General features: G+C 75.2%; 45 protein-coding genes and 2 riboswitches (1 of these 47 cut by a window edge). Of the genes, 18 read left to right on the forward strand and 27 right to left on the reverse strand.

Translation table 11 applies throughout. From position 1 onward, the window contains the following. The 10 genes from A0J59_RS01805 to A0J59_RS01850 form a co-directional block, all read right to left on the reverse strand. Nucleotides 1-25 carry the 5' portion of an LLM class flavin-dependent oxidoreductase gene (locus tag A0J59_RS01805; RefSeq protein WP_082918655.1) on the reverse strand. The gene continues 1,247 nt to the left of window position 1, outside the view, so the window shows 25 of its 1,272 coding nt (coding positions 1-25); it begins with the start codon at nt 23-25; its stop codon lies beyond the left edge, outside the window. Between the two features lie 79 nt (nt 26-104). Beyond that, nucleotides 105-1,040, reverse strand: coding sequence for an NADPH-dependent oxidoreductase (locus A0J59_RS01810; RefSeq protein WP_255364878.1), 936 nt, complete (start codon nt 1,038-1,040; stop codon nt 105-107). Then, complete coding sequence (locus tag A0J59_RS01815) at nt 1,037-2,218, reverse strand: FAD-dependent oxidoreductase (RefSeq protein WP_064315032.1); 1,182 nt, start codon at nt 2,216-2,218, stop codon at nt 1,037-1,039. Before A0J59_RS01815 ends, A0J59_RS01810 begins: the two co-directional genes overlap by 4 nt. Before the next feature lie 7 nt (nt 2,219-2,225). Continuing rightward, nucleotides 2,226-3,248 carry an ABC transporter substrate-binding protein gene (locus A0J59_RS01820; protein ID WP_053369390.1) on the reverse strand — a complete coding sequence of 341 codons (1,023 nt, stop codon included), beginning with the start codon at nt 3,246-3,248 and terminating at the stop codon, nt 2,226-2,228. Between the two features lie 143 nt (nt 3,249-3,391). Beyond that, nucleotides 3,392-4,186, reverse strand: coding sequence for an amino acid ABC transporter ATP-binding protein (locus A0J59_RS01825; protein ID WP_064315033.1), 795 nt, complete (start codon nt 4,184-4,186; stop codon nt 3,392-3,394). Beyond that, nucleotides 4,183-5,274: an amino acid ABC transporter permease gene (locus A0J59_RS01830; protein WP_047231339.1), complete on the reverse strand. Its 1,092-nt coding sequence runs from the start codon at nt 5,272-5,274 to the stop codon at nt 4,183-4,185. The genes A0J59_RS01825 and A0J59_RS01830 overlap by 4 nt, the downstream gene beginning before the upstream one ends. Then, nucleotides 5,271-5,864, reverse strand: coding sequence for a GNAT family N-acetyltransferase (locus tag A0J59_RS01835; RefSeq protein ID WP_064315034.1), 594 nt, complete (start codon nt 5,862-5,864; stop codon nt 5,271-5,273). The genes A0J59_RS01830 and A0J59_RS01835 overlap by 4 nt, the downstream gene beginning before the upstream one ends. Next, entirely contained in the window at nt 5,861-6,763 is a 903-nt protein-coding gene (locus A0J59_RS01840) for a DUF1684 domain-containing protein (RefSeq protein ID WP_082918656.1), read from the reverse strand. The genes A0J59_RS01835 and A0J59_RS01840 overlap by 4 nt, the downstream gene beginning before the upstream one ends. 52 nt (nt 6,764-6,815) lie before the next feature. Further along, on the reverse strand, nt 6,816-8,222 hold the full coding sequence (locus tag A0J59_RS01845) for an NtaA/DmoA family FMN-dependent monooxygenase (protein ID WP_064315035.1): 1,407 nt from the start codon (nt 8,220-8,222) through the stop codon (nt 6,816-6,818). A gap of 19 nt (nt 8,223-8,241) precedes the next feature. Continuing rightward, nucleotides 8,242-9,396, reverse strand: coding sequence for an LLM class flavin-dependent oxidoreductase (locus tag A0J59_RS01850; RefSeq protein WP_064315036.1), 1,155 nt, complete (start codon nt 9,394-9,396; stop codon nt 8,242-8,244). 329 nt (nt 9,397-9,725) lie between these two features. Continuing rightward, a riboswitch (SAM riboswitch) is annotated at nt 9,726-9,851 on the reverse strand. A 172-nt stretch (nt 9,852-10,023) separates the two neighbouring features. On the opposite strand from A0J59_RS01850, the gene A0J59_RS01855 reads away from it, so the two are divergent. Next, complete coding sequence (locus tag A0J59_RS01855) at nt 10,024-10,758, forward strand: TetR/AcrR family transcriptional regulator (protein WP_255364881.1); 735 nt, start codon at nt 10,024-10,026, stop codon at nt 10,756-10,758. A gap of 99 nt (nt 10,759-10,857) precedes the next feature. After that, nucleotides 10,858-13,524: an MMPL family transporter gene (locus A0J59_RS01860; protein WP_064315037.1), complete on the forward strand. Its 2,667-nt coding sequence runs from the start codon at nt 10,858-10,860 to the stop codon at nt 13,522-13,524. Nucleotides 13,525-13,603: 79 nt separating this feature from the next. Here the strand turns inward: A0J59_RS01860 and A0J59_RS01865 are convergent, their stop codons facing one another. Both A0J59_RS01865 and purL read right to left on the reverse strand, forming a co-directional pair. Next, nucleotides 13,604-14,611, reverse strand: coding sequence for an endonuclease/exonuclease/phosphatase family protein (locus tag A0J59_RS01865; protein ID WP_082918657.1), 1,008 nt, complete (start codon nt 14,609-14,611; stop codon nt 13,604-13,606). Nucleotides 14,612-14,849: 238 nt separating this feature from the next. Beyond that, the gene (purL, locus tag A0J59_RS01870) at nt 14,850-17,225 is read right to left on the reverse strand and encodes a phosphoribosylformylglycinamidine synthase subunit PurL (protein WP_064315038.1); all 2,376 of its coding nucleotides are present in this window, start codon (nt 17,223-17,225) and stop codon (nt 14,850-14,852) included. A 187-nt stretch (nt 17,226-17,412) separates the two neighbouring features. Between purL and A0J59_RS01875 the strand changes: the two genes are divergently transcribed. Further along, nucleotides 17,413-17,688 (forward strand): hypothetical protein, encoded by a 276-nt coding sequence (locus A0J59_RS01875; protein WP_047231332.1) that lies wholly within the window; start codon nt 17,413-17,415, stop codon nt 17,686-17,688. A gap of 18 nt (nt 17,689-17,706) precedes the next feature. Here the strand turns inward: A0J59_RS01875 and A0J59_RS01880 are convergent, their stop codons facing one another. The 3 genes from A0J59_RS01880 to A0J59_RS01890 form a co-directional block, all read right to left on the reverse strand. Continuing rightward, complete coding sequence (locus A0J59_RS01880; RefSeq protein ID WP_047231331.1) at nt 17,707-18,093, reverse strand: DUF1304 domain-containing protein; 387 nt, start codon at nt 18,091-18,093, stop codon at nt 17,707-17,709. Between the two features lie 73 nt (nt 18,094-18,166). Beyond that, the gene (locus tag A0J59_RS01885) at nt 18,167-18,739 is read right to left on the reverse strand and encodes a hypothetical protein (protein ID WP_064315039.1); all 573 of its coding nucleotides are present in this window, start codon (nt 18,737-18,739) and stop codon (nt 18,167-18,169) included. Continuing rightward, a complete protein-coding gene (locus A0J59_RS01890; RefSeq protein WP_064315040.1) occupies nt 18,736-19,701 on the reverse strand; it encodes a LysR family transcriptional regulator in 966 nt (321 codons plus the stop codon). The genes A0J59_RS01885 and A0J59_RS01890 overlap by 4 nt, the downstream gene beginning before the upstream one ends. A gap of 90 nt (nt 19,702-19,791) precedes the next feature. On the opposite strand from A0J59_RS01890, the gene A0J59_RS01895 reads away from it, so the two are divergent. Both A0J59_RS01895 and A0J59_RS01900 read left to right on the forward strand, forming a co-directional pair. Continuing rightward, complete coding sequence (locus A0J59_RS01895; protein ID WP_082918658.1) at nt 19,792-20,850, forward strand: EamA family transporter; 1,059 nt, start codon at nt 19,792-19,794, stop codon at nt 20,848-20,850. A 62-nt stretch (nt 20,851-20,912) separates the two neighbouring features. After that, nucleotides 20,913-22,400: an APC family permease gene (locus A0J59_RS01900; RefSeq protein WP_064315041.1), complete on the forward strand. Its 1,488-nt coding sequence runs from the start codon at nt 20,913-20,915 to the stop codon at nt 22,398-22,400. A 52-nt stretch (nt 22,401-22,452) separates the two neighbouring features. Here A0J59_RS01900 and A0J59_RS01905 read toward each other — a convergent pair whose 3' ends face one another. The 3 genes from A0J59_RS01905 to A0J59_RS01915 all read right to left on the reverse strand — a co-directional run bounded on the left by A0J59_RS01905 (nt 22,453) and on the right by A0J59_RS01915 (nt 25,206). After that, the gene (locus A0J59_RS01905) at nt 22,453-23,241 is read right to left on the reverse strand and encodes an ABC transporter permease (RefSeq protein ID WP_064315042.1); all 789 of its coding nucleotides are present in this window, start codon (nt 23,239-23,241) and stop codon (nt 22,453-22,455) included. After that, nucleotides 23,238-24,335: an ATP-binding cassette domain-containing protein gene (locus A0J59_RS01910; protein ID WP_064315043.1), complete on the reverse strand. Its 1,098-nt coding sequence runs from the start codon at nt 24,333-24,335 to the stop codon at nt 23,238-23,240. Before A0J59_RS01910 ends, A0J59_RS01905 begins: the two co-directional genes overlap by 4 nt. Nucleotides 24,336-24,540: 205 nt before the next feature. Then, a complete protein-coding gene (locus A0J59_RS01915; protein ID WP_064315044.1) occupies nt 24,541-25,206 on the reverse strand; it encodes a PadR family transcriptional regulator in 666 nt (221 codons plus the stop codon). Between the two features lie 106 nt (nt 25,207-25,312). Here A0J59_RS01915 and A0J59_RS01920 point away from each other — a divergent pair, with 106 nt between their 5' ends. Together A0J59_RS01920 and A0J59_RS22205 are read left to right on the forward strand one after the other, a co-directional pair. Then, nucleotides 25,313-25,753 (forward strand): NUDIX hydrolase, encoded by a 441-nt coding sequence (locus A0J59_RS01920; RefSeq protein ID WP_064315045.1) that lies wholly within the window; start codon nt 25,313-25,315, stop codon nt 25,751-25,753. Next, complete coding sequence (locus A0J59_RS22205; RefSeq protein WP_064315046.1) at nt 25,750-26,763, forward strand: DUF2599 domain-containing protein; 1,014 nt, start codon at nt 25,750-25,752, stop codon at nt 26,761-26,763. Before A0J59_RS01920 ends, A0J59_RS22205 begins: the two co-directional genes overlap by 4 nt. 225 nt (nt 26,764-26,988) lie before the next feature. Here A0J59_RS22205 and A0J59_RS01930 read toward each other — a convergent pair whose 3' ends face one another. Further along, the gene (locus tag A0J59_RS01930) at nt 26,989-29,121 is read right to left on the reverse strand and encodes an acyl-CoA dehydrogenase (RefSeq protein WP_064315047.1); all 2,133 of its coding nucleotides are present in this window, start codon (nt 29,119-29,121) and stop codon (nt 26,989-26,991) included. Continuing rightward, nucleotides 29,118-29,972, reverse strand: coding sequence for a TetR/AcrR family transcriptional regulator (locus tag A0J59_RS01935; protein WP_255364883.1), 855 nt, complete (start codon nt 29,970-29,972; stop codon nt 29,118-29,120). Before A0J59_RS01935 ends, A0J59_RS01930 begins: the two co-directional genes overlap by 4 nt. 255 nt (nt 29,973-30,227) lie before the next feature. Between A0J59_RS01935 and A0J59_RS01940 the strand changes: the two genes are divergently transcribed. From A0J59_RS01940 to A0J59_RS01950, 3 genes are read left to right on the forward strand one after another with little or no spacing between them, the layout of a single operon-like run. After that, entirely contained in the window at nt 30,228-31,646 is a 1,419-nt protein-coding gene (locus A0J59_RS01940) for an acetyl-CoA C-acetyltransferase (protein ID WP_082918659.1), read from the forward strand. Nucleotides 31,647-31,673: 27 nt separating this feature from the next. Next, nucleotides 31,674-33,110, forward strand: coding sequence for a 3-oxoacyl-ACP reductase (locus tag A0J59_RS01945; protein WP_064315050.1), 1,437 nt, complete (start codon nt 31,674-31,676; stop codon nt 33,108-33,110). After that, nucleotides 33,107-34,207 (forward strand): MaoC/PaaZ C-terminal domain-containing protein, encoded by a 1,101-nt coding sequence (locus A0J59_RS01950; protein WP_064315051.1) that lies wholly within the window; start codon nt 33,107-33,109, stop codon nt 34,205-34,207. Before A0J59_RS01945 ends, A0J59_RS01950 begins: the two co-directional genes overlap by 4 nt. On the opposite strand, the gene A0J59_RS01955 is transcribed toward A0J59_RS01950, so the two are convergent. Together A0J59_RS01955 and A0J59_RS01960 are read right to left on the reverse strand one after the other, a co-directional pair. Then, nucleotides 34,191-34,421: a hypothetical protein gene (locus A0J59_RS01955; RefSeq protein ID WP_064315052.1), complete on the reverse strand. Its 231-nt coding sequence runs from the start codon at nt 34,419-34,421 to the stop codon at nt 34,191-34,193. The two genes, A0J59_RS01950 and A0J59_RS01955, sit on opposite strands and share 17 nt — an antisense overlap. 50 nt (nt 34,422-34,471) lie before the next feature. Further along, on the reverse strand, nt 34,472-35,125 hold the full coding sequence (locus tag A0J59_RS01960) for a GNAT family N-acetyltransferase (protein ID WP_064315069.1): 654 nt from the start codon (nt 35,123-35,125) through the stop codon (nt 34,472-34,474). A gap of 92 nt (nt 35,126-35,217) precedes the next feature. Between A0J59_RS01960 and A0J59_RS01965 the strand changes: the two genes are divergently transcribed. After that, on the forward strand, nt 35,218-35,391 hold the full coding sequence (locus A0J59_RS01965; RefSeq protein WP_047233613.1) for a CsbD family protein: 174 nt from the start codon (nt 35,218-35,220) through the stop codon (nt 35,389-35,391). A gap of 83 nt (nt 35,392-35,474) precedes the next feature. On the opposite strand, the gene A0J59_RS01970 is transcribed toward A0J59_RS01965, so the two are convergent. The 3 genes from A0J59_RS01970 to A0J59_RS01980 all read right to left on the reverse strand — a co-directional run bounded on the left by A0J59_RS01970 (nt 35,475) and on the right by A0J59_RS01980 (nt 38,325). After that, nucleotides 35,475-36,122 carry a GNAT family N-acetyltransferase gene (locus tag A0J59_RS01970; protein WP_064315053.1) on the reverse strand — a complete coding sequence of 216 codons (648 nt, stop codon included), beginning with the start codon at nt 36,120-36,122 and terminating at the stop codon, nt 35,475-35,477. A 114-nt stretch (nt 36,123-36,236) separates the two neighbouring features. Beyond that, nucleotides 36,237-37,673, reverse strand: a complete 1,437-nt coding sequence (locus A0J59_RS01975; RefSeq protein WP_064315054.1) for an aminotransferase class V-fold PLP-dependent enzyme — start codon at nt 37,671-37,673, stop codon at nt 36,237-36,239. Between the two features lie 35 nt (nt 37,674-37,708). Beyond that, nucleotides 37,709-37,824: riboswitch (SAM riboswitch) on the reverse strand. 45 nt (nt 37,825-37,869) lie between these two features. Beyond that, nucleotides 37,870-38,325 carry a hypothetical protein gene (locus A0J59_RS01980; protein WP_156532744.1) on the reverse strand — a complete coding sequence of 152 codons (456 nt, stop codon included), beginning with the start codon at nt 38,323-38,325 and terminating at the stop codon, nt 37,870-37,872. 391 nt (nt 38,326-38,716) lie between these two features. Here A0J59_RS01980 and A0J59_RS01985 point away from each other — a divergent pair, with 391 nt between their 5' ends. From A0J59_RS01985 to A0J59_RS01995, 3 genes are all read left to right on the forward strand, one after another. Beyond that, the gene (locus tag A0J59_RS01985; protein ID WP_082918660.1) at nt 38,717-39,208 is read left to right on the forward strand and encodes a rhodanese-like domain-containing protein; all 492 of its coding nucleotides are present in this window, start codon (nt 38,717-38,719) and stop codon (nt 39,206-39,208) included. Continuing rightward, complete coding sequence (locus A0J59_RS01990; protein WP_172819992.1) at nt 39,205-40,455, forward strand: O-succinylhomoserine sulfhydrylase; 1,251 nt, start codon at nt 39,205-39,207, stop codon at nt 40,453-40,455. The genes A0J59_RS01985 and A0J59_RS01990 overlap by 4 nt, the downstream gene beginning before the upstream one ends. Nucleotides 40,456-40,602: 147 nt before the next feature. Then, the gene (locus A0J59_RS01995) at nt 40,603-41,325 is read left to right on the forward strand and encodes a class I SAM-dependent methyltransferase (protein ID WP_064315056.1); all 723 of its coding nucleotides are present in this window, start codon (nt 40,603-40,605) and stop codon (nt 41,323-41,325) included. Nucleotides 41,326-41,349: 24 nt separating this feature from the next. Here A0J59_RS01995 and A0J59_RS02000 read toward each other — a convergent pair whose 3' ends face one another. Continuing rightward, a complete protein-coding gene (locus A0J59_RS02000) occupies nt 41,350-41,835 on the reverse strand; it encodes a hypothetical protein (RefSeq protein WP_156532746.1) in 486 nt (161 codons plus the stop codon). A gap of 191 nt (nt 41,836-42,026) precedes the next feature. On the opposite strand from A0J59_RS02000, the gene recC reads away from it, so the two are divergent. The 3 genes from recC to recD are packed head-to-tail and all read left to right on the forward strand — an operon-like array spanning nt 42,027 to nt 51,072. Beyond that, a complete protein-coding gene (recC, locus tag A0J59_RS02005) occupies nt 42,027-45,494 on the forward strand; it encodes an exodeoxyribonuclease V subunit gamma (RefSeq protein WP_255364887.1) in 3,468 nt (1,155 codons plus the stop codon). After that, nucleotides 45,491-49,060 carry a UvrD-helicase domain-containing protein gene (locus tag A0J59_RS02010; RefSeq protein WP_255364884.1) on the forward strand — a complete coding sequence of 1,190 codons (3,570 nt, stop codon included), beginning with the start codon at nt 45,491-45,493 and terminating at the stop codon, nt 49,058-49,060. Before recC ends, A0J59_RS02010 begins: the two co-directional genes overlap by 4 nt. Further along, complete coding sequence (gene recD, locus A0J59_RS02015) at nt 49,057-51,072, forward strand: exodeoxyribonuclease V subunit alpha (protein WP_082918662.1); 2,016 nt, start codon at nt 49,057-49,059, stop codon at nt 51,070-51,072. The genes A0J59_RS02010 and recD overlap by 4 nt, the downstream gene beginning before the upstream one ends. Here recD and A0J59_RS22210 read toward each other — a convergent pair. Further along, nucleotides 51,048-51,170 carry a hypothetical protein gene (locus tag A0J59_RS22210; protein ID WP_255364885.1) on the reverse strand — a complete coding sequence of 41 codons (123 nt, stop codon included), beginning with the start codon at nt 51,168-51,170 and terminating at the stop codon, nt 51,048-51,050. The genes recD and A0J59_RS22210 overlap by 25 nt on opposite strands. A gap of 72 nt (nt 51,171-51,242) precedes the next feature. On the opposite strand from A0J59_RS22210, the gene A0J59_RS02020 reads away from it, so the two are divergent. After that, the gene (locus tag A0J59_RS02020) at nt 51,243-52,307 is read left to right on the forward strand and encodes an LLM class flavin-dependent oxidoreductase (RefSeq protein ID WP_064315059.1); all 1,065 of its coding nucleotides are present in this window, start codon (nt 51,243-51,245) and stop codon (nt 52,305-52,307) included. The last annotated feature ends 29 nt before the right edge of the window (nt 52,308-52,336 follow it).

The following is a 52,336-nucleotide window of genomic DNA, read 5'->3' on the forward strand; positions in this document are numbered from 1 at the left end:
GGTGCGGGTGCTGGTGGGACGACATGGCTTCCTTCAGTGGTGTGCGGCGGCCGGTGGTGGTGCGGTGGGTCCCGACTGCTCCCGGGCGCGGGACGGGACCGGGGCTACTTGGACGGGAACCCGAGCGCGGCGAGCGTGGGTCGCAGGTGGGCGCGCCCGCGGAGGGCACCGGGGACGCGCAGGCGGTCGACGACGCGGTCGTGCCAGCCGCCGTCGAGCCCTTCCGCGCGGTAGAAGGGCGCGATGCGCTCCTCGTACGCCGCGACGTGCTCCGCCTGGTCGCCGTGGTAGCGCTCGGCGTGCAGCACCGCCGCCTGCGGCAGCCGCGGCTTGACGCGCTCGCCGCCCGCGGGGTCGGGGTGGCCGACCACGAGCCCGACGACCGCGACGACGCCCTCGGGCAGGCCGAGCTCCGCCGCGACCTGCGCGGGGTGGTTGCGCAGCGCCCCGATGTAGACGGTGCCGAGGCCGAGGGACTCGGCAGCCACGACGGCGTTCTGCGCGGCGAGCGCGGCGTCGAGGAACGCCACGACAGTCGTCTCGAGGTAGTCGGTCGCCTCGAGCCGGACGCCCTCGCGCTCGCCGAGGGCGCGCGCCCGCGCGACGTCCGCGAGCCACACGAGCAGCAGCGGCGCGGTGCGTACGTGGTCCTGGCCGCCCGCGAGCGCCGCGAGCCGGTCCTTGCGCGCGGGGTCGGTGACGGCGACGACGCTCCAGAGCTGGAGGTTCGACGACGTCGGCGCGGACTGCGCGGCGGCGACGAGCGTCGGGACGACCTGGTCGGCCAGCGGGTCGGCCAGGTAGCGGCGCACCGTCCGGTGACCGAGCTGCGTCGCGAGGACGGTGCCGGGCCGGTCCACGGGTGCCAGTCCCTCGGTCGCGCCCGGCGCGACGTCCTCGACGGAGCCGGGGTCCACGCCGTACCGCGCCGCGAGCGCGACGCGGGGGCCGTCGGTGTCGTGGGCCGGCGTGGGGAGCGTCGCGGGGTCCGCGGACGGAGCCGGGGCGTCCGCGGCGGCAGGTGCGGGAGCGATCGTCACGAGGCGGTCCTCTCGGGGAGTGCGGCGAGGCGGGCGAGCGCGAACCGGTCGGCCGCGGGGAGGTCGTCGGGGGTGGTCGCGAGGTCGGCGAGCACGCGGCCGACCGCCGGGGCGAACTTGAAGCCGTGGCCGGAGAACCCGGCGCCGACGACGACCGGGCCGCGGCGGTCGAGCACGAAGTCGTGGTCCGGCGTGGTCGTGTACGTGCAGCTCACCGGGACGTAGGCGTCGGGGTCGAGGCCGGGCAGCCAGGTGCGCACGTAGTCGCGCAGCGCGGCGAGCTGGCCCGGCTCCGGCCGGTAGGAGCGCCGGTCGGGGTCGACGACGGGGCCGACCCCGTGGAAGCCGACCTTGACGCCCTCGCCCGGGGTCGCGAGGCCGTAGACGCCGCTCGGCCACGCGGTCCCGGGGCCGACGTCGTGCGTGAACGCGGGCCACCCCTGCGGGGTCGCGCCCGGGGCGAGCGCGAAGTGCGCGGGCTGCTCCTGGGTGACGACGAGCGGGAGCTCCTGCCCCAGCAGCCCGCCGGCCGGGCCGCCGAGCAGGCCCGCGCTCCACGCCCCGACGGTCACGACGACGACCCGCGCGACGACGTCGCCGCCGTCGGTCACGACGCGGACGCCCTCCGGGACCCGCTCGACGTGCCGGACGGCGACCTCGTGCCGGACGTCGGCGCCCCGGGCGGCCGCGGCGCCCTGGAGGGCCGCGACGGCGCGGTCGGCGTGCAGCCGCCCGGCCGTCGCGACCTCGTGCAGCACCCGGCCCTCGAACCGCAGTCCCGGCCACCGCTCGGCCGCGGCCGCGGGGTCGAGCCACTCGTGCTCGATCCCGCGGGCCGCGAACGCCGCGCCGATCGCGTCCGCGCGGCGCTCGGCGGCGCCGTCGCGCCGCCCGTGGCTCACGCCACCGGTGACGGCCAGAAGCTCGGTGCCGGTCTCGTCCTCGACCTCGCGCCACAGCGCGAGCGCCTCCTGCGCGAGGTCGAGGTACTCGGGCTCGGCGTACGTCGTGCGGTAGATGCGCGACGTCCCGTGCGAGGCGCCGTGCGCGTGCCCGGGCGCGAAGCGCTCGAGCAGCACCACGTCGCGCCCGCGCCGGGCGAGCTGCCACGCGGCGGCCGAGCCCATCACGCCGCCCCCGACCACGAGGTGGTCGACGTGCTGGGTGCTGGTGGTCATGCGCGGGTCACTCCGTCTTCGGGAGGCCGGGCGGGTTGGTCTGCGACTCCTCGACGGCCTCGGACTCCAGGCCCCACCGCTGGAGCACCTCGAGGTACGTGCCGTCCTCGATGGCGTGGTTGATCGCAGCGGTGATGGCCGGGGCCACCTCGTTGCCCTTCTTGGTCGCGACGGCGATCTGCGCCGTGTCGGGCCAGCCGCCGTTGAGCGTGCCGACGACCGTGAAGTCCTGCGGGGAGATCGCCGCCTGGTAGGCGAGGGACGCGTTGGGGCCGACGTACGTCTCGATGCGCCCGGACTGGAGCGCGAGCAGGACGTCGGAGAACTGCTCGTAGTACTCGGGGCCCTGGATGGGCTCGAGGCCGTCCTCCTGGTTGAGGCGGTCCCACTCGAGCACGATCTTCTCCTGGTTGGTCCCGGAGCCGACGGCGACGACCTTGCCCGCGATGTCCTCGCGCTTCGTGATCGACGTGATGTCGGAGTCGGCGCCCACGAGCCAGCCGAGCTCGTCGTTGCGGTACGTGGAGAAGTCGATGGTCTCCTTGCGCTCCTCCGTCACGGTGACGTTGGAGATCACGGCGTCGACGTCGCCCGAGCCGAGAGCCAGCGGCCAGTCGGCCCAGGCCTTGACCTCGAGGCGCAGGTCCTTGCCGAGCGCGTCGGCGACGAGCTGCGCGATGTCGGTCTCGTTGCCGATGGGCGTCTCGTCGTCGTCGGCGAGGAAGCCGAGCGGCGGCGCGGAGCCGGCGGAGATCGCGACGACGATCTCGTCCTTGTCCTTCCAGGCGTCCGGCAGGAGCGCGATCGCCTCGGCGGACTCGGTGGTGCGGATGCGGTCCTGGTCCGGGCTCGTGCTCACGTCGAGGGCGTCCGAGACGGACGTCGTGCTCTCCTCGGTGGCCGCGCCCTCCTCCGCGGCGGCCGGGGCCTCGGTGCTCACCCCGGAGCAGGCCGCGAGCGCCAGCAGGGGCACGACGGCGAGGGCGGCGAGCGCGCGGGGGGCGCGGGCGCGGGTGGTCGTTGCGGTCACGGGTGTCCTACCTCTCGGGTGGTGCGTCGGGCGACGCAGGGAGTGCGGGTGTGCGGGACGGCCGGACGGCCGGTCGCGGGTGACGACGTCGGGAAGCGGTGGTGGGGCGGTACAGGTGGTCGTGGACCCCGGTTCGCCCCGGGTCAGAGGACCTTCTGGAGGAAGGCCCGGGTGCGTTCGTGACGCGGGCGGTCGAGCACCTCGGCGGGCGTGCCCTGCTCCACGACGACGCCGTCGTCCATGAACACGACGGTGTCGGCGACCTCGCGCGCGAAGCCGATCTCGTGCGTGACGACGACGAGCGTGGTGCCGGTGCTCGCGACGTCCTTGATGACCTCGAGCACCTCCCCGACGAGCTCGGGGTCGAGCGCCGAGGTCGGCTCGTCGAACAGGAGCACCTTGGGCCGCAGCGCGAGCGCGCGGGCGATGGCGACGCGCTGCTGCTGCCCTCCGGAGAGCTGGCGGGGTCGGGCGTCGGCCTTGTCCGCGAGCCCGACGCGCTCGAGCAGCGCGCGGGCCTCGGGCTCGACGTCCTCGCGACGGCGACGCTGTGCGGAGACCGGCGCCTCGACGACGTTCTCGAGCGCCGTGAGGTGCGGGAAGAGGTTGAAGCTCTGGAAGACGAACCCGATCTGGGTGCGCTGGCCGAGGATCTCGCGCTCCTTGAGCTCACGCAGGGTGTTGCCCTTGCGGCGGTACCCGATGAGCTCGCCGTCGAGCGAGATGAACCCCTTGTCGACCTTCTCCAGGTGGTTGATCGCGCGCAGCAGCGTCGACTTGCCCGACCCGGACGGGCCGAGCACGACCGTCACGGACCCGGGCGGGACGGTGAGCGACACGTCGCGCAGCACCTCGAGCGTGCCGAAGCTCTTGTGGACGCCGTGGATCTCGACGAGCCCGGCGGTCGTGACGCCTGCGGTCCTGGTGCCGGCGGTCATGCCGCACCTCCCGACGTGCGCGCGGTGCGGGTCAGCACGCCCACGCGGGCGCGGGCCGCGTACGCGGGCGGGACGGAGTCGGGCACCGGCCGGCCGGAGAGCCGCGACGCCCAGACCAGGACGGTCCAGCGGGCCTTCTGGAGCGGCGTCGGCGGCAGCGTGCGGACCGCGCCCTTCGCGTAGTGCCGCTCGACGTAGTACTGGACGACCGTGATGAGCGTCGTCAGCACGAGGTACCAGATCGACGCGACGATGAGCAGGGGCACGACGCGGCCGTTGCGGCCGTAGATGACGCTGACGATGTAGAACAGCTCGCCGTACGCGAGGACGTAGACGATCGACGTGCCCTTGAGGAGCCCGATCACCTCGTTGACGGCCGTGGGGATGATGGAGCGCATCGCCTGCGGCAGGATGATGCGGCTCACCTGGCGCCGCTTGGGGATGCCGAGCGACGCGGCGGCCTCCTGCTGCCCCTGGTCGACCGAGAGAATCCCGGCGCGCACGATCTCCGCCGAGTACGCGGCCTGCGACAGCCCGAGGCCGAGGATCGCGGCCCAGAACTTGTCGATCACGGACAGCGTGTCGAAGTACAGGAACTCGGGCCCGAAGGGGATGCCCACGCTGAGGTACGGGTACAGGTACGCGAGGTTGTACCAGAGCAGGAGCTGGAGCAGCAGCGGCACGGACCGGAACACCCACGTGTACGTCCACGACACCGACTGGAGGAGCGGCGAGCGCGAGAGGCGCATGAGCGCGAGGACCGTGCCGAGCGCGAACCCGACGACCGACGCCACGAGCGTCAGGCGGATCGTCGCCCACGCGCCCTCGAGGATCGAGGGCCACGTGAGGTACTGCGCGACGACGTCCCACTCCCAGCGGTCGTTCGTCACGAGCGAGCTGACGACCATGGCGAGCAGCACCGCGACGCCGGCCGTCGCAGCCCAGCGGCCCGGGTGCCGCGCGGGGACGATGCGCAGGCTCTCGAGCGGCAGCGCGTCCTCGACACCGCCGCGCCGGTCGGCGGGGTGCCGGCCCGACGGCGGCGCGAGCTGCCGGGACTCGTCCTGCGGGAGCGACACGGTGCTCATGGCGCGACCTCCAACCACTTCTCGAAGGCGAGCGGGCCGATCTCCTCGGGATCGGTCCCGGTGTCGAACAGGGGCGTGTAGCCCGTCGCGAGGTAGAGGCCTGCCGCCTCGGGCTGCCGCGGACCGGTCGTCAGGTAGAGACGCCGGTACCCGCGCTCGACCGCGCGGCGCTCCAGCTCCGCCAGCACGACGCGCGCCAGGCCTCGGCGCCGGTGCGCCGAGTGCGTCCAGATCCGCTTGAGCTCGGCGGTCCGCACGGCGGGCGACCCGTCGCTGCGCCGCGCGGACTGCCGGGCGAGGCGTGCCGGGTCGCCGAGCTCGGGCTCGGTCCGACGGCGGAACGCGCCGCCCGCGACCGGCTCGCCGTCCTCCAGCACCAGCACGAGCTCGCCGTGCGGCGCCGCGAAGTCCTGCGCGGGGTAGTGCTCCATCTCGGCGCGGAGCTCGTCCGCGGTCAGCACGCGCTGGTAGCGCGTCCAGTACTCCTGGGACAGCTCGTCGAGGAGCGGCCGCACGAGCGGGTCGTGCATCGCGACGGACCGGACCTCGCGCGTTCCCCGCCCGACGGGACGCGCGGCGACCGCGGTCACCGGGGCGCCCTCTCGCCCGCGGTGACGGCGAACGGCACGTGGTTGCCCTCGACCGGTGCCGGGCACGTCCCGAAGTCGCTGAACGCGTACGGGAGGTTGATCGTGCGGTTGAGGTCGAGGCGCACTCGCCCCTCGGTGCCGGGCGCCACGTCGGCGTCCACCCACAGCACGCGCCACGGCGCGACGCCGTCGGCCTCGTCGCTGAAGAGCAGTGTCACCGCGCCACCGGCCTTGCCCGTGAGGACGAGCGTCGCGCGGTGGGAGACCCCGTCGCGCTCGACCACGAGGTCGACCTCGCCGACCGTGCTCACGTGGTGCACCAGCCCGGGTCGCGCGGCGCCGACGACGACGGGCCGCGGCGCGTCGTACCAGCGCACCGCCGCGTCCACGACCCAGGCGGGGTCGTGCGCGAACGTCGGCACGCCGTCGAACCCCGTCCGGGCCGGAGCGAGCGGGTCGCGCAGCCGGACGGCGTACCGGCCCGTGCGGCGCACGACCTCCACCGCGACCTCGCGCGTCTCGCCCCCGTCCGCCGGGTCGCCCGCGTCCCGGCCGTCCGGCAGGAACGTGCCCGCGACCGACGACCCGCCCTCCGCGACGACGACGGTCCCGACGGAGTCGCCCGTCGTCGCCCGGACGGCGCCGCCCTCGCCCGCGCGGTGGTGCGCGCCGTCGGCGTCGGCCCACCAGAGCCCGGGCACGCCGGGCAGCGCGGCGGGCGCGGCCGGGAGCCAGTGGTACGCGACGAGGCTCAGCCAGCCGTGCGGCGGCCGGAGCCCCTCCTCGCGCTCGGCGTGCCAGGCCGCCCACGCGGCGGCGTCCTGCGCGTCGTCGGCCGGCCGGGGGGCGGCGGGGTCGTCGGCCACGGCGCCCGTGGCGGTCAGCGTGCTCTGGCTCATGGGTCCTCCGAGGTCGGTACGTGCAGGTCTGCGGTGCGGGTGTGCGGGGCGGCTACGGTCGGCCGACGAGCTCGGCGGAGGCCGCCGAGGGCTCGGGGTCGGCGGCGCGCGGCGCGGTGCCGGGCCGCGCGAGGCCGAGGTGCTCGCGCAGGGTCGTGCCCTCGTACTCGGTGCGGAACGACCCGCGCTCCTGGAGCAGCGGGACGACGCGGTCGAAGACGTCGTCGAGCCCGCCCGGCGTGAGGTGCGGGACGAGGATGAAGCCGTCGGAGGCGTCCTCCTGGACGTGGCGGTCGATGTCGTCCGCGACCTGCTGCGGCGTGCCGACGAACCCGCCGCGCGACGTCACCTGGATGACGAGCTCGCGGATCGACCAGCCGTTCGCCTCGGCCTGCTCGCGCCACGCCGCGGCGACCGCCGCCGGGTCCTTCGCGTGCCGCACGCGCCCCCGCGTGATCGACAGGTTCTCGGTGTCGGGGTCGACGTCGGGCAGCGGCCCCTCCGGGTCGTACGCCTCGAGGTCGCGGCCCCAGACCTGCTCGAGGAACGCGATCGCCGTCGGGCCCGAGACCTGCTGGAGCCGGATCTCCCGCGCGCGCTCCTCCGCCTCGGCGGGCGTGTCGCCCAGCACGACGACGGTCGCGGGCAGGATCTTCAGGGAGTCTCGCTCGCGCCCGTGGGCGGCGAGGCGCCCCTTGACGTCCTCGTAGAACGCGCGCCCGGCGTCGAACGTCGAGTGCGCGGAGAACACGACGTCGGCGGTCCGGGCGGCGAAGTCGCGGCCGTCGGCCGAGTCGCCCGCCTGGAACAGGACGGGATGGCCCTGCGGGCCGCGCGGCGTCTCGAACAGCCCGACGACGTCCGCGTACGTCCCGTGGTGCGCGACCGGCCGCACCGACCCGGGGCGCAGGAACTCGCCCGCGATCCGGTCGGCCAGCACCGCGTCGTCGTCCCACGAGTCCCACAGGGCGCGCGCGACCTCGACGACCTCGGCCGCCCGCGCGTAGCGCTCCGGGTACGGGAGGTAGCCGCCGCGGCGGAAGTTGGCGCCCGTGAAGGCGTCGGGGCTCGTCACGAGGTTCCACGCCGCGCGGCCCTCGGAGAGCAGGTCGAGCGTCGCGAACTGCTTCGCGAGCTCCCACGGCTCGTTGAACGTCGTGTTGATCGTGCCAGCGAGGCCGAGGCGGTCCGTGACGGCCGCGAGCGCGGCGAGGACGGGCAGCGTGTCGGGTCGCCCCACGACGTCGAGGTCGTGGATGCGGTCCTTGTGCTCGCGCAGGCGCAGGCCCTCGGCGAGGAAGAAGAAGTCGAGCTTCGCGTCCTCGGCGCGGCGGGCGAGATGCTCGAACGAGGCGAAGTCGATCTGGCTGCGCGAGCGGGGGTCGCTCCAGACCGTGGTGTTGTTGACGCCCGGGAAGTGGGCGCCGAGGTGGATCTGCTTGCGGGGGCGCGTGCTCATGTCGTCGTTCCGTCCGGGTTCAGGCGATCGCCGCGTAGCGGTTGGCGGGGAGCGGGAGGCCGAGCGTGTCGCGCAGCGTCGTCCCGGGGTAGGCCGTGCGGAACAGACCGGCCCCCTGGAGGAGCGGCACGACGCCGTCGACGATCGCGTCGAGGTCGGTGCTCAGGGACGACGGACGCAGGAGGAACCCGTCGGCCGCGCCGGCGTGGGCCCACTCCTCGACCGTGACGGCGAGGTCGCGCGCCGTGCCGACGTGCGTGAGCGAGTCGGTGTCCCACGAGACTCCCTCGAGGTCCTCGAGCAGGTCGAGGCGGGCCTGCGCGCTCGCGCGCGTGTCGCCGATGACGACGTAGGCGTCGACGAGGACCCGGAGCGTGTCGGGGTCGCGCCCGGCGTCCGCGGCCGCGTCGCGCACCTGCGTCCGTAGGGCGACGGCCTCGTCGCGGGTCGCGGCGCGGACCCGGACGACGTCGGCCCGGCGGGCCGCGAGGTCGAGCGAGGCGGGCGTGTCCGCGCGGACGACGACGGGCGGCTGGCCCTGCGGTGGCCGCGGCGTGATGGACGGCCCCTTGACGGCGAACCGGATGCCCTCGTGGTCGACGTAGTGGAGCTTCTCGCGGTCCACGAACCGGCCCGTCGCGACGTCGCGGATCTCGGCGTCGTCCTCCCACGAGTCCCACAGGCGCGTGACGACCTCCACGGCCTCGTCCGCCTCGGCGACGGCGTCGGGCTCGTCCTGCGCGCCCTTGCGACCGAACGCGGCGGCCTCGGCCGGCGTCGTCGACCACCCGACCTGCCACCCCGCGCGCCCGGAGCTCACGTGGTCGATCGTCGCGATCGCCTTGGACACGTGGAACGGCTCGGTGTGCGTGGTGGTGACCGTCGGTACGAGACCGATGCCTGCGCTGCGCGGCGCGAGGCGGGACGCGACGAGCGCGGCGTCGAGACGGCCTCGCACGGACCCGTTGCGGCCCGGCTGGAGCGTGAACGCGTCGTCGAGCGCGACGAGATCGAGCAGGCCGCGCTGGGCGGTGGCGACGAGCTCGACGAGGCGCTTGGCGTCGAAGAGCCGCTGGGCCTGGGAGCCCACGGTCCGCCAGGCGGCGGGGTGCGCGCCGGCGTCGGTGAGGTCGACGCCGAGGTGGAGGGAGCGGGCGGGGCGGGGGTCGGACATCGCGAGGATCCGTTCTCAATTGAGCCGACGGCGCGCTCAGGGCGCGGCGGGGTGCCGGAGAGTGGGCAGGGCGGTCCGGCCGCGCGCGGCGGCAGGACGGGGCTGGGGAAGCCGGGAGGGACCCGGACCGCGCGCAGGTGGCGCGGGGTGTCAGGGGCGGGTCGTCGTCAGCGACAACAGGTGACGCGCGCGGGACCCGTGGCCCCGAGGGCGAGGGCGCCAGGGGCGCCCGCGAACGGACAGGGGCACGTCGACACGTGCGCGGTGCTCACCGCGGTGCTCGACATTCGCCGGTCCATCGTCCGTCTCCTTCGTGCCCGTCGCCGGGCTCCGCGTCGTTGCCCCGCGCCACGCGCGGTCCGCGCGACGCGGGACCTGGTCCTCACCCGGGGCACCCCACCGCGCGGGAGGGTTGCCGTCCGACGAGCCGGGGCTTGGCGTCGGAGCTCATGACCATGTCCTGTGACCGGGGTACGTCGACCTCGGTTGCGCGGGAACTTACGAGCGGCCACCGCGGGGTGTCAACGCACCGAGGAGACCTTCCCACATACTGGACTTGATCGGTCAACTTTGAGCCGTTCGGAGCGCTGTTTGCACTCAGTGCATCGATGCACTTAGTGTCAAGAGGTGCCCCTCCCCTCCGCGACCGAGCCGTCGGGCGTGCCCGTGCCCGACCTGGCGACCGGCCCCGCGACCGGCCCCGCGACCGACTCCGTGAGCGACCCCGCGACGGGCCCCGCGACCGATCGCCGCGCCGCGCTGCGCGCGCGGCACCGCCGCGCGATCGTCGACGCCGCGGCGTCGCTCATGGAGGAGAACGGCGGCGCCCGGTTCACCGTCGACGAGCTCGCGGCGCGCGCCGACGTCGCGCGGCGCACGATCTTCAACCACTTCGCCTCCTTGGACGACGTCGTCGTCGAGGTGTGCGAGGACGTGCTGGGCACGGTGGTCGACGCGCTCGGGGCGAGCGCGGCCGACCCCGGGACCGACCGCACGACCCCGCTCGACGACGTCACCGCGGCGCTCCGCGGCACGGACCTCGTCGGCCCGATGGCCTACCTCACGCGCGCCCTCGGCGGCACCGCGACCGAGCCCACCCCGCGCGTCACGACCATGGTCGTGCGCACGTTCACCCACCTCGCCGAGCGCCTGGTCGCCGAGACCACGCGCCGGCACCCCGACGTCGACCCGCTCGAGATCGAGATGCTCGTCGGCGCGCTCATGGCCGGCGTCCTGGTGATCCAGCGCCGCTGGTGGGCCGCGACCGGTGCCGCCGACGACGACGCCTCGCGCCGCGTGTGGGCCGACCTCCTCGACCGCCTCGTCGACCGCGTCCGCGCGGGCTGGGCGAGCCCCGCCTGACGCCTGCCACCTCCCCGCCCGGCCACCCGGCCGCCGGCACCGACCACCCCACCCGGACCGCCTCCCGGACCACCCCGGACTCCCACCCGAAGGATCCTCATGGCTGAACTCCTCTACCGCCTCGGGCGCGCGTGCGCGCGCCGCGCGCGGACCGTCCTCGCCGCGTGGCTCGCGGTGCTCGTGCTGGCCGGGGCGGCGTTCGTCGCGTTCGGCGGCACGCTCGCGAGCAGCTTCTCCATCCCCGGCACGCCGACCGCCGAGGTGACCGAGCGCCTCCAGACGGCGCTCCCGGAGGCCTCGGGCGGGAGCGGCACCGTCGTCTTCGCCACGGAGGACGGCTCGGCGTTCACGCCCGAGCAGGAGGCGGAGATCTCCGACCGGCTCGCCGCGGCCGAGGAGGTCGACGGCGTCGAGACGGCCGTCGACCCGTTCGCCACGCAGGCCGAGCTCGCGGACCAGCGCCAGCAGGTCGAGGACGGCCGGACCCAGATCGAGGCCGGGCGCGCGCAGATCGAGGACGGCCGCACCCAGCTCGCCGCGGGCCAGGAGCAGCTCGACGCCGCGCGGGCCCAGCTCGACGAGGGCCAGACCCAGCTCGACGCGGCGCGCGCGCAGGCCGAGGCCGCGGGCGCGCTCGACCAGGCCGCGCCGCAGCTCGACGCCCAGCAGGCGGAGCTCGACGCCGGGCGGGCCGAGCTCGACGCCCAGGCCGCCACGCTGGACAAGCAGGTGACCGCGCTGGAGGACCAGAGCACGACGCTCGAGGAGCAGTCCGCACAGCTCGAGCTCTCCGCGCCCCTGCTCGAGATGGCGTCCGAGATCCGCATGGTCTCCGAGGACGGGAGCGCCGCCGTCGCGAGCGTCACGTTCACCGAGCCCAACATGAGCATCGAGCAGCAGACCAAGGACGACCTCGTCGCGGTCTTCACCGACGACCCGGTCGAGGGCGTCCAGACGGACTTCTCGGCCGACATCACGCAGGGCGTGCCCCAGGTCTTCGGCGTCGGCGAGGCGATCGGCCTCGTCGTCGCGGCGATCGTGCTGGTCGTCATGCTCGGGACGCTCGTCGGCGCCGGGCTGCCGATCCTCACCGCGCTCATCGGGGTCGGGATCGGCGCGCTCGCCGCGATGTCGCTCTCCGGCGTCGTCGAGATGTCGTCCGTGACCCCCGTGCTCGGCCTCATGCTCGGGCTCGCGGTCGGGATCGACTACTCGCTGTTCATCGTCAACCGGCACCGCCGCCAGCTCAAGCAGGGCGACGACGTGCCGGAGTCGATCGCGCTCGCGAACGGCACGTCGGGCAACGCCGTCGTGTTCGCCGGCGCCACGGTGCTCATCGCGCTCCTCGCGCTCAACGTCACCGGCATCCCCTTCCTCGGCCTCATGGGGACCGTCGGCGCGCTGTGCGTCGCGATCGCCGTCCTCATCGCCGTCACCCTCACGCCCGCCCTGCTGAGCATGATCGGCACGCGCATCCTCAGCCGTCGCGAGCGCGCCGCGCTCGCCGGGACCGAGGCCGCCGAGGCCCCGGGCGGGACGGGCGCCACGGCCGACACCGCGGCGTCGGGCACGACCGCCCCGGACGGGACGAAGCCCGTCCGCCCCATGTCGACGCTGCGCGCGGTGGGCACGGCGATCCTCGCCGTCGTCGCGCTCGGGGTGATCGCGCTCCCCGCGCTCGACCTGCGGACCAACCTGCCCGACGGGTCGTCGGAGGCGCACGACTCCACGCAGTACCGCGCGTACTCGACGATCGCCGAGCAGTTCGGCGAGGGAACCAACGGCCCGCTGCTCGTCGTCGCCGACCTCCCTGGCGAGCCCACCGAGGCCGAGGCGCTGGAGTACCAGGTGAACGTCGCCGAGGAGCTCTTCGCGCTCGACGACGTCGTCGCAGTCGCCCCGATCGGGACGTCCGAGGACCGTACGGTCGCCGCGTTCCAGGTGGTCCCCGCCGAGGGGCCCACGAGCGAGTCCACCGAGGAGCTCGTGCACGACCTGCGCGCGCTCGAGCCCCTCGACGGGGACGTGACGCTGGGCGTCGCCGGCTCGGCCAGCGGCAACATCGACATCTCCGACAAGCTCGCGCAGGCGCTGCCGATCTACCTCGCGGTCGTCGTCGGGCTGTCGCTCGTCATCCTGGTGCTGGTGTTCCGGTCGATCTTCGTGCCCGTCGTCGCGACCCTCGGGTTCATCCTGTCCTACTTCGCCGCGCTCGGCGGGGTCGTCGCGATCTACCAGTGGGGCTGGCTGTCGGGGGTGTTTGGCGTCGAGACGCCGGGCCCGATCCTCAACTTCCTGCCCACGATCCTCGTCGGCATCCTGTTCGGCCTCGCGATGGACTACCAGCTCTTCCTGGGGTCGGGGATGCGCGAGGCGTACGCGCACGGCGCCCCCGCGCGCGTCGCGATCGTCCAGGGCGTGCGCGCGGGTCGGGCCGTCGTGACCGCCGCGGCGATCATCATGATCTCCGTCTTCGGCGGGTTCGTCTTCTCGCACAGCGCGATGATCCGGCCCATCGGGTTCGCGCTCGCGTTCGGCGTGCTCGTCGACGCGTTCGTCGTGCGCATGCTGCTCGTCCCGGCGCTCATGCACCTCGTGGGCGACAAGGCGTGGTGGCTCCCCCGCTGGCTCGACCGCATCCTGCCCGACGTCGACGTCGAGGGCGCCGCCCTGGAGCGCCGCCACCCGCACCACCCCGCCGGGGACGCTGACCCCGCCGCCACGACCGACCCTGGAGCGACCGAGCCGGAGCCCGCGCGCGGCTGAACGCTCCACCCCCCCGGCGCCGAACCCGGGGTCGTTCCCCACCACGAGCCACACGTGGGGAACGGCCCCGGGTTCGGCGTCAGGGGCGGGGTACGTGGACCGTCGCGACGATCGCGCGGTGGTCGCTGCCGGGCACGTGCAGGGAGTCGACGGCGGTCACGACGTTCTCCCGGTCCGTCACCACGTGGTCGAGGTTCAGGACCGGCGGGACGGTGCCCGGCCGCGGCGACCACGACAGGTCCAGACCGCTGCCCGACGCGCGGGACGCGTCGTGGAACCGGTCGCCCAGCAGCTGCCGGAACGTCGCGTGGTCGTGGGTCGCGTTGAAGTCGCCGACGAGCACCTGCGGGAGCGGGTCCGCGGTCGCCCGCTCGGCCAGCGCGGCGGTCTCCTCGCCCCAGACCCGCACGTACTCCGGGATCGGCGGGATCGGGTGCACGGCCGTGACCCGCACCGGCACGCCGTCGACCTCGACGGTCGCGGACGGCATCGCGTCGTTCGAGAACGGCTCGACGTCGACGTCGTCGAGCGGCAGCGCGCTCCACAGCCCGCTGCCGAGCGCCCCGGACCCCACCTTCGCGTCGGCGCTGTACGGGAGCACGTCCTCGATGCCCGCCGCGACGAGGCGCTCGCGCAGGTCTGTGGTCAGCTCCAGCACCGCGAGCACCTGGACGTCCTGCTCGCGCACGAGCTCGACCAGCGCCTCGGCGTCCACCGACCCGAGCCACGCGTTGGCACCCATCACGCGCAGGGCCGCCGCGTCTCCGGACGGCGCCGGGTCGGGCACGAACGCCGGCACGAGCCACACCGCCTGCGCGGCGACGCACGCCGCGAGCAGCGCCGCGAGGACCCACCGCCGCGCGACGAGCGTGACCAGCAGGCCGACGACGGCCGTCGCCGCGACGAACGGCGTGAACCCGACGACCTGCGCGAACGGCGTCACGGCGTCGTACGGCACGGCCCGCACGAGCGTGAGCAGGACGACGACGGCGGCCCCCGCCGCCAGCAGCACCGTGAGCACCGGGCCGCCCGGCCGCCGTCGGGCGGTGACGCGCGCGGGCGGGAGGCTCGTGGTCGCCGAGGTCATGCCCGGACTCTCCCAGCGTCGCGGCGGACGCCGCGACCCGCCGCACCACCTCGCCCGCCGACCTCCACCGAACCCACCCGTCGCCCGCTCCCCGCTGAGCACGACATGAGGGTCGTTCTCCGCCCGAGAACGACCCTCATGTCGTTCTCGACAGCGGGCAGGGTCGTGGTCGGCCAGGGTCCGCTGACGACGACGCCCCGGTCACCTCGCGGTGACCGGGGCGTCGGTGGTGCGGGTGTCAGCCGAAGATGGCCGGGAGCGTGCCGCGGAAGGCCGCGTCCGCCTCGCTGAGCGGGACGGTGAACAGGCCCGCGACCTCGAGCGCCTCGCCCGACTCGGCGGCGGCGGCGGGCTCCGTGCCGGTCTCGCCGATCTTGAGGACGGGGACGCCGCGCGCGACGCACGCGTCGACGAGCTTGGACTCCTCGCCCCGCGGCACGGCGACGAGCGCGCGGGCCGTGGACTCGGAGAACAGCGCCTCGAACGGGGTGACGCCGTCGCGCTCGGTGAGCGCGTCGAGCGACACCGTGGCGCCGACGCCGAAGCGCAGCGACGCCTCGAGGAGCGCCTGCGCGAGCCCGCCCTCGGAGAGGTCGTGCGCGGCCGACACGAGGTCGTCGCGGCTCGCGTTGACGAGCACGCCGGCGAGCGCCTTCTCCGCCGCGAGGTCGACCTGCGGCGGGAGGCCGCCCAGGTGGCCGTGCTCGACCTCGGCCCACGCCGAGCCGTCGAGCTCGGGGCGCGTGGTGCCGAGCAGGTAGATGCTCTCGCCTGTCTCGCGCCAGCCCGACGGGGTCGCGTGCGCGACGTCGTCGAGCACGCCGAGCACGCCCACGACCGGGGTCGGGTGGATGGACGAGTCGATCTGCCCCGGCTCGCCGGTCCCGTTGTACAGCGAGACGTTGCCGCCCGTGACGGGGACGCCGAGCTCGCGGCACGCGTCCGCGAGGCCCTCGATCGCCTCGACGAGCTGCCACATCGAGTCGGGGTCCTCGGGCGAGCCGAAGTTGAGGCAGTCGGTCACGGCGAGCGGGCGGGCCCCCGTCGTCGCGACGTTGCGGTACGCCTCCGCGAGCGCGAGGCGCGCGCCCGTGCGCGGGTCGAGCTTGCCGTACCGGCCGTTCGCGTCGGTCGCGAGCGCGACGCCGAGGCCCGTGCTCTCGTCGACGCGGACCACGCCGGAGTCGTCGGGCTGCGCGAGCGCGGTGTTGCCCTGCACGAACCGGTCGTACTGGTTGGTCACCCACTCCTTCGACGCGAGGTTGGGCGACGCGAGGAGGCGCAGCGCCGTCGCACGCAGGTCGTCGCCGCTCTCGGGGCGCGCGAGCCCGTCGGCCTCGACGGTGCGGGCGTTGAGCCCGTCCTGCCACGACGGGCGCGCGTACGGGCGGTGGTACACCGGACCCTCGTGCGCGACGGTCCGCGGGTCGACGTCGACGATGCGCTCGCCGTGGTGGTCGATCGTGAGGCGGCCCGAGTCGTTGACCTCGCCGATCACGGCGGTCTCGACGTCCCACTTGCTCGTGATCGCGAGGAACTCGTCGAGCTTGTCGGGCGCGACGACCGCCATCATGCGCTCCTGCGACTCCGACATGAGGATCTCGCCCGCGTTGAGCGTGGGGTCGCGCAGCAGGACGTCGTCGAGCCACACGTGCATGCCGCCGTCGCCGTTGGAGGCGAGCTCCGACGTCGCGCAGGAGATGCCGGCAGCGCCGAGGTCCTGGATGCCCTCGACGACCTTCGCCGCGTAGAGCTCGAGGCAGCACTCGATGAGGACCTTCTCCATGAAGGGGTCGCCCACCTGGACGCTCGGGCGCTTGGCGGGCACGCCGTCCTCGAACGTCTCGGACGCGAGGATCGAGGCGCCGCCGATGCCGTCGCCGCCCGTGCGGGCGCCGAACAGCACGACCTTGTTGCCCACGCCCGACGCGTTGGCGAGGTGGATGTCCTCGTGGCGCAGCACGCCGAGGCACAGCGCGTTGACGAGCGGGTTGCCCTGGTACGAGGCGTCGAACACGAGCTCGCCGCCGATGTTCGGCAGGCCGAGGCTGTTGCCGTAGCCGCCGACGCCGCTCACGACGCCGTGCACGACGCGCGCCGTGTCCGGGTGGTCGACGGCGCCGAAGCGGAGCTGGTCCATGACGGCGACGGGGCGCGCGCCCATCGAGATGATGTCGCGCACGATGCCGCCGACGCCCGTCGCGGCGCCCTGGTAGGGCTCGACGAACGACGGGTGGTTGTGCGACTCGACCTTGAACGTCACGGCCCAGCCGTCGCCGATGTCGACGACGCCGGCGTTCTCGCCGATGCCGACGAGCAGGTGCTTCTTCATCTCGTCCGTCGTGGCCGTGCCGAACTTCGACAGGTGCACCTTGGACGACTTGTACGAGCAGTGCTCGGACCACATGACGGAGTACATCGCGAGCTCCGCGGCCGTGGGGCGGCGCCCCAGGATGTCGCGGATGCGCTGGTACTCGTCGGGCTTGAGGCCGAGCTCGGCGTACGGCTGGACCTCGTCGGGGGTGGCGGCGGCGTGCTCGACGGTGTCCAGCGTCGGTCCAGCGGCGGGACGAGCGTCGGAGCGTGCGGAAGCCTGGGGTGCGGGGGCGGTCATCGTTTCCCTCGGGTGGGCGCTGAGCGGGGAGCGCACGACGGCGCACGGCCAGTCTACCGGCGGAGCGGCGCCCGCCGTCCGCGCGTCTCAGGGCCGGGACGCCGGGCACGTCCCGCGCGCGGCGGCCGTGCCGGCACCCGGACCTCCCGAGATGCAGCCGGACGCGACTCGGGTTCGGATGGGGAGGGTGACCACGACCTTCTCGCTCCCCGACACCCCCGCCCGCCCCTCGACCGGGGACCTGCTCGACCCGCACCTCGAGCGGCTCGGCCACGAGCTCACCCTCGTGGAGCGCCAGCTCACCGGGTACTCGCGCCGGACCGGGTCGTACGTGGGCCACGAGGCCTTCGAGACGGTCGAGCCGGCCGGCGGCCGCTACCGGGACGAGCTCGAGGCGGAGCGCGAGCGCATCCTCAGCCGTCTGGAGCTGCTGAGCGCCATGCGCGTCGCGGCGTCCGCCTGACGCGCCGCGCGCGACGTCTCAGGAGGTCAGCCCGAGCACGACGCCGACCACGCCGAGCAGCGGCGGGACGAGCTGCACCAGCGCCGCGCGCGCCTTCGACGGCGACGACAGGATCAGCACGAGCCCGGCCGCGACCATCGACCCTGCCCCGGCGACGACGAGCGTGAGGCCCACGTCCTGCCGGTCCGCCGCGTACAGGACGATGCCCAGCACGACGAGGACCGCGAGGAACAGGTTGTAGAAGCCCTGGTTGAACGCGAGCTCCCTGGTCGCCTCGGCCTCCTCGCGCGACGTGCCGAACGTCGCGCGCGTGCGCGCGCTCGTCCACGTGAGCGACTCCATGACGAAGATGTACACGTGGATCGCCGCGGCGACCCCCGCGAGCGCCAGCCCGAACCCGATCACGGTCGGCTCCTCCCGGTCCGCGAGGCCGCACGGTGCACGACCTCACGCCGGCGGGCCGGCCCGGGTCGCTGCCTCAGCGGTCCTCAGCGTTCCACAGCAGCGGCTCCGCCGCCGCGAGCGCCACGGCGAGCGCACCGAGCACGAGCCCGACGCGCGTGTGCGGCAGGCGCACGCCCCGGGCGCGGAGCCGCTCGCCGCGGCGGTAGACCCACTTCTCCCCCGCGACGACGAGCGTCGTCGCGAGCGCGACGCCGGCCACGGCGCCCCCGACGACCACCGCGGGCGGGACGGGCGTCGCCTCGTCGTGGTCGGGGACGTACGTGTTGTCCTCGCGCACGGCGTCGGGCGCTCCGCCGGCCGGGCGGTCGGCCGGACGGTCGGTCGGGGCGTCGGGATCGGCGCCGGCCGCTCCCGCGTCGCGGGCCGCGTCCCGCAGCGCCCGCACGCCCTCGCGCGCCTCGATCCCCTCGGCCGTCGAGGTCAGGGTGAGCACGATGCCCGCGGTCCCGACCGCCGTCTTGGCGAGCGCGCGGGCCCAGCGCGGCCGCACGACGTCGGGCACGGCGTACCAGGCGACGGTCATCAGCCCCGCGATCGCCACGGTGCGCGGGTCGGCGGACCGCCGGGTCGGCTCGTGCTCGGTCATCGTGCCCCTTCGTCGGTCGGTGCGGTGGCGGGTGCGCTCGCGATGCCCAACGGCCGACGCCCGCCCGGGGTTCCTCCGGAGCGCAGCCGCTCCCGCAGGTAGCGCACCGCCGGGGAGTCGGTCATGGTCGCGCGCCACACGACCGTCACCGGGCGGGTCGGGACGGGCTCGCGCACAGGCACCGCGACGACGTCGGCCGGCAGGGGGCCGCGGCCCAGCCGCGGCACCAGCGCGACGGCGAGGCCCTGCGCCACGACCTCGACCTGCGACGCGAACTCAAGGCACCGGAAGTCGATGCGCGGGACGCGCGGCTCGCGCGCGAACATGTGGCAGAACCACTCGTAGCAGATCGTGCCGTCGGGCGTGCAGACCCAGGTCTCGTCGAGCAGGTCCGGCGGGGTGAGCGCCGGCCTGCTCGCGAGCGGGCTCGACGCGTGCACGAGCACGTCGGCCCCGTCGCGGAAGAGCTCCTCGGCGCGCAGGCTCGGCGGGAGCGCGAGGCCGACGCCCTCCCAGTGGTGCACGAGCGCGAGGTCCAGCGTGCCCGCCGCGACGGCCGCGACCGCGTCCCACGGCTCGGCCTCCTCGACGACGAGCCGCAGGTCCGGGACGTCCTCGCGCACCCGCGCGACGAGGGGGGCGACGACGCCGCGCACGGCCGTCGAGAACGACCCGAGCCGCACGGTCCCGGTGGGTCGGGCTCCGGCGTCGTGGAGTCGGGCGCGCAGCGACTCGACCTGCTCGCGCAGCGCGCGCCCCTCCTCGACCACGCGCCGGCCGGCGGCCGTGAGGACGACGCCGCGCCCCTCCCGGTCGAGCAGGCGCGCGCCGAGGTCGCGTTCCAGGCGCTTGACCTGCTGCGAGACGGCCGACGGCGTGTACCCGAGGTCGCGCGCGGCGGCGTGCACGGTCCCGGTGCGCTCGACGGCGAGCAGGGCGTCCACGGCGGCGAGGTCGATCATGCCCCCAGGCTATCGGGAAGCGGCGCTACCGGGAACCATGCACGACCGTGCGCTGGACGTGCACGATGCGCAGGGCGCACCCTCGTACCCATGCCCCTGCGCTCGTCCCTCCTCGCCGTCCTCGTCGCCGTCGTCTGGGGCGTCAACTTCGTCGTCATCGACCTCGGCCTCGGCGACGTGCCGCCGACGCTCTTCGTCGCCCTGCGCTTCCTCGTCGTGCTCGTCCCGGCGATCTTCCTCGTCCCGCGGCCCCGCGCGCGCTGGCGGGACGTGCTGCTCGTCGGCGCGTTCATGAGCCTCGGCCAGTTCGGCCTCCTCTACACCGCGCTCGCGCTCGGCATGCCCGCCGGGCTCGCGTCCCTCGTGCTCCAGGCCCAGGTCGGGCTCACCGTGCTGTTCGCCGCCGCCGCGCTGCGCGAGGTCCCGACGCGCTCGCAGCTCGTCGGCGTGCTCGTCGGCGCCGCCGGGCTCGTCGTCGTCGGCGTGGGGCGCAGCGCGTCGACGCCGGCCCTCGCGTTCGTCGTGACGCTCGCCGCCGCGGCGTCGTGGGCGGTGGGCAACGTGATCGCCCGACGCGCCGGGCTCCGCCGCGACCAGGGCTCTCCCTCGGCGCACCACGGCTCTCCCTCGCGGCCCGGGCTCGACGGGCTGTCGATGACGGTGTGGTCGGCGCTCGTCGTGCCCGTCCCCATGCTCGGGCTGTCCCTCGCGCTGGACGGGCCGGCCGCCGTCGGGCACGCGCTCACGCACCTCACGCTCGCCCCCGTCCTGTCGACCCTGTACACCGCCTGGCTCGCGAGCCTCGTGGGCTACGGGATCTGGAACACGCTGCTCGCCCGGCACCCGGCGTCGGCGGTGGTGCCGTTCACGATGCTCGTGCCGCCCGTCGGGATGCTCGCCGCGTGGGTCGTGCTCGACGAGGTGCCGAACGCGGCAGAGCTCGTGGGCGGCGTCGTCCTGCTGCTGGGGGTCGCGACGACGACGGGCGTCCTGCGCCGACGACCGCGTGCCGCACGCCCGACACGCGCCGAACCCGGGGTCGTCGCGCCCCACATGGCCGAACCCGGCGACAACCCCGGGCTCGGCGAGGTTCCCGGCGACAGGGCCGGGTTCGGCAGCCCGGGGGCGACACGCGCTCGTTCGCGCTGACAGGAGACCGCGGCCGGGGGTTCCATGGAGGTTCGGGACGTCGAGACGCGAGGGAGCCTCTCATGAGCCAGACCGCGGGTCGCACGGAGGAACGGCAGCAGCCGGAGCTCAAGCGCGTCATGGGGCCCAAGCTCCTGCTCCTGTTCATCGTCGGGGACATCCTCGGCACGGGCGTGTACGCGCTCACGGGCCAGGTCGCGGGCGAGGTCGGCGGGGCGGCGTGGCTGCCGTTCCTGCTCGCGTTCGTGGTCGCGACGATCACCGCGTTCTCCTACCTCGAGCTCGTCACCAAGTACCCGAGCGCCGCCGGCGCGGCGCTCTACACGCACAAGGCGTTCGGCATCCACCTGCTGACGTTCGTGGTCGCGTTCATGGTCATGAGCTCGGGCATCACGTCGGCGTCGACGGCGTCCAACGCGTTCGCGGGGTTCGTCTCCGACGGGTTCGGGCTCGAGCTCCCGACGGGCGGCGACGGCAGGCTCCTCATCGCCCTCGGCTTCATGGCCCTCGTCGCGCTCGTCAACTTCCGCGGCGTCGGCGAGAGCGTCCGGGCGAACGTCGTGCTGTCGCTCGTCGAGCTGTCCGGCCTGCTGCTCGTGATCTTCGTCGGGCTGTGGGCGACGACGCAGGGCCGTGCCGACTTCTCCCGGGTCGTCGTGTTCGAGAGCGCGGACGACAAGAGCGTGTTCCTCGCCGTGACGGCGGCGACGACGCTCGCGTTCTTCGCCATGGTCGGGTTCGAGGACTCGGTGAACATGGCCGAGGAGTGCAAGAACCCCGTGCGCGACTTCCCGCGCATGATGCTCACCGGGCTGTCGATCACGGGCGCGATCTACGTGCTCGTCGCGATCACGGCCGTCGCGCTCGTACCCGTCGGCGACCTCGTGGACGACTCGAAGGGATCGGCGCTCACGCAGGTCGTGGCGACGGGGGCGCCGAACCTGCCGTTCGACACGATCTTCCCGTTCATCGGCATGTTCGCCGTCGCGAACTCGGCGCTCATCAACATGCTCATGGCGTCCCGTCTGCTCTACGGCATGTCCAACCAGGGCGTGCTGCCGCGCGCGTTCGGCCAGGTGCACCCGTTCCGGCGGACGCCGTGGGTGTCGATCCTCGTGACGACGGCCATCGCGTTCGCGCTCATCGTGTACGTCGTGCGGCAGTCGGGGACCGAGTCGGGCACCAACGCGATCGCGCTGCTCGGCGGCACGACGTCGCTGCTCCTGCTCGTCGTCTTCACGATCGTCAACGTCGCGCTCCTCGTGCTGCGCCGCGACCACGTGGACCACCAGCACTTCCGCACGCGCACGTGGCTCGCCGTCCTCGGGGCGCTCACGTGCGCGTACCTCGCCGGACCGTGGGCGCGCAGCGCCGAGCAGCAGGAGCAGTACGTCATCGCGGGCGCGCTCGTCGGCCTGGGGGTCCTGCTCTCGTTCGTCACGTGGCTGTACAACCGCTCGGTGCGGCACCGCCAGATCGCCTTCTCCGACGTCTCCCGCCTCGAGGACGAGGTCGAGGACGACTCCGACAGCGACGCCCGGTCCCGCTGAGCGACGACGTCCGCCCGCGGCCGTGGGCCTCGGGCGGACGTCGCGCGCGGCGTCAGGCCGAGCGCTGGCGGGTGCGGAAGGCCTGCGTCGCGAGCCAGCCCATGACGACCGCCGCGAGCGCCAGCAGCCCGAGCCGTCCCCACACGACGCCCCAGTCGGGGGACGCGGCGAGCGCCTCGCGCCCGGCGACGACGGCCCAGTCGAACGGGTTGTACCGCGCGACGTCGGCGACCCAGTCGGCGGACAGGCTCGTGTCCATCACGGCCGAGGACAGGAACATGAGCGGCAGCGTGATGAGCTGCGAGATGCCGATGAGCGCCTCCTGCTGGCCGGTGAGCAGGGCCATGGCGTTGCTCAGCGCCGAGAACAGGGCCGTGAGCAGCACGACCGCGAGCAGCAGGGCCAGGACGCCGAGCGTCGTCTCGCCGGGCGTGCTGCCGAACCGCGCCCCGCAGAGCCACGCGACCGCGAGCACGACGAGCGCCTGCCCCACCGCGATGACGGCCTGGTAGATCATCGTCGACGCCATGAGCGCGCCGCGCGACGCCGGCGACGTGAGGAAGCGGTCCATGACGCCCCGGTCCATGTCCTGCACGTACGACGTCCCGGCCCAGGCGGCGCCGAACATCGCCGTCATCATGACGACACCCGGCGTGATGAACTCGAGGTACGTCCCGCCCGTGGAGAACCCGGGGATCTCCACGACCGACCGGAAGAGCTGGCCGAACAGCAGCAGCCAGATCATGGGCTGCACGAGGTTCATGACCATGAACACGGGGATGCGCGCGCCCTGGCGCAGCGCCCGGGCGGTGAGCAGCCCGGTGTGCACGACGGTCGTCATGCCGCCACCCCCTCGACGGTCGCGCCGGCATCTGCGCCCGAGCCGCCCCCGACCGTAGCGTCCGCGGAGGACTGCGCGGCCGCGAACGTGCGGCCCGTGTGCCGCAGGTACACGTCGTCGAGGCTGGGGCGGGCGAGCGTCGCGGACGCGACGGGGAGGCCCGCGGCGTCGAGCGCGGTGAGGACGGCGGGCAGCGCGACGGCGCCCGAGTCGGCGCGGGCCCGCAGGGTCCTGCCCTCGACGTGCACGTCGCGGACTCCCGCGCACGCGCCGACCGCGGCGGTGACGCGGGCTGCGAGGGCGGCACCGCCGTCGGGCAGCCCGGACGCCGCGACGGTCGGGGCCGCGAGCTCGACGACGATCCCGTCGCCGCGCAGCTCGTCCTTCAGCGCGTCGGGTGTCCCCGCGACCGCGACGCGGCCGTGGTCGACGATCGCGAGGTTCGCGGCGAGGCGGTCGGCCTCCTCCAGGTAGTGCGTGGTGAGGAGGATCGTCATGCTCTCGCGCGCCGTCATGCGCTCGATCTCGGCCCACATCTCGGCGCGCGCCTCGGGGTCGAGCCCGGTCGTCGGCTCGTCGAGGAACAGGACCCGCGGGCGGTGCACGATCCCCATCGCGACGTCGAGCTTGCGCGCCATGCCGCCGCTGTACGTCTTCACGAGGCGGTCGGCCGCGTCCGTGAGGGAGAACCGCTCGAGGAGCTCGGTCGCCCGGGCGCGGGAGTCGCGCGCGCCGAGGCCCTGGAGCCGGCCCGCGAGGACGAGGTTCTCGCGACCGGTGTCCATCGGGTCGGTCACGGGCTTCTGCGCGACGTACCCGATCGCGCGCCGCACGCGCTCGGGGTGGCGTGCGACGTCGATCCCCGCGACGGTCGCCGTGCCGGACTCGGCGCGGCTGAGCGTCGTGAGGATCTTGGCGGTCGTCGACTTGCCCGCCCCGTTGGGGCCGAGCAGCGCGAACACGGTGCCCGCGGGCACGGCGAACGACAGGCCGTCGAGCGCGTGCACGGGCGGCCGGCCGCGGCCGCCCGGGTAGGTCTTGCGCAGGTCGACGGCGTCGATCGCCGTCTCCTGCGCACGGGTGCTGGAAGGCACGATGAGGCTCCTTGTGTCGGGAGCCGTCTCGCCGGGGGTGGCCCCTCCCGCGCGGCTAGCATGGGAGGGCCCTGGGTGACTGTTGACGCAGCAGTTCTGTCGGTTCCGGCGGGACGACTCGGGCTCGGTGGCCCGGATGTTGGCGCATCCGGGCCACCACTCTTTCTCCGTCCGGCGCGTGCTCGGTCGAGCGGCGCCGGTGGTCTCAGGGGGTGGGGTCGGCGGGCAGGTGGCGGCGCACGACCTCCTCGATCTCCTCGGGCGACGCGCCCGCGGCGCGCAGGCGTGCCATCTCGGCCCAGCCGTCCTGGCCGCCGACCTCGCCCGCCTCCAGGCGTGCGGCGAACCGGTCGATCCAGGCGCGCTCCGCGCGCAGCATGGCCAGCCGATAGTCGGCCTCGACGAGGAAGATCTCCGGCAGACCGGCCGCGGCAGCGCCGGTGAGCCCGGCGTCGCGCGTGCGGATCTCGGCGTCGAGCGACGCGAGGCGCGCGCACAGGAGCGCCGCGACCTCCTCGGGCGAGAGCATGGCGATGAGCGACAGCCCCGCCTCGACGTCCGGGTACTCCTTGGACGGCACGGCGAGCAGCTCGCGCAGCCACGCGGCAGCCTCGACCTTGCCGGCCTCCGTGATCTCGTAGACGACGCGCTCGGGGCGGTTGCCCTCGCGCTCCGAGTGCGACGGCGTGATGAAGCCGTGCTTCTCGAGCGACTTGATGACGGAGTACAGCGAGCCGAAGTTGAGCCGGATGCTGTCGTCCTTGCCCCGCTCGCGCAGGGTCGTCGTGATCTCGTACGGGTACATGGGTCGCTCGGCCAGGCTCGCGAGCACGGCGAGCGCGAGCGGGTTGGACACAGGACGACGGGACATCGCTCACCTCCGAATACTTTGTTCAGAGTATTCGATGGCGATTGCTTGTGCAAGGAGTGCTGGGGCCAACCCCAGGGCGACGACGGCCGTCGCGCATGATGGGTCCATGCAGATCCGCGTCGCCGCCTACGCCGTGATCGTCCGTGAGGACGGGAGGATGCTCCTCCCCCACTGGAGCGAGGGGGACCACGGCGGCTGGACACTCCCCGGCGGCGGCATCGACCCCGGCGAGCACCCCGAGGCGGCGGCCGTGCGCGAGGTGGCTGAGGAGACCGGCTACGACGTCGAGCTCGACGGCCTGCTCGGCGTGGACAGCATCGTCGTCGCCGCGGCCGACCGCCTGCGGGTGGAGGACCGCGACCGCGCGCTGCACGCCATCCGGATCGTCTACAGCGCCCACGTGGTGGGCGGCGAGCTGCGCGTCGAGGAGGACGAGTCGACCGACGACGTCGGCTGGTTCACGCCCGACGAGGTCGACGCGCTCCCGCGCGTGGGGCTCGTCGACCTCGGCCGCCGCTGGGCCGGCCTGCTCCCCGTGTCGTCGTGACCCGGCCCGTCGGGACCGGTCCGCGACGACGTCCGCGGACGACGGCACTGAGCGCGCTCGCCGTCGGTCTCCTGGTACCGCTCGCCCTCGCTGGGTGCACGCCCGACGGCGGAGCCTCCACGGCCGACCCCGACGCGGTCACGACCACGCGCACGGACGACGCGTCCGAGGATCCCGGTGACGCCGGTACCGCGGGATCACGTGGCGACAGCACCGCGGAGCCCGACGCCGTGAGCCTGCCCGCGGGACCGGTGACCGTCGAGATCGCGGCGCCTCCGCTCGCGTCGACCGCCTCGGGCGAGAGTGCTCCGGCCGTGGCCGTCGCGGCAGGCGACGAGGGAGCGTCGGACGTCGCGCTCGTGCTCGCCGACGCCCCGGCCCTGGTCTCCGTCGAGGACGGCTCGCTCGTGCGCCACGTCGACGGCTCCCTGACCGTCCTGGACGACGGCGGCACGCCCGTCGGCGGGTTCGGCGCACCGCGCGTCGTCGGTCCGCACGGGGCACGGCCCGGTGACGGCACGGCCCTGGGCGACGCGGCAGGCGACGAGGGCGCCAGCACGGAGGAGCCCTCGCCCGGAACTCCGGGCGTGCGGGTCGTGCTCGTCGACGCGCGCCACGCGGAGGTGACGCTCCTGCCCGCGGCCGGGACGTCGTCGGGCACCTCGTCGGTCGGGACGGAGACGGAGGGCGCCGGCCCCACCGCGGCGTGGGACGTCGTCGCCCCGCTCGGCACGCAGGCGCTGCGGGGCACCGACTGGGGCGAGCGCGAGGGCGGGCGGTCGCTCGCCGTCGACCCGACCGCGTGGGCGCGCGCCGCAGGGCAGGCGGGCCAGGAGCTCGTGTGGGCGCAGCTCGTCGCCGCCGAGCCGGAGGTCGACACCCCGACGATGCACGACCAGCTCGTGTGCCACGCCGTCGGCGCCCCGGACAAGGCGACGTGGAACCTCGAGCCCTGGCGGCCCGACGTCGGGCTGCTCGCCACGATGTCGGCACGCTGCAACCCGACCTGACCGGCAGCGCCCGTGCCGCGCCGAGCACGACGTCGCGCGCGGTCGAGCACGAGGTTGCTGTCGTCATGGCCCTCAGAACGACAGCAAGGTCGTGTTCGGCGGGATCGGGGCCGGACGGCAACGGCCCGGGCGGCACGACGGCTGGTGGACGTCGTGCCGCCCGGGCCTGACCTCGGCGGCGGTACCGCTCCGCTGCTGTGCCGAGGACGTTCGGGGTCGGGCCGGTCAGCGGGCCTGCGGGCCGCCCTTCGCGGCCTTGCGCAGCGACTTCTCGCTCCGCGGCTCGTCGCCGCTCGCGCGCAGGCGCCGGTAGTAGTCGCGCGCCTCGTCCTGGCGCTCCTTCTCGATGCCGGTCGCGATCGTCGCGCGCAGGTGCTCGGGGCCGTAGCCCCACGCGTCGACGAGGTCCTGCGCGTGGGGGCGCAGCCGGTCGATGAGGCGGTCCAGGTAGCTCGTGACCGTCCGGGCGCGCTGCGCCGAGAGGCGGCCGTTGAGCAGGTACCACGCGAGGTGGCGCTCGACGAGGCTCAGGCCGAACAGGTCGCGGACCGTCGTGAGGACCTCGCGCGTGCCCGCGTCCTCGATCGTCTCGAGCGCCTGCGTGAAGGCCTCCCAGCGCAGCAGCTCCGCGTGGGCGCGGGCGGCCTCGACGAGCTCGACCTGGTGGGCGTTGAACAGGTTCGTCGCCGTCTCGGGGTCGGCCTTCTGCGCGGGGCGCAGGGCCTGCGCGACGTCGGCGACCATCGTCTCGACCCGGTCGGTGAGCAGCGCGCGCTGCGTCTCGGGGTCGCGCAGGTGGCCGGCGGCGCGGCGCGGGTCCCCGACGTCGGCGAGCGCTTGCGCCGCGCGCTTGAGCGGCGTGCGGTGCAGGGCCATGTCGCCCGCGCGCTCGACGACGACGCGCGCCATCTGGCCCGGGGTGATGCCCTTGAACTGCTTGCCGTAGTCGGCGAGCAGGCGCTTGGCGACGAGCTGGAGCAGGACCGTGTTGTCGCCCTCGAACGTCGCGTAGACGTCGAGGTCCGCGCGCAGGCTCGTGATGCGGTTGGCCGTGAGGAACCCCGCGCCGCCGCACGCCTCGCGCGTCTCCTGGAGCACGTCGAGCGCGAACCGCGTGCTGGTGGCCTTGAGCGCGGCGGCCGTCGTCTCGAGGTCCTCGCGCTGCTCCGGGGTGTCCTCCTCGCCCGAGAACACGGAGTGGAACAGGTCGAGCAGGCGGTCGTGCGCGAAGTGCGCGGCGTACGTCTCGGCGATCGGCACGATCAGGCGCCTCTTGTGCGTGCCGTAGTCGAGGAGCACGACCTCCTCGGTCGCGCTCGCGCCCGTGAACTGACGGCGCTCGTTCGCGTACCGCACGGCGATGGCGAGGCCGAGCTTCGACGCGGTGACCGCGGCGCCGTCGAGCGACACGCGCCCCTGGACGAGCGAGCCGAGCATCGTGAAGAACCGGCGTCCCGGGCTCTCGATCGGGCTCGAGTACGTGCCGTCCGCATCGACCGAGCCGTAGCGGGCGAGCAGGTCCGCGCGCGGGACCCGCACGTGGTCGAAGTGCAGGCGGCCGTTGTCGATGCCGTTGAGCCCGCCCTTCTGCCCGTCGTCCTCACCGCCCACGCCGGGCAGGAACGGCAGGCGCCCGAGCTCGTCGCGCTCGCCCGCGGTGTCGCGGATCGGCACGTAGAACGCGTGCACGCCGTGGTTGACGTTCTGCGTGATCAGCTGCGCGAACACGACCGCGGCCACGCCGTGCACGCCCGCGTTCCCGAGGTAGTCCTTCCAGGCCCCGCGGAACGGGGTGTGGATGACGAACTCCTCGGTCTCCGGGTCGTAGGTCGCCGTGGTCGCGATGCTCGCGACGTCGGACCCGTGGCCGATCTCCGTCATCGCGAACGCGCCGGGCACGGAGAGGTCCATCGCGCCCGGGAGGAGGCGGTCCTGCTGCTCGGGGGTGCCGAGGTGCAGGATCGCCGCACCGAACAGGCCCCACTGGACGCCCGCCTTGATCTGGAGCGACGGGTCGGCCGCGACCAGCTCCTCGAAGCCGGCGAGGTTGCCGCCCGCGTCGTCGGCGCCGCCGAGGCGCTCGGGATACCCGCGCCAGACCTGCCCCTTGCCGACGAGCAGGCGCATCTGCTCCAGCACGCGCTCGCGGTGCTCGCGCAGGGTCAGGCCCTCGATGCGCTGGAACGCCTCCTCGCCCGCGGTGGCGCGCGCCGTCGCGCGCAGGTCGGCCCACCGGCCGAGCAGGAGCTTCTCGAGGGAGGCGACGTCGACGCGGGCGTCGCCCTGCGGCGTCGTGCTCGCGTCACCCGTGGTCGACGCGCGCTGGACGAGGGCGGGACGGTCGGACGTGGCGGTCATGGGATCTCCTTGAGGTCTGAGGCGGTCGCCGGGTGCTCAGGGCGGTCGGTGACGGGGCGGTGGACGCCGTCGCGACGGGTCGCGGGCGCCGTGGGCCGTTCGTCGTGGGAGCGGGGGGTACCCGGGTTGTGGGAGAGGACGCCGACGGGCCCGGCCCAGAGCCAGGCGGCGACGCGCTCGGTGAGCTGCTCACGGTCGGGGACGTCGGGCCGGTCGCGATGGCCGAGCCACCACTCGCCGGCGCCGCGCACGAACCCGACGGCACCCGCGGCCCACGCCGCGGCGTCGGCGGGCGAGACGTCGGTGACGCGCGCGAACGGCTCGGCGACGAGCTCGATCACCGAGTCGAGGAACGCCGCGAGGGGCGCGCGGCTCGCGCCGGCGGCCCCGTTGGTGATGCCGCTCGCGGCGAGTTGCGCGGCGGGCTCCTCCGTCCCCGCGACGGCGCTCGTCCGGGTGACGAAGTAGTAGACGTTGGGCGAGCTCTCGATCATCTCGAGGTAGACGCCGACCATCGCGCGCAGCGCGCGCTTGGGCGTCTCGGCCGACTCGGCCGCCTGGGTCAGCGCGTCGTGCATCTGCCCCACGACGGCGGAGCCGAGCGCGACCTGGAGGCCGGTCTTGTCGTCGAAGTAGCGGTAGATGATCGACTTCGACGTCCCCGACGCCGCCGCGATCTCGTCCATGGAGACCCCGGGACCTCCGCGGTGCACGGCCTTGCTCGCCGCCCGGATGAGCTCCGCGCGGCGTGCCGCCCGGTGCTCGTCCCAGCGGGTCGACCGGCCGTCCACCGCCGCGCCCGGCTGCACCCGTCCTCGGGTGGCCGCTCGCGCGTCGGCACCTGTGTTCACGTCGCCCTCCGTTGCGCCCGACCTCGATGTCGTCGGTGCCTGGTCCTCCGGCACCGTGTCGGGGCAGGGCACGGCCCTGTGACCCGACTCACGAAACCGAGAGTATCAGGTACTCTTGGTATTGGACACCAGCCGGCCCTCTCCCTCGCCTCCGCGCGGCATCGACTGCGACATCGCCGTCGAACTCGCGCAGGGGCTCCCTCCCCGGGCCGGGACCGACGCAGCGCAGCGAGCACGGACAGGAAGTGAGGCACAGTGGCCAACCGCACCAGCCCCCGCCAGACCCCCGAGCAGTCCTCCGAGAGGGCCCCCGAGCAGGCTCCGACAACCAGCACCCCCGGCGCCCCCCGCGACGCGTGGGTCGTGGGCGGGAACCGCATCCCGTTCGCCCGCGCGGGCAAGAAGTACTCCTCGGCGAGCAACCAGGAGATGTTCACGGCTGCGCTCGAGGGCCTCGTCGCGCGCTTCGGCCTCCAGGGAGAGCGGCTCGGCGAGGTCGTCGGTGGCGCGGTGCTCAAGCACTCGCGCGACTTCAACCTCGTCCGCGAGTCGGTGCTCGGCTCGTCCCTCTCCCCCGAGACCCCCGCATACGACCTCCAGCAGGCGTGCGCGACCGGGCTCGAGGCGACGATCACCGTCGCGAACAAGATCCGCCTCGGCCAGGTCGAGTCGGGCGTCGCCGGCGGCTCCGACACCGTGTCCGACGCGCCGATCGCCGTGAGCGAGGGCCTGCGCCGGGCGCTGCTCGAGGCGAGCCACGCCAAGACGTTCGGCCAGCGCGTCAAGGCGTTCACCAAGGTGCGCCCCTCCGACCTCGCCCCCCTGACCCCCGCGACCGACGAGCCGCGCACCGGCCTGTCCATGGGTGAGCACCAGGCGATCACGACGGCGCGCTGGGGCATCTCCCGCGAGGCGCAGGACGAGCTCGCGCTCGCGAGCCACGAGCACCTCGCGGCCGCGTGGGACGCCGGCTTCTTCGACGACCTCGTCACCCCGTTCCGCGGGCTCGTGCGCGACGACAACCTCCGTACGGACTCGTCGCTCGAGAAGCTCGCCGCGCTCAAGCCGGTGTACGGCAAGCGCCTCGCGGGCAGCGCCGACGGCGCCGAGCCGACCATGACGGCGGGCAACTCGACCCCGCTCACCGACGGCGCCTCGACTGTCCTCCTCGCCTCGGCCGAGTGGGCGCGCGAGCGTGACCTCCCGCTGCTCGCGCGCGTCGTCGACGCCGAGACCGCGGCCGTCGACTTCGTGCACGGTCACGAGGGCCTGCTCATGGCGCCGGCCCACGCCGTCCCGCGCCTGCTCGCGCGCAACGGCCTCGCGCTCGCCGACTTCGACCTCTACGAGATCCACGAGGCGTTCGCCTCCACGGTCCTCACGACGCTCAAGGCCTGGGAGGACGACGAGTACTGCCGCACCGAGCTCGGTCTCGACGGCGCGCTCGGGTCGATCGACCGCTCGCGCCTCAACGTCAACGGGTCCTCGCTCGCCGCGGGCCACCCGTTCGCCGCGACCGGCGGCCGCATCGTCGCGACGGCGGCCAAGCTCCTCGCCGCGAAGACCGCCGAGACCGGCGCCCCGGCGCGGGCGCTCATCTCCGTGTGCGCCGCGGGAGGCCTCGGCGTCGCCGCGATCCTCGAGTCCGTCCCCGCGACCGACGCCCCCGCCTGACGGCCCGACGACCCGAGAGGAACCACCGTGACCGACTCCTACGTCCAGGCCGTCAACTCCGGCTTCACGAAGACGCTCGCCAAGAAGCTCGGCCTCCCGCGCCCCGCGGTCCTGCGCCGCTTCCGTGCGGGCGACCCCCTCACCGTCGGGCCCGTGCTCGTGCTCGGCGGCACGCCGGGGGTGCGCGACGACGCCGACCGCGTCGCCGAGGCCCTGCTCGCCTGGGACCTCGACGTCCGCCAGACCCCGGACGACACGACCCGCTGGGGCGCGGTCGTCGTCGTGCTCAGCGGGATCGAGCGTCCGGAGGACGCGTCCGCGCCCGTCATGGCGCTCTCCGCGACGCTCCGGCGGCTCGCGCCGAACGGCCGCGTCGTGACGATCTCGCGCGCCCCCGCCGAGAGCGACTCCCCCGAGCTCGCCGCCGCCCGCGAGGGTGTCGACGGGTTCCTGCGCTCCGTCGCCAAGGAGCTCCGCTACGGCGCGACCGGCAACGGCATCCAGGTGACCGACGACGCCCCGGTCGACAGCCCGAGCGTCCTCGCGACCCTCCGCTTCTTCCTGTCCGCCAGGTCCGCGTTCGTCGACGGCCAGCTCCTCCAGGTCGACGCCGGCGCACCGACCGACCAGGGCTCACCCTCGGCAGACCAGGGTTCCACCTCGGCCGGTGAGACGGCCGCCGGAGCCGACCCGAGCATCCACGCCGGCGTGTCCGACCAGCCGCTCGCCGGCAAGGTCGCAGTCGTCACGGGCGCGGCGCGCGGGATCGGGGCGCAGGTCGCGCGGACGCTCGCGCGCGACGGCGCGAAGGTCGTCGTGGTGGACGTGCCCGCGGCGGGCGAGGCGCTCGCGAAGGTCGCGAACGAGATCAAGGGCACGGCGCTCCAGCTCGACGTGACCGCCGACGACGCGGGCGCGCGCATCCTCGAGCACGCCCGCGCGCGGCACGGCGGGCTCGACATCCTGGTGCACAACGCGGGAATCCTGCGCGACAAGCTGCTCGCCAACATGTCCGCGGACAAGTGGGACGCGGTGGTCGCGGTGAACCTCGCCGCGCAGCTCCGGATCACCGAGTACCTGCTCGGCGCGAACGGGTTCTCCTCCGCGCCGCGCATCGTGTCGCTCGCGTCGACGAGCGGCATCGCGGGCAACCGCGGCCAGGCGAACTACGCGTTCTCGAAGGCCGGCGTCATCGGGCACACGCGCGCGTTCGCGCGCCGGCTCGCGGCGCCGGGCGGTCCGGGCGGGACGGCGAACGCCGTCGCGCCGGGGTTCATCGAGACGGACATGACGGCGTCGATCCCGTTCGTCCAGCGCGAGGTCGCGCGCCGGGTCGCGTCGCTCCAGCAGGGCGGCCAGCCCGTGGACGTGGCCGAGGCGATCGCGTTCCTCGCGTCGCCCGCGGCCGCGGGCGTGAACGGGCAGGTGCTGCGCGTGTGCGGGCAGAACGTGGTGGGCCGGTGACGGCGCCCGACGGCACCGCGGCCGGCCCGGCGCGCGTCGCGCCCGCGCGCGTCGAGACCCTGCCCACGATCCCCGGGCTCGGCGGCCTGTACGTGCGCGGGCTCGCGGCGTCGGGCCGGATCGCGGCGGCGCACCGCCTCCCCGCGGGCGGCGGGCGTCGTGACCTGGAGCTGCCCGAGGTCACGTACCGCGTCGCGGGCGTGCCGACGGGCGACGCCGCCGCGCCCGGCCACATGGGCAGCGCCGCGCACCTCGCACGGTACGCGCGGCTCGTGGGCGAGGCCCCGTCGGAGGTCCTGCCCGCCGGGTACCTGCACGTGCTCGGCTTCCCCCTCGCGACGGCCGTCATGGTCCGGACCGACTTCCCGCTGCCGCTGCTCGGCATGGTGCACCTCGCGAACTCGGTGTCCGTGCTGCGTCCGGTGCGGCTCGGGGACACGCTCGAGGTGCGCGCCTGGGCAGAGCGGCTGCGTCCGCACCGGCGCGGGGTCCAGGTGGACCTGGTCACGGAGGTCGCCGTCGAGCGCACCGACGAGGAGCGCGCGTCCGGGAGCGGGCTGTCAGCGACGACGCTCGCCTACCGGGGCGTCTCGACGTACCTCGCGAAGGGCGTCACGCTCCCGGGCGGCCCGGTGGACGAGGACGCCACCGCGGCGTCGGGCACCGAGGCGTTCGTCCCCCCGCTCCCGACGGCGCGCTGGTCGCTCGGCGCGGGGTCCGGTCGCGCGTACGCGGCCGTCTCCGGCGACCGGAACCCCATCCACACGTCGGGGCTCGGCGCCAAGGCGTTCGGGTTCCCGCGCGCCATCGCGCACGGGATGTACACCGCCGCGCGGGCGCTCGCCGAGGCGGGGCCACGCCGTGGCGACACGTACGACTGGACCGTCACGTTCGCAAAGCCGGTCCTGCTGCCGAGCACGGTCGACGTGGCGCTGCGCCCCGCGGGCGACGTTCCTGCCGCGGTGCGGGACGCCGTCGGACAGGTCGCCCCGGCCGAGCCCGACGGCGCGGGCGACCCGACGACGGGCGTCGTCTACCAGGCGTGGGACGGCAAGGGCCGGTTGCACCTCGCGGGTCGGGTCACGCCTCGCTCCTGACGAGTCGCGTCGCCGCCCGGGCCGATCGGCGCGCCTGCCGGACGGCCCGGGCGTGGTCACGCACGTCGCGCCCCAGCGCGGCGCACACCGACGTGACGTCGACGGCGGCCGCGAACAGCGACCCGAGAACGGGTGCGGCCCAGTACGGGCTCGCGACGGGGAGCAGCATCGTGATCCACGCGACGGCACCGAGGTCGGGCGGTTCGTGGTGCATGGCGTGCGGCCCCTTCGTCGACGCCCTCGACGCTCGGGGCGTGTCGCACGCTAGCGGCGCACGGGCCTCCCCGAACCGTTGTCCACAGTCTCCGTCGGCGCGGAGCCCACGAGCGCGTCGAGGCGCGCGAGCAGGCCGTCGCGGACGGTCGCCCACTCGTCGAGCAGGATCGAGAAGTAGGCGGTGTCCTGGCGCGACCCGTCGGGTGCGACGCGGTGGCTGCGCAGCACGCCCTCGGGCACGGCACCCAGGCGCCGGATCGCGCCGATGGAGCGGCTGTTGCGGGCGTCCGCCCGCAACGCGACGCGCGCGACGCCGAGGTCCTCGAACGCGTGCCGCAGCAGCAGGTACTTGCACGCCGGGTTCGTCACGCCGCCCCACCACTCGCGCGCGTAGAACGTCGAGCCCAGCTCGACCCTGCCCTGCGACGGCACCCACTCGTAGAGCGACGTCGAGCCGCGGACGACCTCCGCGCCGTCGGACGCGTCACCGGACCCCGCGCCGACGACGGCGAACGCGAGCCGACCGGGGGCGGCGACGGCGTCGCGGACGTAGCCGCTCATCGCGTCGGTCCCAGCGGGCACGCGGCTCGACATGCCGGCCCAGATGCCGTCGTCGACGAGCGCGCCGAGCGCGGGGGCGTGGCTCTCGTCGAGCGGGACGAGGCGGACGCCGAAGCCTTCGAGAGTGGTGTCGTGCTGCACCCGCACATCCCACCACACGCCGGGTGCCCGACCGCGTGCGAGTGACCCGGCACGTGCCTACGGTCGAGCACGTACCGACGAGAGGAGCACTCATGGGACTCGGAGACAAGGCCAAGCACGCCGCCGAGGAGGCGGGTGGCAAGCTCAAGGAAGGCGCGGGCAAGCTCACGGACAACGAGCGGCTCGAGGCCGAGGGCAAGAAGGACCAGGCCAAGGCCGACGTGAAGCAGGCGGGCGACGACGTCAAGGACGCGTTCGACCGCTAGTCACCGCCCCTGATCTGCTCGCGAGGGCTCCGCTGCGGCGGGGCCCTCGCGGCGTTCTCGGGGTCTGCTCGCGGACCGCCCGATCACGACGCCGCGAGCGGCAGGTCCACCCGCGGCAGCGGTTGCGCCAGCACGGGCACGACGCGCGGGGCGTTGATCCGCTCCAGCAGTCCGACCTCGACGGTGGGCCACTCGGGCGCGAGGATCGAGAACATCACGGAGTCGGCGCGCGTCCCGTCGGGGGCGGTGCGGTGGCCGCGCATGACGCCCTCCTCGTACGCCCCGAGCCGGCGCATGGCCCCGAGCGAGCGCGTGTTGCGCGTGTCGACGCGGAACCCGACGCGGTGCACGTCCCACGTCTCGAAGGCGTGCCGCAGCAGCAGCCACTTGGTCACGGGGTTGACGAGGCTCCCCCACGTGGAGCGGGCGTAGAACGTCCGGCCGACCTCGACCCGGCGGTCGACGAGCGACAGGTCGCGGAACGCCGTGCTGCCGAGGACGTCACCGGGGGCGCCGTCGAGTCCGGCGGCGCGCACGACGAAGCCCGTCAGGTCGGGCGCGGCGCGTGTCGCGGCCACCAGCTCGGCCATCCCCGCGACCCCGAAGGGCATGGGGATGCTCATGCCTGACCACATCGCCTCGTCGACGAGGCCGGCCAGTGTCTCAGCGTGCTCCAGGGCCAGCGGTTCCAGGCGGAAACCGTGCCCCGAGAGGACGACGTCGTGCAGCACAGCGCATATCAGAGCACACGCGGACGACGCCGCCAAGAGGGTTCGTCGACGTCGTGGACAACGCTCGTCGACGGCTCGGTGAACGGCGGTCCCGGCGGTCCCGCCGGCGCCGGGTCAGACGGCGGGGCCGCACCCCGCGGCGTCGGCGAGGAAGCCCGCCGCGGCGGTCGCGAAGAGGCCTTCGAGACCCGAGCCCACGGGCACCGGGCGCGGGTCGTCGGCCACGGCCCAGCAGCCGTCGACGACCTCGTAGCGCGTCGCGGGGCCCTGCTCCACGTACGACCGCACGGCCTCGACGAGCCGGACGACGTCCGCCCCCGTCGTCCCGACGCCCACCGAGGCGCGGATCGCGCCCGCGTCGTAGCCGAGGCGCGCGAGCAGCGGGTGCGCGCAGAACCGGCCGTCGCGCACCCCGATGCCGTGCTCGGCCGAGAGGTAGGCGGCGACGAGGCCCGGGTCGTGGCCCTCGACGGCGAACGTCACGACGCCGACCGGGTCGACGGCGTCGTCCCACACGCGCACGACCCGGACGCCCGGGACGGCCTCCAGGCCCGCGACGAGGGCCGCGCGGAGCGCCGCCTCGTGCGCGTGCAGGTCGGCCGGGTCGAGCGCGGCGAGCGCGTCGCACGCCGCCGCGAGCGCCGCGGCACCCACGACGTTGGGCGACCCGGCCTCGTGGCGCGCGGGCGCCGTCTGCCACTGCGTCCCCGTGACGGCGACCTGGCGCACCGCGCCGCCGCCGGCGAGGTACGGCGTGCCCGCGTCGAGCCAGTCGCGACGACCCACGAGCGCACCCGCGCCGAACGGCGCGTACGTCTTGTGCCCGGAGAACGCGACGTAGTCGACGTCCGAGTCGGCGAGCGAGAAGCCGCGGTGCGGGACGAGCTGGGCGCCGTCGAGGACGACGCGCGCCCCGGCGTCGTGCGCGATCCGCACGACGTCCGCGACGGGCAGCGACTCGCCCGTGACGTTCGACGCGCCGGTCACGGCGACCAGGGCGTACGGGAAGCGCGCGAGCTCGGTGCGCAGGCCGGACAGCGTCTCCGCGACGGACGCGCCGCCGGCGAGGACCGTCGCACCGCCCGCGCGCTGCCACGGCAGCAGGTTCGCGTGGTGCTCGACGTCGAGGACGAGCACGCGCCCGGGAGTCCCGTCCGCGTTCGCCGGGACGCAGCCCGCGAGCAGGTTGAGCGAGTCGGTGGTGTTGCGCGTGACGACCGTGACGTCGTCCTCGCGGGCGCCGACGAACGCGCCGATCGTGCGTCGCGACGCCTCGTAGAGCGCGGTGGAGACCTGCGACAGGTACCCCGCGCCGCGGTGCACGCTCGCGTAGAGCGGCAGCACCTCGGTCACGCGGTCCGCGACGGAGCGCAGGGCCGGGGCCGAGGCCGCGACGTCGAGGTTCGCGTAGGGGACGCTACGGCCGTCGACGAGCGGGACGAGCGTGTCCGCGCCGACGACGGGCAGCAGGGCGGGCGCGTCGGCGACCGCCGCGAGGTCGGGGGCCTCCGAGACCTCGGTCGGACACGAGACGTCGGCGAGAGCAGTCATGGCACAGTCCTCCGAGGGCGGTCCGGGGACGGTGATCCCCGCGCTTGCCGCGCGCCGGTCGGCGTACGGCCTGGTCGTCACCCGGGGCACCCCGCCGCGAGAGGAGGGTTGCCGGCCAGCAAACCGGGGTTTCACGCTGGCACTCATGACCTGCGTCCCAGGATGTGCGCGCGGGACGCGCCGTGTCAACCGGTGGTCAGGGCGTCTCGGATGGCGGGACACAGTCCACGGGCACCTCGAGGCGCCACCCCGACTCGTCGACCTCGAACGCGTCGAGCACCTCGCCGGTGCGGGCGTCGAGCACGACGACGGAGTCGGCAGGCCACTCCGCGGGCTCTCCGAGCATGCCGTTCGGGACGCCCTGGAGCCTCGTACCGTTCACGAACGCCTCGAGCGGCTGCGCCGACCGCGTGCTCACCAGGACCACCTCGGGGTGGGCGACGGCGAACGCGTCGCAGGCGGCGCCGTCGCCGTCGCCGCTCCACCACCCCTCGTAGCCGCCGACGGTGAGCTCCGCGAGGTCTATCGGCTCGCCCACGGTCGCCACGTCGGCGGGTGCCGACCGGGGCGAGAGCGGCGCCGGGGAGCCGACGTCCGGCTCGACCAGGACGATGCGCGCACTCCCGGCCGGGTCGAGGGCGTCGTCCTCCACGGGACGGACGCTCGCCACGCGCGGCGGCGGCTCCTCATCGCCGGTCGCTACCCACAGCCAGGCGCCCGCGGCGACGACGCCCGCCACCACGACCGCACCCAGCACCCGTCGCCGGCTGGTCCACATTCGGTTCCCCTGCCCGTCGCCCTGCCCGCCGGGACCCCCGCCCGGCCGCGCGGCCACGCTAGCGCGACCGTCCGACGTCGGGCACCCCGCCCACGGGCCGCTCGGCGAGACGGGCGTTCCGCGCGTCGGACGGGTGGCGTACGATCCCGAGCAACCATCCGGAGCGGCCGAGTGACGTGGCACGTCGACGCCGCAGCAACCCCCCGGTCCGTCGCGAGACGGCCGGGCGCAGGGTGCTACTGCCACGATCGATGGAGGAGGACTCATGAGCGACCAGTCCCAGCAGCAGTCGGCATCCCGGCCGGCGCCGCCCGACGCGCGACCCGCCGTCGGCTACGCCGGCGACCTCACCCCCCAGCAGGCGTGGGACCTGCTGACGAGCGACGAGCGCGCCGTCCTCGTGGACGTCCGCACCGAGGGCGAGTGGCGCACCATCGGCGTGCCCGACGCCTCGGACCTCGCCCGCGACGTCGTGTTCGACGAGTGGGTGACCCCGGCCGGGCCCAACCCGCGCTTCCTGGACCAGCTCGTCGAGGCCGGGCTCGCCCCCGGCGACGAGCGTCCCGTCGTGTTCCTGTGCCGCTCGGGCCAGCGCTCGATCGGCGCCGCGCGCGCGGCCACGGCCGCCGGGCTCGGGCCGTCGTACAACGTGCTCGAGGGCTTCGAGGGCGCCCAGGGCTTCTCCGGTCTGCGCGACGTCGAGGGCTGGAAGGTCCGCGGCCTGCCCACCACGACCTACGACGAGACCGCCCGGTGAGCGCCGCGCAGCCCGGGAGCGTGCCCGGCGGCTCCGGCCGTAAGCCCCTGCCCGCGAGCGCTCGCCCCGCGACGCTCGCCGTGCGCGGCGGGCACCACCGCACGGAGTTCCAGGAGACGTCCGAGGCGCTGTTCCTCACGCAGGGCTACACGTACGACCGCGCCGCCGACGCCGAGGCCGCGTTCAAGGGCGAGCTCGACCGGTTCGTCTACTCGCGCTACGGCAACCCGACCGTGCACGCGTTCGAGGAGCGCCTGCGCCTGCTCGAGGGCGCCGAGGCGTGCTACGCGACGGCGTCCGGCATGTCCGCGGTGTTCACGTCGCTCGCCGCGCTCGTGGGTTCCGGGTCGCGGATCGTCGCGGCGCGCGCGCTGTTCGGGTCGAGCATCGTCATCTTCGACGAGATCTTCGCCAAGTGGGGCGTGCGGACGGACTACGTCGACGGGCACGTGCTCTCCCAGTGGGAGGAGGCGCTCTCGACGCCCGCGGACGTCGTGTTCTTCGAGACGCCGTCCAACCCCATGCAGGACATCGTCGACGCGCGGCGCGTGAGCGAGCTCGCGCACGCCGCGGGCGCGGTCGTCGTCCTCGACAACGTGTTCGCGACGCCGCTGCTCCAGAAGCCGCTCGAGCTCGGGGCGGACGTCGTCGTGTACTCGGCGACCAAGCACATCGACGGCCAGGGTCGCGTGCTCGGCGGCGCGATCCTCGGGACCGAGGAGTACGTCACCGGGCCCGTGCAGACGTTCATCCGCAACACGGGGCCTTCGCTCTCGGCGTTCAACGCGTGGGTCCTGCTCAAGGGCCTCGAGACGCTGCCCGCGCGCGTCGCCGCGCAGAACGCCGCCGCGGCGCAGGTCGCCGAGGCGCTCGAGCAGCTCCCCGGCATCGGCCGTGTGCGGTACCCGTTCCTCGCGTCGCACCCGCAGCGCGAGCTCGCGCAGTCGCAGCAGAGCGGCGGCGGGACGGTCGTGACGTTCGACCTCGCCGTCCCCGAGGGCACCGACCCCGAGACGGCGAAGAAGCGCGCGTTCACGTTCCTCGACGCGCTCCAGGTCGTCGACATCTCCAACAACCTCGGGGACGCCAAGTCGCTCGTCACCCACCCGGCCACCACGACGCACCGCAAGCTCGGCCCCGAGGGCCGGGCCGCCGTCGGGATCGCGGAGACGACCGTGCGCCTGTCCGTGGGCCTCGAGGACCCGCTCGACGTCATCGAGGACGTGGAGCAGGCGCTGAACGCCTGACCCCTTCCCGCCGAACATGCGGTGGTGGCCCGTCCCGGCGTCGGGACGGGCCACGACCACGTGGGCAGCGGGCAGCGGGTGCATCGTCGACACGGGGCGCTCGGCAAAGGCGTGGACCGGCTGCGCCGACCCTCGTAGCGTCGGAGGGTGCCCGACGCGATCTTCGACGACCCCCGCCTCGCCGCTCTCTACGACCCGCTCGACCCCGACCGCAGCGACCTCGACGCCTACGTCGCGATCGTAGACGAGCTCGGTGCGCGCCGTGTGCTCGACGTCGGGTGCGGCACCGGGACGTTCGCGTGCCTCGTGGCGCAGCGCGGGCTCGACGTGGTCGGCGTGGACCCGGCGGACGCGTCGCTCGACGTCGCCCGCACGAAGCCGGGCGCCGAGCGCGTGCGCTGGCTGCACGGCGACGCGACGGCGCTCCCCCCGCTCCAGGTCGACCTCGCGACGATGACGGCGAACGTCGCGCAGGTGTTCCTCACCGACGACGCGTGGACCGCGACGCTGCGGGGCGTCCACGACGTGCTCGCGCCGGGCGGATGGCTGGTGCTCGAGACCCGTGTCCCCGCCCGCCGGGCCTGGGAGGGGTGGGTCCGCGAGGTGACGACCACGCGCGTGGAGGTGCCCGACGTCGGCCCGGTCGAGTCGTGGACCGACCTCACCGACGTGTCGCTCCCCTTCGTGTCCTTCCACGACACGACCGTGCTGCCCGACGGCACCACGCTCCACTCCGACTCGACGCTGCGCTTCCGGGAGCGCGACGAGGTCGAGACGTCGCTCGTGGCGTGCGGGTTCGAGGTCGTGGACGTCCGGGACGCGCCCGACCGTCCGGGTCGCGAGTGGGTCTTCGTCGCACGGCGCGGCTGAGCGCGCGAAGCGCTCCCACGCACGTCAGCCGCGACGGTCGCCCAGCACGACGACATCCTCCGGGCGCCCGCCCGACCGTGCGACGTGCGACCGGACCGCGTCCAGCTCGTCCGGCAGCAGGAGGAAGGTCACCGACGTCCCGGTGTCGTTCACGTCCCAGAGCAGCGTCCAGTGCTCGTCGAAGCCCGAGCCGCAGATCGTGGAGGGGGCGACGGCGAGGGCGAGGTCGAGCTGGCGGTCGTCGCGAGGGTCGAGCTCGAGCGAGATCGGGGGCTCCCAGCCGAAACGCCGGGCGAGACGTCCGCGTCGTGCACGGCGCAGCTCGTCCAAGGCGTGCACCGCGTCCGTCGCGTCCGGTGGCCACGGTTCGTCGGAGTACACGTCGACCTGGAGCCGTGCCACCCGGTCGCGCAGCGCCAGGAGCGCGCCGCGGCACGCGGCCGCCACGGTGCCCGGCGCGGCGCCGTCGGCGATCGTGCACAGCACGGCCGTCGTCCTCCGCTGCCGCATCAGGCCTCCCTCGGGTGCCGGTTCCGCCGGGGCATGCGCGCACGTGCGGTGCGGACACCGTAGTCCCCGGCGACCTGTGGACGGCGGTTCGACGGTGTGGGACGCACCTCGTAGATTCCTCGTAGCGCTCGGCCGACCGGCAGGGCGCGACGACCGGTCCGCCACCACCGACAGGGGTCCTCTTGCTGCACGTGCACCGCTCCGAGCGTGCCGAGGCGCTCGTGGCGCCGCTCGCCGCCGTGCTCGCGGAGGCGCCGGAGGACCCGTTCACGCCGGACGTCGTCGCGGTCCCGACGCGAGGGGTCGAGCGGTGGCTCGCGCAGCGGCTGTCGCACCACCTGGGCGCGGGCGAGACGTCGGGCATCTGCGCGAACGTCGACTTCCGCGGGCCGCGCCGACTCGTGGAGCAGGTCGTCGCGGACCTCACCGACCTCGACCCCGACGACGACCCGTGGCGGCCCGAGCGTCTCGCGTGGTCCGTGCTCGAGGTGCTCGACGCGCACCTCGCCGAGCCGTGGGCGGCGCCGCTCGCGCGGTACGTCGGCAACCCGGGCGACGAGGTGCGCCGGGGGCGTCGGCTCACGCTCGCGCGGCGGCTCGCGGACCTCCTGGTCGACTACGCGCGCCAGCGGCCCGAGGTCGTGCTCGCGTGGTCGGCCGCGTCCCCGGTCACGGGCACCGCCGCCGCCCCGGACGACCTCGCCTGGCAGCCCGAGCTGTGGCGCCGCCTGGTGGAGCGCGTCCCGGCGACGGACCCGGCGCGGCGCGTCACGGAGGCGGTCACGGCGCTGCGCGCGGACCCGGCGGCCGTCGACCTGCCGCCGCGGCTGTCGGTGTTCGGGCCCACGCGGATCCCGGAGGACGAGCTCCGGGTCCTGCGCGCGCTCGCCGAGCACCGCGACGTCCACCTGTGGCTCGTGCACCCCTCGCCAGCGCTGTGGGCGACGGTCGCCGCATCCGACGACGGCGACCCCGCCAGGGGCGGCGCGGACCCGGGCGCCGACCGCGCGGGTGCGCCCGTCCGGCGTCGAGCGGACCTGCCGACGTTCGCGCGGCACCCGTTCCTCGCGTCCACCGGCCGGGACGCGGTCGAGCTGCAGCTCCGGCTCGCCGCGGGCGAGGCTCGTGAGACCCACCACGAGGCGGCGCCCCCGCCGCCGACCCTGCTCGGCGCGCTGCAGTCCGCGCTGCGGGCCGACGACCCGGACGGCGCGCACGTGCTGGACCCGGCGGACCGGTCCGTGCAGGTGCTCGCGTGCCACGGCCGGGCGCGGCAGGTCGAGGTGCTGCGGGAGACGCTCGTCGGGCTGTTCTCCGCCGACCCGACGCTCCAGGCGCGCGACGTCATCGTGCTGTGCCCCGACGTCGAGACGTTCGCCCCGCTCGTCACGGCGACGTTCGGAGCGGTCCCCGAGCTCGGCGAGGACGCGCACCCCGGCCAGCGTCTGCGGGTCAGCCTCGCCGACCGCGGCGCCGGGACGACCAACCCCGTGCTCGCGCTGCTCGCCACGCTGCTGCGCCTCGCCGACGGCCGCGTCACGGCGTCGGAGGTGCTCGACCTCGCCGCGAGCGCGCCGGTGCGCCGCCGGTTCCGGTTCTCCGACGACGACGTGGACCGCCTGCGCCAGTGGGCCGTCGAGGCGGGCGTGCACTGGGGCGAGGACGGCGAGCGGCGCGCGCGGTTCGGGATCGACGGGCACGTGCGGCAGGGCACGTGGGACGCGGCGCTCGACCGCCTCCTGCTCGGCGCGGCGATGGCCGACGAGGACGCGCGGTTCGTCGGGCCGGCGCTGCCGCTCGACGACGTCGGCTCGACCGACGTGGACCTCGCGGGCCGCCTCGCGGAGCTCGTCGCGCGCCTGACGGAGACGCTGCGCGCGCTCGACGGGGTGCACCCGCTCGCGCACTGGCTCGACGCGCTCGACCGCGCGCTCACGCTGCTCGCCGAGGCCCCGCCCACGGAGGCGTGGCAGATCGGCGCCGCACGCCGCGTGCTGGGCGACGTCCGCGCGGCGGGCGCGGCGCACGGCGGGGTCGCGCTGCGGCTCGCGGACGTGCGTGCGCTGCTCGACGACCGTCTCGCGGGTCGCCCGACCCGCGCCGGGTTCCGCACGGGCGCGCTCACCGTGTGCTCGCTCGAGCCGATGCGCTCCGTGCCGCACCGGGTGGTGTGCCTCCTGGGGCTCGACGACGGCGTGTTCCCCCGCACCGCCGCGCCCGCGGGCGACGACCTGCTCGCCCGGCACCCCGAGATCGGCGAGCGCGACGCGCGCAGCGAGGACCGGCAGATCTTCCTCGACGCCGTCGCCGCGGCGGGCGGCCACCTCGTCGTCGTGCACACGGGCGCCGACGAGCGCACGGGTGCCGTCCGGCCGCCCGCGGTCCCCGTGGCGGAGCTGCTCGACGCGCTCGACCGCGTGGCGACGACCGTCGACGGCCGCCCGCCGCGCGAGCACGTGGTCGTCCAGCACCCGCTCCAGGCCGTGGACGAGCGCAACTTCGTCCCGGGTGCCCTGGGTGCGCCGGGGCCGTTCAGCCACGACGACGCCGCGCTCGCCGGCGCCCGACGCGCACGGGAGAAGCGTGAGCCGGTCGGTGCCCTCGTCGGTGCACCGCTCTCGCTGCCCGTCGGCCCAGCGAGCGGCCGGACGGAGGAAGTAGACCCGGCGACGGCGCTGGGGATCCGCGCCGACGTCGAGCTCGACGACCTGGTCCGCCTGCTGGAGAACGCGCCGAGGTGGTTCGCCCAGCACACGCTCGACGTGGGCCTCGTGCTGGAGGAGGACGACGTCGAGGACCGCCTCCCGCTCGCGCTCACGGGGCTCTCCGGCTGGGGCGTAGGCGACCGCGTGCTGCGGGCCGCGCTCTCCGGCGTCGACCCGAACCGGGCGATGCAGGCCGAGTGGCGCCGGGGCCAGGTCCCGCCGCGCGAGCTGGGACGCACGGCGCTCCAGGAGGTGGTCCGTGCCGTCGGCCCGCTGCGTGTCACCGCCGTGGAGGCCGCGCGCGAGGCCGACCTCGCCGCCGGCCGTCCGGTGAGCCAGGACGTGCTGAGCTCGGCCGAGACGGTCGACGTCCGCGCCGTGCTGCCCGACGGCCGCACCCTCGTCGGGAGCGTCCCCGGCGTGCACGGCGCACGCGTCGTGCGCACCGAGTACTCCCGCCTCGGGCCCAAGCACCGGCTGCGCGCCTGGGTGCAGGCGCTCGCGCTCACGGCGAGCGACCCCGGGCGCCCGTGGGACGCCGTCGCGATCGGCCGCTCGTCCCGGGGTCCGGGCGTCGCCTGGTCGACGCTCACACCACCGGACCACGACACGGCGACGCGGGTCCTCGCCGACCTCGTGGCGCTGCGCGACGAGGCGGCGCGCGAGCCGCTGCCGGTGCTCCCCGAGGTGTCGCTGCGCTACACCGAGGAGCGCAGCACGAGCGACGCGCGCGACGCCCTGATGCGCGCGGGCTGGGCGTGGAACAAGGGCTTCGAGCGCAAGGACCCGTACGTCGTCCTCGCGTGGGGACAGGACCCGGCTCTCCCCGACGTCGCGGGGCTCGCCACCACGGCCGACCTGGGCCGCTTCCCCGACGACCCGACCCGCCTCGGCGCGCTCGCGCGCCGCGTGTGGGAGCCCCTGCTGGAGAACGAGCTGCGAGGTGCCCGGTGAACGGCGCGACGTCCCGGACCGCGACCGACGGCGCCGCCCCGCACGCGGGCCACGTGGGGAGGAGCGGGACCCCGCGGCGCTTCGACCCGTTCGGCGACCTGCCGAGCGGGACGGTCGTGCTCGAGGCGAGCGCCGGCACCGGCAAGACCCACACGATCGCGACCCTCACGACGCGGTACGTCGCCGAGGGCGTGGCCGCCCTGCCGGAGATCATGCTCGTGACCTTCGGCCGCGCCGCGACGTCGGAGCTGCGCGACCGCGTCCGCGAGCGCCTCGTCGCGACCGAGCGCGCGCTGCGCGGCCCCGCTCCCGCGGACGACCCGGAGCCCCTCGTCGCGTTCCTCGCCGCCGTCGACGACGACGAGCTCGCCCGTCGCCGGGAGCGCCTGCGCGTCGCGCTGTCCCAGCTCGACGCGGCGACGATCACGACGACGCACGGCTTCTGCCAGCAGATGCTCACGGCGCTCGGCACGGCGGCTGACGTCGACCTCACGACGAGCTTCCTGCCCGACGTCGCGGACCTCGTCGAGGAGGTCACCGACGACCTGTACGTGCGGAGGTTCGCGGACGAGCCGGAGCCGATCCTGTCGCCGCGCGACGTGCGCGACGTCGCCCGGGCGGCGGTGAGCGACCACGGCGCGGTGGTCGCGCCGTCGGACGCGGCCGAGGGGTCGGTGGCCGCGGCGCGGTACGAGGCCGCGGTCGCCGCGCGCCGCGAGGTCGAGGCGCGCAAGCGGGCGATGCACCTGCTCGACTACGACGACCTGCTCGTGCTGCTGCGCCGCGCGCTGACGGACCCGGAGCACGGCGCGACGGCGGCGCGGCGGGTCCGGTCGCGGTTCCGCGTCGTCATGGTGGACGAGTTCCAGGACACCGACCCCGAGCAGTGGGAGATCCTGCGCACGGCGTTCCACGGGCACCCCGAGGAGTGCCGCACGCTGGTGCTCATCGGCGATCCCAAGCAGGCGATCTACGCCTTCCGCGGCGCGGACGTCGTGACGTACCTGCGCGCGGTCGAGGACGCGGCGGACACCGCGACGCTCAGCACGAGCTGGCGCAGCGACGGCCCGCTCCTCACGGGCCTGCACGCGCTCCTGGGCGAGACGGCGCTGGGCGACCCGCGCATCGTGGTCCGGCCCGTCGACGCGGCCCACCCCGAGCCGCGCTTCTCCGGCGGCGCGCCGGTGCGGCTGCGGCAGGTCACGCGGCGCGCCTACCGCCTCGGGGGATCGTCGGCGCCGTCGGCGCCGGACGCGCGCACCCTGCTCGCGCAGGACGTCGCGGCGGACGTCGCGGGCCGCCTCGGGACCGCGGACGGCGGGGACCGCGTGCGCGACGACGGGCTCGCGGCGGCGGCCGACGACGCGGGCGGCGCCGGCCGATGGCGGGCGCTCGAGCCGCGGGACGTCGCCGTGCTCACCCGGACGAACGCCCAGGCCGAGGCGGTGCGCTCGGCGCTCGTCGCGCTGGGCGTCCCCGCGGTGGTGTCGGGGCCGTCGAGCGTGTTCGGCTCGGCAGCGGCCCAGGACTGGCTCACGCTGCTCGCCGCGCTGGAGCAGCCCGGCCTGCACCGCCGCGCGACCGCGCTCGCGCTCACACCATTCGTGGGCTGGGACGCGCAGCGGCTCGCGACGGCCGGGGACGCGGACCACGACGAGCTCGGCGACACCGTCCGAACCTGGGCGCGCCTGCTCGCGGACCGCGGCGTGGCCGCGGTCGCCGAGGTCGCGGCCCGCGGAGGTGCGACCGCACGGGTCATGGCCCGGGTCGACGGCGAGCGCTACCTCACCGACCTGCGCCACGTCACGCAGGCCCTGCACGAGGCCGCGGTGACCGAAGGGCTCGGCACGGCCGCGCTCACCGCGTGGTTGCGCGCCCGGATCGCCGAGGTCGGGAGCGTCTTCACCGACGAGCGCACCCGGCGCCTCGAGACGGACGCCGCGGCCGTCCAGGTCGTCACGGTGCACGCCGCGAAGGGCCTGGAGTTCGGCGTCGTCTACGTCCCGTTCGGCTGGGAGCGGTTCGAGTCGGACGACCAGGAGCTGTTCGCGTTCCACGACGACCACGGGCAGCGCGTCCTGCACCTGGGCGGCGTGGGCTCCCCCGGCTTCGTGGACGCCAAGGCGCGCTGGCGCGACGAGGAGCTGGGCGAGGACCTGCGCCTGCTGTACGTCGCCCTCACGCGCGCCCGGCACCAGGTGGTGGTGCACTGGACGCCGACCAAGCGCAGCACCGGCTCCGGACCGCTCACGCGGCTGCTCCTCGCGGACCGGATGCTCGGCGGCGAGCCCGGCCGTCATGCCCGCCCCGACGCGATGCGCGACGACGCCGTCCGGTCCGCGTTCGAGGCGCTCGCCGCGCGCTCGGGCGGGACGGTCGTCGTCGAGCAGGTCGAGAGCCGGCCGAAGGGAGTCCGCTGGTCTCCCGGGCGTCGGGCCGCCGCGGACCTCGCGCTCGCGACCACCGCGCACCTTCCGGACCGCGAGTGGCGACGCGCGTCGTACTCGGCGCTCACGGCGGCGGCGCACCACGGTCCGGTCGGCGGGATCGAGAGCGAGCCCGAGGACCCGGGCATCCAGGACGAGCCGGAGGAGTCGCCGGACGCCGACGAGACCGGCGCCGTGCCGTCCGGAGCGCCGGCCGAGACCCCGGCCGCCCGTCCCGGTGCCGACGTCCCCTCGCCCTACGAGGGGCAGCCGGGAGGCACCGCGTTCGGCACCCTGGTGCACGAGATCCTCGAGTACGTCGACACGGCTGCCGACGACCTCGACGCCGAGGTGCGCGCCCGGTGCACCCAGGCGGCGACGGTCCGCGTGCCCGGCGTGGAGCCCGTGTCGCTCGCCGCGGCGCTCGGCCTGTCGCTGCGCACCCCGCTCGGACCGATCGCGGGCGGGCTCACCCTCGCCGACGTCGACCCGCGCGACCGGCTCCCCGAGCTCGAGTTCGAGCTCCCGCTCGCGGGCGGCGACGAGACGGAGGGCGTCCGGCCGTCGACGCTGCGCGACCTCGCCGACGTCCTGCGCGCCCACCTGTCCGCCGACGACCCGTTCGCCCGCTACCCGGACCTGCTCGCGGCGCTGGCCGACGAGAGCGAGGGCGGGCCGGCGGGCGGTACCGGTGGGATCCCGCTGCGGGGGTACCTCACCGGCTCGATCGACGCGGTGCTGCGGGTGCCCGTCGCGGGCCCGGACGGTCGTCCCGACCCCGCCGGCCGCCGGCGCTACCTCGTCGTCGACTACAAGACGAACCGCGTCGGCCCGCCCGGCGTGCCGCTCGCCGTCGGCGACTACCACCCGGACGCGACGCGCGACGCGATGCTCGCCTCGCACTACCCCCTCCAGCTCGTGCTCTACCTCGTCGCGCTGCACCGCTACCTGCGCTGGCGCGTGCGCGACTACGACCCCGACCGCGACCTCGCGGGCGGCGCCTACCTGTTCGTGCGCGGCATGGCCGGCCCGGAGACCCCGACCGGTCCCGACGGCGCGCCGTACGGCGTCGTCGCCTGGACGCCGCCGCCGGGGCTCGTCGTCGCCCTGTCCGCCCTGCTCGACGGAGGTCGCGCATGACCACGACCCCTCTCGGCTCGACGGTGCCCGTCGCGTCGCCGGCTCCCCCCGTGGACGAGGGCGACCCGCGCCTCGCCGTCGGGGTGCCCGCCCGGCTCGGCGCGTTCAACGCCGCGCGCGTCGTCTCCGCGGCCGACCTGCGCGTCGCGCTGCGGCTCGGCCGGCTCACGGGCGAGCACGACGACGAGGTGCTGCTCGCCGTGGCGCTCGCCGTGCGCGCGGTGCGCAGCGGGTCGGTGTGCGTGCGCCTGGACGACCTCGGGTCGCTCGAGCTGCCCGAGGACGAGGAGGCGGCGCGCACCGACGCCACGGACCTGCCCTGGCCGGACCGCTCCGCGTGGGCGGACGCGGTCGCGCGCAGCCCGCTCGTCGCGGCGGGCGTCGACGGGCCGGCCGACCGCCCCGCGCGCTGGGTGGGCGGCGCCCTCTACCTCGACCGGTACTGGCGCGACGAGCTCGCGGTCCGGCACGACGTCGACGCGCGGCTCGCCTCGGCCGAGCTGCCCGTGGACGCCGACCGCCTCGACGCCGCGCTGTCCCGCCTCTTCCCCGCGGCGGACGACACCCGGCAGCGGCTCGCCGCCGCGCACGCCGCGACGCGCCGGCTCACCGTGCTCACGGGCGGCCCGGGCACGGGCAAGACGACGACGGTCGCGCGGCTGCTCGCCGTCCTGCACGACGCAGCCCTCCCGTCCTCGTCGTCCGCCGCCCCCGCGTCCGGCGCGGGGCTGCGCGTGGCGCTCGCCGCGCCCACGGGCAAGGCCGCCGCGCGCCTCCAGGAGGCGGTGCGCGAGGTCGTCGCCGGGTTCGGCGACCCGGCCGACCGCGAGCGCGTCGGCGCCCCCGTCGCGACGACGCTGCACCGGCTGCTCGGCTACCGGCCGGGCAGCAGCACCCGGTTCCGGCACGACGCGCACCACCACCTGCCGCACGACGTGGTGGTCGTGGACGAGACGTCTATGGTCGCGCTGCCGCTCATGGCGCGGCTGCTCGAGGCGCTGCGGCCCGACGCACGGCTCGTGCTCGTCGGCGACCCCGACCAGCTCGCGTCCGTGGAGGCCGGCGCGGTGCTCGGGGACCTCGTGCACCGGGAGCCGGTCGCCGCGCCCGCGACGACGGCCGTCGTGGTCGCGACGGCCGACGTCGCGCTCGCCGCCTCCCCGCCGCCCGCCGACGGCGAGGTGGACGACCGCGCCGTGCTGGGCAACGGCGTCGTGCGGCTGCGCACCGTCCACCGCCAGGACCGCGACTCCGAGATCCTGCCGCTCGCAGCGGCGATCCGGACCGGGGACGCGGAGGCGACCCTCGCGCTCCTGCGCGCGGGCCACGGCTCGGTGGAGTTCCTCGAGACGCCCGACGACGTCCCGGACGACGCGGTGCTCGCCGCCGTGCGCGCCGACGCCGTCACGGCAGGCACGGCGCTCGTCGAGGCGGCCCGCGCGGGGGACGCCACCGCGGCTCTGGACGCCCTCGCCCGGCACCGCGTCATGGTCGCGCACCGGCGCGGCCCCGCGGGTCGGGGCCGGTGGGCGGCGCAGGTCGAGGCGTGGGTCGAAGAGGCCACGGGCCACCACGCGACCGACTCTCCGTGGGTCGCCGGCCGGCCGCTGCTCGTCACGACGAACGACGCCGAGGTCGGCCTCTACAACGGCGACACGGGCGTGCTCGTCGCAGAACCCGGGGGCGCCGGCGTCGTCGCCGTGTTCGGCGACCCGCGCTCCCCGCTGCGGGTGCGCACCCACCGCCTCCCGCCGGTCGAGACCGTGCACGCGATGACGGTCCACCGCGCGCAGGGCAGCCAGTTCGACCGCGTCACCCTCGTGCTGCCGCCCGCGACGTCGCCCCTGCTCACACGCGAGCTCCTCTATACCGCAGTCACGCGGGCACAGTCGTTCGTGCGCGTCGTCGGTTCCAAGGACGCCGTGCGCACCGCGGTGACGAGCCTGGTCCACCGGGCGAGCGGGCTGCGCACCCCGCTGCCCGGCGGTCAGTCCTCCGCGCGCCCCGCCTGATCCTTCTCCCGCAGCTCCTTCAGCCGGCTCCAGGGCACGAGCACGATCCAGGCGACGGACGCGATCGCGGCGCCCATGATCATCGAGGGGACGTCCATGGCGACCATCCTGACAGGCGTGCCCCGACTCCCCAGGGGAATGAGGCTCGGGGGTCGCCGGTTGGCACCAGGGTGAGCACCCAGACCCCGCGCCTGTCCGTCCTCGACCTCGTGCCCGTCCGCTCGGGCCAGTCCAGCACCCAGGCGGTGCGGGCGTCGCTCGACCTGGTCCGCCTCGCGGACCGGCTCGGGTACGAGCGGTACTGGTTCGCCGAGCACCACAACATGCCCGCGGTCGCGGCGTCGACGCCGCCCGTGATGATCGCCGCCGCGTCGTCGGTGACCAACCGCATCCGGGTCGGCTCGGGCGGGGTCATGCTGCCCAACCACGCGCCGCTCGTCGTCGCGGAGCAGTTCGCGGCGCTCGAGGCGATCGCCCCCGGGCGCGTCGACCTGGGGATCGGCCGCGCGCCGGGTTCCGACCCCGTCGTCACGCAGCTCCTGCGGATCACCGGCCCGACGGCCGACGTCGACCGGTTCCCCCAGCACGTGACCGACATCCTCGCGCTCATGAGCCGGCAGGGCGCGACGCTGCGCCTCACGAGCGGCCAGGTCTACGACGTGCACGCCACGCCCGCCGCCGACGGCGCGCCGACCGTCTGGCTGCTCGGGTCGAGCGACTACTCCGCGCGCCTCGCGGCCGAGCTCGGGCTGCCGTACGTGTTCGCGAACCACTTCTCCGGCCAGGGCATCGACGAGATCCTGGCCCTGTATCGCGAGGGCTACCGCCCGAGCGAGGCGTTCCCCGAGCCGCGCACGTTCCTCACGCTCAACGCCGTCGTCGCCGAGACCGACGACGAGGCCCGGGCCCGGGCGCTCCCGCAGGCGCGCATGATGTCGCGGCTGCGCACCGGTCAGCCGCTCACCGCGCTGGAGACCGTGGAGGAGGCCCAGGCGGCGCCCCTCGACGGCGCGGCCGGGCAGATGGTCGAGGACAGCCTGCGCCGCTGGGCCGTCGGGACGCCCGACGCCGCCGCGGCCGAGGTCCGCCGGCTCGCCGAGCGCCACGGGGTCGACGAGGTGATGGTCGTCCCCGTCGCCGCGTCGCGCGCGGACGAGGCGCTGGACTCCACGCCGGGCCGCGCCCGCACGCTCGAGCTCCTCGCGGACGCCCTCTCCGGCGCCCGGACGTCCTGACCCGCCGACCGCCCGTCGGCCCACCCGCC

This window comes from Cellulosimicrobium sp. I38E (assembly GCF_001647255.1).
Classification (GTDB): Bacteria; Actinomycetota; Actinomycetes; order Actinomycetales; family Cellulomonadaceae; genus Cellulosimicrobium; species Cellulosimicrobium cellulans_E.

Coding starts and splice junctions, on each gene's coding strand:
- A0J59_RS01850 (WP_064315036.1), bottom strand. CDS start 9,396: ATGTCCGACCCCCGCCCCGCCCGCTCCCTCCACCTCGGCGTCGACCTC.
- A0J59_RS01930 (WP_064315047.1), bottom strand. CDS start 29,121: ATGACCGCCACGTCCGACCGTCCCGCCCTCGTCCAGCGCGCGTCGACC.
- A0J59_RS02000 (WP_156532746.1), bottom strand. CDS start 41,835: ATGCGGCAGCGGAGGACGACGGCCGTGCTGTGCACGATCGCCGACGGC.
- A0J59_RS01815 (WP_064315032.1), bottom strand. CDS start 2,218: ATGACCACCAGCACCCAGCACGTCGACCACCTCGTGGTCGGGGGCGGC.
- A0J59_RS01975 (WP_064315054.1), bottom strand. CDS start 37,673: ATGACTGCTCTCGCCGACGTCTCGTGTCCGACCGAGGTCTCGGAGGCC.
- A0J59_RS01955 (WP_064315052.1), bottom strand. CDS start 34,421: ATGCACCACGAACCGCCCGACCTCGGTGCCGTCGCGTGGATCACGATG.
- A0J59_RS01900 (WP_064315041.1), top strand. CDS start 20,913: ATGAGCCAGACCGCGGGTCGCACGGAGGAACGGCAGCAGCCGGAGCTC.
- A0J59_RS01825 (WP_064315033.1), bottom strand. CDS start 4,186: ATGACCGCCGGCACCAGGACCGCAGGCGTCACGACCGCCGGGCTCGTC.
- A0J59_RS01905 (WP_064315042.1), bottom strand. CDS start 23,241: ATGACGACCGTCGTGCACACCGGGCTGCTCACCGCCCGGGCGCTGCGC.
- A0J59_RS01895 (WP_082918658.1), top strand. CDS start 19,792: ATGCCCCTGCGCTCGTCCCTCCTCGCCGTCCTCGTCGCCGTCGTCTGG.
- recD (WP_082918662.1), top strand. CDS start 49,057: ATGACCACGACCCCTCTCGGCTCGACGGTGCCCGTCGCGTCGCCGGCT.
- A0J59_RS01920 (WP_064315045.1), top strand. CDS start 25,313: ATGCAGATCCGCGTCGCCGCCTACGCCGTGATCGTCCGTGAGGACGGG.
- A0J59_RS01840 (WP_082918656.1), bottom strand. CDS start 6,763: ATGAGCCAGAGCACGCTGACCGCCACGGGCGCCGTGGCCGACGACCCC.
- A0J59_RS01890 (WP_064315040.1), bottom strand. CDS start 19,701: ATGATCGACCTCGCCGCCGTGGACGCCCTGCTCGCCGTCGAGCGCACC.
- A0J59_RS01845 (WP_064315035.1), bottom strand. CDS start 8,222: ATGAGCACGCGCCCCCGCAAGCAGATCCACCTCGGCGCCCACTTCCCG.
- A0J59_RS01915 (WP_064315044.1), bottom strand. CDS start 25,206: ATGTCCCGTCGTCCTGTGTCCAACCCGCTCGCGCTCGCCGTGCTCGCG.
- A0J59_RS01965 (WP_047233613.1), top strand. CDS start 35,218: ATGGGACTCGGAGACAAGGCCAAGCACGCCGCCGAGGAGGCGGGTGGC.
- A0J59_RS01885 (WP_064315039.1), bottom strand. CDS start 18,739: ATGACCGAGCACGAGCCGACCCGGCGGTCCGCCGACCCGCGCACCGTG.
- purL (WP_064315038.1), bottom strand. CDS start 17,225: ATGACCGCCCCCGCACCCCAGGCTTCCGCACGCTCCGACGCTCGTCCC.
- A0J59_RS01860 (WP_064315037.1), top strand. CDS start 10,858: ATGGCTGAACTCCTCTACCGCCTCGGGCGCGCGTGCGCGCGCCGCGCG.
- A0J59_RS01830 (WP_047231339.1), bottom strand. CDS start 5,274: ATGAGCACCGTGTCGCTCCCGCAGGACGAGTCCCGGCAGCTCGCGCCG.
- A0J59_RS22210 (WP_255364885.1), bottom strand. CDS start 51,170: ATGGACGTCCCCTCGATGATCATGGGCGCCGCGATCGCGTCCGTCGCC.
- A0J59_RS01985 (WP_082918660.1), top strand. CDS start 38,717: ATGAGCGACCAGTCCCAGCAGCAGTCGGCATCCCGGCCGGCGCCGCCC.
- A0J59_RS01865 (WP_082918657.1), bottom strand. CDS start 14,611: ATGACCTCGGCGACCACGAGCCTCCCGCCCGCGCGCGTCACCGCCCGA.